This window comes from Pseudomonas sp. TYF_14, assembly GCF_043105275.1.
GTDB lineage: Bacteria > Pseudomonadota > Gammaproteobacteria > Pseudomonadales > Pseudomonadaceae > Aquipseudomonas > Aquipseudomonas alloputida.
Window position 1 is genome coordinate 1 of sequence record NZ_JBICLK010000034.1, and the last position, 57,671, is coordinate 57,671.

A 57,671-nucleotide genomic window follows, 5' to 3' on the forward strand; every position below is an offset into this window, starting at 1 on the left:
CGAAGCTGATCAGTTTCAGCTCCAGTTCAAAGGGTGCGCTGATGCCCTCTCGGAGTTCGAACGACACCACTTCGAATTCAGCTTTGCCAACGAGTGCCTCAAAGCTGTAGCGCAAATCAGATTGGCTAGGCATAAAAGATCCTTGTCCGCCGTCTGAATCAACACAAAGCCCGGGCGGGCATGGCCTGCCCGGGGCATTTGCACAGGTCAAGCGGCGGGTGCGCGCCAGTCGTCAGAGCCTTCGGTATTGGCTACATCGTGAGCCCACGTGATCTTTCGATACGCCAGCGATACTTCAACCAGCTGGGTGTAGTTTTCATTGTCTTTGTCGAGTGCGTGGGGAAGCACGGTATTGATGCTGACGATGGTGGCGTCTTCGAGCGTGGTGGTGAAAAAATGCTCTTGTTTGCCTTCCGACGAGGTGCGATACCAGCTGACCTCGACTGTTGGCAGCATTTCGCCGGTGGCAAGTGCCTGATACATCAGGGGGGTAGCTTTGTTCAGTGAACTGGTGAATATGAAAGGCTTATGCACGCGCTGGCCACTCGGTTGACCGCTCTGGGGGTCAGTGGGCGTAGTCACCTCATGCTTGATTTCCTGAACCAGAATCTGATCTTCATGGCCTTGTTGGAACACGTTGCCGACGGAGTCAGCGGTGAAGGCGCCCGCCGTGATGTTGCCTTGGGTCTGGCCTACGATCTTGATGTAAGCGGGTGTTGGCATGGCAGTTACTCCTGCGTCCATGTGGGTAAAGCACGCACACCACAGGTGGCGTGGCCATCGGAAACGATGGGCTTGTCAGCGAGGCAAAAACCTCGCGAATTCGTTGAACTCAGTGGTGCTGTGTCACGGTTGGCTATTGCTGCAAGATGCCGTTCAGCGACTCCAGCACCTCGGTTGTGATCAGGTGCAGGCGGTAGCTGTAGATCCCGTAGGCCACCGCCATGGCGATGGCGGAAATCACCAAGGGGCTCCACCAGGGCCATTGCCGGCTCATGCGGAAGTTGCGTGGGGCCACATTGGTGTAGGGGTCGCAGACTTCTTCGGGGGTAGGGCCGCGCAGTTCGCGGATGATCCCGTGCAGTTGGTGAATCAATGCGTTGAGTGTTTCTTCGCCTTTCGGCGCGAGCGCGTACTTGCCCTTCAGCCCAAGGCACAGGGCGTAGTACATGAACTCAAGTACGTCCTGGTAACGCTTGGGCTCCTGCATCAGGCGGGTAATCACCGTGAAGATTTTTTCCCCACCCCAGGTCTCGTCGTGGAAGATGCTGAGCAGCGGCTCCTGGCTCCAGCAGCTGCTCTTGCCCCAGGGGCGCTCCATAACGGCTTCGTCTATGAACAGGCACAGACCGTAGGAGTACGCCAGCAACTGAGCCGGCTCGTAACCGTGCTGGCGCATTTCTTGCTGGATGTTGTCGATCTGGCTGCGCACTTGCTGGTGCACGTCCTGGATGTTTGGCAGCTCGTCCAGCGTACGCAGGCGTATAACCAAGCCGAACAACGGCGATGCGGCATCCAGCATCAGGTTGGCGAAGCCGCCCCGCAGCTGAAATTCCGGGTCAGCGGGGTAGCCTTCGGAAAAGGGCTCAGGCTCAGGTTTGTCCGTGGATACTTGCGCATTGGTTGCCGCAGCCCGGGGGGCGGGTACTGGCTTTTCAAGGGTTGAATCAAGCGCGTTGACTACAGCGTTGTTTTCATCGGTGGGCGTATTGTTGTCTTTTCCCATGTCACTCACTCCTGATCGCCCAGAACTGCAGTTCAAGCCCTGGGAAGTCGCCCGCAATGTGGATGCCGAAGCCATTCGCCTTGCTCATGCACGCCCAGGCCGGGTCACGTCGGTCCAGCTCGAAGTAGCTGAAGCCCGCATGGAAGGGCAGGTCGCGGGGCGCCACGGGTAATGGCAACAAAGGGATGCCCGGCAATTGCAGCGGCACCAGGTCATTCAGTGACTCAAGTGAGGTGATCTTGGCTTTCTGGATGAACATCTGGCGCAACGCCTGTGGTGGCATGCTGGCGCGCACGGCGAGGATGAAGTCGGCTTCGTCGATCAGCCGGCGGTCTTCCAGCGTGGTCGTCATCACGCCGAATTGTTCGCTCTCCAGCGGTAGTGAAACAGCGCGTGGCCGCAAGACGGTGCTCAGAGACCGGCGCAAGGTATCTTCCAGCGGTTTGAAAGACGTGCGCAGTGCGGTGTGGTGATAGGCGGGGTACTCCTGCGGCAGCCGGTTCTGGTCGGTGAAGGTGACGAATTCGCCGCAGGCCTGGCTCATGCACAGGTACAGCTGCTCGGGGTGCGTTTGCGCTTGCCTGGCCAGATGCTGGAAGCATGGCCACCAACGGTTCATGGCCTGCAGCAGGTTGAAGTCGCGAATGTCGGCGATCCCGGACTGGCCCGAGGCACCAATCCGCGTGGCAAGGCCGCGCGCCCGCTCGCGCAAGGTATGGGTGATTTCCTCTAGAAACCGCTGCAGCGCTGGCACCGCCCGCACCGAAACGCTGGTGGGGTAGAACGCTTCGTCCAGTTGCAGGCTGCCGTCGGGGCGCCGTTCCAGAATACGTGCCAGGGCCAGGCGGGTGTAGGCGCTGCTGTCTTCGGTCTTGCGTTTGAGCTGCAGGTTGGGCACCGCAAGGTCTACCTGCACCAGGTCACCGTCAGCGGAGTGGGTATCCTTGATTTCCTGTACCTGGGCGGTATAGCGGAAATTGGCTGCATTGTCGGGCCAGCTCACTTCGCGGCCGCCATCGGTACGCAGCGGCAGGCACAGATACACCTCACTGTCTTGGCACGCGTCGTCGCCGATTTCCAGCGGCGGCGGTGGCGGCAGGTCGGCGGGAATGTCGAACACCGTGCCGTCCGGCATCACACCTCGCGCCCGGGTGATGGCGACTTTGCCCAGGCTCAGGTATTCGTCGTTCAACTGAAGTTCGCTGAAGCCGTAAAAGGCTGCATTGAGGCTGGCGAGGCGCTGGTGCAGGGCTGCTTCGCTGGCCCTGGCCGCCTGTTGGAAATGCTGTGGTTTGACGAACAGGCCTTCGGGCCAGAGAACGGGATTGCGTGAACTCATGGGCGCTCCGTGTCAGCGTGAGTAAGCAGGAAGGGCAAAGGGTGTTGAGGCGCCATCAGTCTTCTTCCTTGAGCACGATGTGCGTGTCGTTGACCAACACCGACAGCATGATCTGGCGGCCACGCGGCGGAATGCGCAGTACTTGCCGCCAACTGGCGTTTTCATGGCCTCGGTAGTCGGCGATCACCGCGACGAAGCGGGTTTCGGCGTGGATGGGTTCGAACGGGATGTACTTGAATTGGCCAGGGCGCAGCAGGTAGTCGTCACTACGGATATAGGTACTGCGCAGCGCCTTGGCCGGGTCCTGCTCCAGTAGCTGGTACACGGTGTTGCGCAGCAGTGAGTCGTCGCGCAGTTGCAGGATCGTGATGGCAATGGGCGTGGCGACCAGCGCTGAGGCAACGCTTGTGGTGTGCGGCAAGGTCAACGCCACCTGAGGGTCGTCGTAGCTGCCGGGGCCGCTTTCTTCCAGGGGCGAGCGCGCCGGGTCGCTTTCGTCTCCTTCGTCCAGCTCGACGGGAGACATGGCCGGGAATTGCGCTTGCAGGTATTCGAACAGAACCCCGATTTTTTCGGTCAACGCATAGGGGTCGCCAGCACTCAGGGTTACAGCGTAGGGGCTGGGCTCCAGGGCGCTATCCTGTTCGGCTGCGACGTCAAGGCTGTTCGGATTGCCGTTGAGGGTAGGGCTGGCATTGATGCTGAATGCGACCTCGGTCGGGTGATCCTGGGGCGGCCCGATGGGCAACGAGTGGTCCATGGCCACCTGGCTCATTCTGCTCAAAGAGGTACAGCCGGTGGGCACGACCAGCGCAAGCAGCAGGCTGGCGAGCAGAAGTGGATGAGGCTTCATGGGTATGCTCCGGCAATCAGGCGCTGCAGCGGGCCTTCTCGGAGTGCCCCTTCACCGTCTGCTGCGTCCAGCGCTGCCAGAGGGTCATTCCCCATGGCTGCTTTGAAGACCGAGGAAATCTCGACGGCTGGTTGGGGGGCAGAAGGCTGTGCCGGCCAAGCGGTTGCAGGCGCTTCCGCTATCAGGCGGTCGAGCACCCTCGGGTCCGGGTTGAACAGGTCCTCCAGCGAGCGCGTGCAGGCCTGATCCTGGGTGTACTGAACCTGTAGCCGATAGGTACCAATGAGAAGCTGGTCACCCTCAACCAGGCGTCTGGGTGGAAGCGGCCCCAGGCTGTTGGCACTGCCATTGAGGTAGGTGCGGTGGCAGTGGTCGATCACGCAGAAGCTGCCTTCGATCCAGCGGATTTCGCAGTGGATGGGCGCAACGGTCTGATCGCGGTCATTGATCTGCCAGTTTGCTCGCCCGCTGCCGATGGTGCCGCCCTTGCAATCGAACAGGTGCCGAGCAGTAACGCCGTGCTGCAGTTGGTCGAGGTTGGTGATGTTCAAGGTGACTGTGTTCATGAGCGCCCCCGAATGCGTACAACCGGGTTGATCTGGCCATGCCGGTCGTCGACGAAGCTGGTCCAGCCCAGGTATGCGCCCTGGCTGCGGTGCAAGCAGAAGGGGGACAACGCGCTCTGCTTGAGGCGCAGTTCCAGGTCGTAGGCCAGCCCGTCACGCAGCAGAAAGTCGATCAGTGCACGCAAACGGCCGAAGTTGATGCCGCTGGGCAGCAAGTCCCGCAGCTGCGTCTGGTCGAGTTCGCTGATCACGATGGTGAACTTGCTGCTGCGAGTGCGCGTGCGGCTGCCGATCATGAACGTGCTGCCCAGCTGGCCGTTGGTCCGCCCCAGCCTTGCAAGCTGCCTGGACGGCGTGACGACTGATCGCGTCTCGAACTCGCGGATGTGCACCTGCTTGAGGTCGAAGCAGTGCGCAATGATGCCGGCCACAGTGCCCGGCGCACGGCTGCGGCTGGCGATCACGCCGGCAAAACTGAGCAGGCGGCTCCAGGGCAGCGCCGTGTCCCCTCGCAACTGCTTGTCGTTAAGCCCCAGCAGGGCAAACACGTACTGCGAGAACCCGTCCCTGGCACCTGGCTGGAAGCGGATGTAATAGCGGTACTTGCGCCAGATACGGTGCAACAGGCTGAGCAGGTAATGGTTGAAAAAGTCGAAGAAGGCCGGCCGTACACCGATGCCATGCGCATGTTCATAAGCCACCTGTTCAAGGTAATAGGTGGGCAATGGCGAATCGGTGCCGTGCAACCCCAGGAATGTGGCAACGATGCGGTAGCGCTCGTCCTCAGCGGGCATTCGCTGGGCTTTGTACACGTCCGATACAGGGAAGGTCAGCCGTGTGTCGCAGGCCAGGCGCACGCGCAGCCGGGTGGCCTTGTCCGGCCAACGCGGTTCCAGGTCATCGCCATGCAGCCCGTGCAACCGCTCCAGCAACTGGAAGAAGTTGTACTGGTGCGCTCTGCAGAGCAGCTTGTCGGCTAGATCAGCGGTTGCTTGCCGGTCTGTATTGGCCATGTGTAGTGCTCGTTATTGGTGGTGTTGATCACTTCCAGCTGGTGGAAGGAATTGATGCTGGCGTACAGGGCGAAGAAATGAGCGAGCACACAGCTGAACAGGTACAAGTCGCCTTCGCAGAGGAAGGCGGTCTGGTCCAGTTTCAGCAGGGTGTGCAGGCCGCGAATGGGTTGCCCTTTGATCAGCCAATCCATGGGCTGGGTATGAATGTCGCGCATACCCTCCAGGCGTTTACGGGTGGTGCGAGCCTGCTGGATGTCGTGCAGGGCCATGAAGTCATAGGCCTGGATCACCGCTTTCAGCGGCTCTACCGAGAGCATGGACAGGTAGTTGAGCGACATGTTGGAGATCAACGCCCACTGCAACTGGCCGTCCAGCACCGGGCGACAGGGGCGGGTGGGGGTACAGAGATTGGTGTAGGTGGCCAGCGGCGGCGTAAGTTCGCTCAGGACGTTGATGTCATCCACGCCTAGCGCCAGCGGTAGGTCCCGATTGGTGCAGGTGAGGTCGATGGACGCGGTTTCCAGCTCGCCTATGTAGCTGTTGGCGTCGGCGCGGACGAAGGCGATTCGATGCATGACGCCATTGCCGTGCAGGCACTCTTCCAGCTGGCAGCGGTAATACAGCGCCGTGCGCCCCTGGACGTGCTCGATTTCATGGGCGAAGGACTCGAAGGGACGGAAGGTCCGAAGGTGCTCACCGGTGTTACCGTCAGTCGTCGTTCGGGTGCTGATCACCTGGTCGACACTGAAGATTTCGTAGCCGTGCGGCGCTGTGCCCTTGGGCTTCAGTGGAACCATGGCGTCCTTGCCGGACAGGTCGATGGGCTCGGCGCTGTGCTGGAACAGGTTGACCGCAGGTGCGCAGAACAGGTTGAAATCTGCTTTGCCGACACGCAGCGAGTCGGGTAGCTGGCGCGTGAAGTGAAATTCGAGGTTTACCTGCTGGCTGCCATGAGCTGGCCAGATTTTTTCCAGCCCGGTAACGCTGAAAAAGTGAAAACGTTGAGGGAACGCGAAGTACTCCTGCAGGATGCGATAGCCATCAAAGACGTTCTGTGGGTAAGGCAGCAAGGCGTCGTTGGGGCTGAACCCTGGGAAAGCGATGCTGTTTGCCGGCAGCCGACGAACCTCGCCGTTGATGGTCACGCTGACATCCTTGAGGTATTGAGAAACCCACAGGTAAAGCGTGCGAGCGGTTCGGGTATCGCCGCTGAGGTAAAAGTCGAGGGTGGTACAGCCCAGGCTGTTCAACGGCCGATCGACCAGTGATTGCAGGCCGATGCAGATCACAGAACTGTCGGATATCTGGGTGGCTGCGACCGTGTCGATCTCGAACGGATGAATGTTGACCGCTGTACAGGTGCGGAACTCGCAGGCCACGCCGTCTACCGGTTTCGAGAACAGCCGCGACCCTTTTGGGATGCGCTGTGACTGGCTGAGGGATTGCCTCACCGGGCTGAACTTGATGATCGTCGCGCTGGGCAGCGGCCGCAGGTAGTTCGGCCAGAGCAACTGCAGCATGGGGTGGGTCAGCTCTGGCAAGTCGTCTTCCAGCTTCAGCCGTAGCTTGGCGGTCAGGAACGCAAAGGCTTCCATCAGGCGTTCGACATCGGGGTCGCTGGCACCTTTGCCAAGTAACCGCGCGAGTTGTGGGTTGTCCTTGGCAAAGTCGTTCCCCAGTTCGTGCAGGTAACGCAGTTCTTCACTGAAACGGTCTCTCAGAGACATCGGTCACCTCACGCGCGTGTAGCGGTTGTGGCCATCGACCAGCAGCTCGAGTTGCAGCTGCTCTGCGTGGTTGTTGACCTGTACCAGGCAATCCAGCCTGAAATGCAGCTCCAGCGGGGCATGGGTATCGGGCACTGCGTTGAGCGTGCGTACCTGTATGCGCGGCTCGAAGCGCTGGAGGGTGCGGCGGATATCCGCGCTCACCTGCACAAGCAAGTCGCCGTTGCTCACGTCATGCCCATTGAAGTCGCGCAGGCCCAGCTCAGGGCTGCTCTGGGAGCACCCCTGGCGGGCATTCAGCAGCGTTTCGAGGTGGCGCTTGATGGCGGCGAACTTGTGGGAAGCGCTCTCCCGTCGGGAGGCCTCCCGGCGGGTGCACTGGTCCACCATCAGGCGATCAAAAAGACCACTCATTGCGTATCGAGCCGCCCGACCAGGGAAATCTCGAAGTTCGCGCCCATGTACTTGAAGTGCGGGCGTACGGCGAGCGAAACCTGGTACCAGCCCGGGTCACCCGCAACATCCGAGACCTCAATACGGGCGGCACGCAGCGGCCGGCGGCTGCGAACGTCGGCAGACGGGTTCTCCTGGTCGGCGACGTACTGCTTGATCCATTTGTTCAGCTCGGACTCAAGGTCACGGCGCTCTTTCCAACTGCCGATCTGCTCGCGCTGCAGCACCTTGATGTAGTGGGCGAGCCGGTTGACGATGAACAGGTAGGGCAACTGGGTACCCAGCTTGTAGTTGGTCTGTGCCTGAAGCCCCTCAGGGGTTTTCGGGAAGTGCTTGGGCTTTTGTACCGAGTTGGCGGAGAAGAACGCGGCGTTGTCGCTGTCTTTGCGCATGGTCAGGGCGATGAAGCCCTCTTCGGCCAGTTCGAATTCCTTGCGGTCGGATATCAGCACCTCGGTAGGAATCTTGGCCTGCAACTGGCCCAGGGATTCGTACAGGTGGACCGGCAAGTCTTCGACAGCACCGCCCGATTGGGGGCCGATGATGTTCGGACACCAGCGGTAGCGGGCGAAGCTGTCGTTGATGCAACTGGCTAACAGAAAAGCAGAATTGCCCCACAGGTAGTTGTCGTGCTGCCCGGCGATGTCTTCGTTGTAGTTGAAGCTCTCGATCGGTTGTTCCTGCGGGTGGTAAGCGGAGCGAAGCATGAAGCGCGGCCCGGTCAGGGCGACGTGGCGGGCGTCTTCGCTTTCACGAAAAGCGCGCCACTTGGCATGCCGAGGGCCGGCGAAGAGGTCTTTTATTTCCTTGAGGTTAGGCAGCTCCTCGAAGCTGTTCAAATTGAAGAATTCGGGGGCAGGTGCAGCAAGGAAAGGGGCATGGGACATGGCGCCAACGGAGGCCATGTAACTTAGCAACTTGATGTCAGGGGAAGAGGGGCCGAAGTTGTAGTTACCTACCATGGCCGCAACCGGCTCTCCCCCGAATTGGCCATAACCCGCGGTGTATACATGCTTGTAGATGCCGCTGCAGGTAATGTCGGCAGCATTTTCGAAGTCGTCGAGCAGGTCCTCTTTAGTGACATGCAAGACTTCAAGCTTGATGTTCTCCCTGAAGTCCGTGCGGTCGACCAGAAGTTTCAGGCTGCGCCATGATGATTCAAGCTGCTGGAACTCAGGCTGATGCAGTATGGCATCCATCTGTTTGCCGAGCATTCGGTCGATCTCGGCAATCATCTGGTCGGCTCGGTGCTTGTTGATCAGCTGATCCGGGTCATTGCTCTTGAGGATTTCGGTGATGAAGGCAGATACGCCCTGCCTGGCAATCTGGTAGCCCTCCTGGGCAGGTACCAGTTTGGTTTCTGCCATGATCTGGTCGAGCAGGGTGGCATTGCTCAATGTATCGGCCGTTGCGTCTGTGGTGATGGCGGTGCTGCTTGGCTTGGGCATGGGGACGCTCCGTTGTCTCAATCTTTTTCTGGCGCCTCGAGCACCAGGTCCAGTTCTTGGGCGAGCTGCTTACGCGCCTGCTCGTTGTTAAGCAGGTGCTGCAATTGCTTGCGGAAGGCCGGGACGTTGCCCAGCGGGCCTTTCAGGGCGACCAGTGCTTCGCGCAGCGCCAGCAGCTTGTTCAGCTCGGGCACCTGGCGCGCGATCCGGTCCGGCCCGAAATCGTTGATGGACCTGAACTGCAGGTGGACGGCCAGCTCGGTATCCGGGGCGGTGCCGAGCCTGGACGGTACCGTTACGTCCAGGCTCACGTTGGCGTCGTTCAGCACGCTGTTGAATGTATGTTTATCGATGCGCATGACCTGGCGGTCCTCAAGCGCAGGGTTGTCATCCAGGCCGAAGTCGCCCAGCACCAGCATCTTGTGCGGCAGCTCCACCTCAGCCTGCTCATCGCTGGTAGCGGGGACATACTTGATATTGACGCGTTCTTTCGGCGCAACGGATCCCGTATTTTTAGACATCGGTACGCAACTCCCTGTTGGGCTGTAGGATGTTCAGGTGCTAGTGGTGTTTATTAATGTCTCGGTCTTGTAGGAAGATTCCTACATATGTTCAGTGGGTTGGATTATTTGTCCAATTTCTATAAAAACCATGCACGCAAGAGTGATCTTTGGTCGAGCATTAAGATGTAAAGAAATATTTGTTTGTGTGCATTCGGTACTGTGTAATAGGCTTCTGCTGGATTTGTTTTAATTGGTCGCGCGGGTGCATGGGCATTGCTATCTATTTGTAGGAAAGTTCTTTGCGCCATATAGGCCATTTGTACTATTCAGAGAGTAAATTCAGGATGATTAACCGCTGTGCATATGGCGCCGGTCTCTCGTTGCTGTTTTGTCTGCAGCCGGTGCTGGCAGGCTCCACGCGGGACTGTCCCCGGATTGTTTCCAACGTCGAGCGACTGGCCTGTTTCGATCAGGCTGCTGGCACCCCGGCGTACACGCCAAAACGGCAGTGGTCTGCACCGGAGCAGCAGGCCCCCACGGTGTTGCGTGTGATGGCAAATGAAGCTGAACGGGCACCGGATGACCTGACGTTTCGCATCGGGAGCCAGCCTCAGGACGGGGCAGGCGCACCAGCGCTTGTGATTTCGGCGCCCGCCATCGCATCGGGTGATGAACGTGCCTACATGGCAATCAGTTGCATACAGGCCATCTCCCGGCTGCAGCTGATTGCCAGGCGTCCGATCGAAGCGAGCTGGGTCAAGGTACGCCTGAGTGGGGAGGGCTGGTCTACCCGTGAGACGCCCTGGCAAGTGATGGAGAACGGCCAGGTGCTCGATGCCGGGCGTGGTCTGCCCGCCATCGAGCAGATCAGGAAGCTGATCGGGGCCCAGCGTATCGAGGTTGTGAGTGATCACGGCGAGGTCGACGGGCTGACCTTCGATGCGCAAGGCCTGGACCCCTTGATCAGCCGGGCGCGAAGCACATGTCGGTGGTAGCGCAGGTATCCAGGGAAGAGGTCACTCGGTTGCTCGCGCCGATTGATCCGGCAGTTCCGGCTGGCCTGTTCGATGTCGAGGACGAAACCTATCAGGCCATTGATCAGGAGATGGTCAAGCTGGGTGGGCTGCAGGAAGCCTCGATCGACTGGGTCTACATCGAAGACGCATCCCGTCAGTACCTGAGCCAGCAATGCAAGCACTTGCGAATCGTTGCGCACCTGAGTGCCGCATGGTTGCGTAGCGGCTGCTGGGAGCAGTGGGGATGCACCTTGGCGTTGCTGGCCGGCATGCTCGAGTGCTATTGGGAAGCCGCTCATCCCAAGCCGGGACCGAAAGGCTTCCTGGGCAAGCGCAAGCTGGTTGCCCTGGTGATCGATCGCTTGGCCGAGGCGCTCCCGCGTCTTGATCGTTTTACCTACACCCCGACCCACGCAGCGGCAGCGCAGGCTGCCTTGAAACGCCTGCAACAACAGGAAACAGTGCAGCTGGACACGGCAGCACTGGGCGAACTTGAGCGCCTGCTAGGCAAGTACTCGGAACTTGCCAACGGTGTTGGCGAGGCTGCTGTGCCCAAAGCGCCGGCTGCAACCGAGAAGCCTGCACCGTTGGCCGATGTCATCGCCACACCCGTGTCACGCATGTCGATGGGCAATGAGCGTGAGACACGCCGGGCCGTGCTGTCCATGGCCGAGCTCATCAACCAGCAGGACCCTTACGACGCTACCGGCTACCAGTTACGGCGTTTCGGTTTGTGGGCGCACATTCAGGTTGCTCCCCAAGTCAGGCAGGGCAACCGTACGGAATTGATGGCGGTGCCGCTGGATATCACGCGGGTCTATGAAGAGGCCATTGCCAGTAAGGCGGTTGACCCCGCCTTGCTGCAGCGTATTGAAAAGAGCCTGACGGCTTGCCCCTTCTGGATTCGTGGCAGCTTTCTGGCTGCGACCGTCGCCACACAGCTGGCGATGTGCGAGGTGGCCGAAGCCATCCGTTGTGCCACCGCCCGGTTTGTACAGCGCATGCCCTCGCTGCAGCAGCTGTGCTTCAGCGACGGCATGGTATTTGTCGACGACCAGTGCCTGGCCTGGCTCAAGGGCACCCAAGGACCGTCTGGCCAAGGTGCAACCCCCCAGGAGTTCAGCGGCCTGCGCGAGGAGCTTGTCAGCCAGCTGGAAACCGGTGGCATAGAGCCGCTGCTCCTTCGGCTGCAAGGGCTGCAAGCCGGCGTTCGTGCTCCCCGTGAGCGCTGCCACACCACCGTGATTGCAGCTGATCTGCTGGCCGCGCGGGGTGTGTCCTGGCTGGCCCAGGACCTGTGCGCCAACGTTGCCCGAACCATGCAGCAAACCACCGCCAGTGCGTGGGAGCCCGAGGTGTTTGAGCGGCTTCAGCAGTACGCGGCATCCCCAGTGTTGGCAGTTCAAGACAAGGATCAGGAGCCTCGATGAATCAAATATGGACGCAACTCAAACGTTGGGGCTGGCCGTGGGTAACGCGCATTGGCCTGGCGCTGCCGCTGCTGCTCGGGCTTGGCGCCTTGCTGATGCTGGTCGCCATCTGGTGGCTTGGCCCGCAATGGACGTGGCGTGAGCAGCAGCCGCTGGCAAGTGTGGCTCATCGCAGCGTGGCAAGCCTGGTGCTAGTGCTGGTGCCGCTTCTGTGCTGGCTTGGGGTGCTGCGCACGCGCTTTCGCCGCCTGCAAGCGGAGCGCCGCCAGGCACTGGCCGCCGAACAGGATGTCGCGCTACCGTTCGTGCAGGCGCAAGAGCGGGCCTTGAGCCAGGGGCTTGAGCGGTACCTCGACAATGCCGGTGGGCGACGCGCGTTGTACCGGCTGCCCTGGTACCTGGTGTTGGGCGACGAACAGTCCGGTAAAAGCAGCTTCATCGACCGCACCGATCAGCGCTTTACCTTGACGCGTATCGACCAGGCCCAGGCACGGGGCCGACAGACTCAAGCAATGGCCTACCCGGTAGGCTGGTGGGTCAGCGACGATGCCGTGATCATCGACCCGCCCGGTGTTTTCATCAGTCAAAAACCGCCGGCGGGCTCGGCGGCCAACGCCCCCTCCGAAGCCTCCGCTCCGCCCGGCATCCAGGCCCGGTTGTGGGAGCACCTGTTGGGCTGGCTGCAGCGTAAGCGAAGCCAGCGGGCGCTCAATGGTGTGTTGCTGGTGGTCGACCTGCCGGCGCTGCTGCATGGCAAGCCCGAGCAGCGCGTCACGCTGGCCCATGGGTTGCGCACACGCCTTTACGAAGTGAGCAGTCAGTTGGGGGCGCGCCTGCCGCTGTACGTGGTACTGACCAAGTTCGATCTGCTGGACGGCTTCGACCAGTTCTACAGCCAGCTTCCGGCCGCCAAGCGTGAAAGCCTGTTGGGGTTCACCTTCAAGCTGGATGCGGTTGACGCGTTCGACGCCTGGCTGGATGAGTATGACGAGCACTACGGGCGGCTTCTCACCCAATTGCAGGAGCAGGTCATCGACCGGCTGGATGTACTGGGCAAGACAGCGCCGTGCGGGCGCCTGTTCTCACTGCATGCACAGTTGATCGGGTTGCGCCCCATACTGCAGGCATTCCTGCGCGAAACCTTGGCGAGTGACCGGTTCACCACGCCACCCTTGGTACGTGGTGTGTACTGGTCGTCAGTGGTACAGCAAGGCGACATGCGCAATGCCTTTGTCCGAGAAGCGGCTCAGCCCTACACGACGAAGCTGCCCCTGCGTGAAGGTAAGGCACAGGGGAAGGCGTTGGTCTATTTCATCCAGCAAGCATTCAGGCGGGTTATCTATCAGGAAGCCGGGCTGGCGGGTGACAATGTTCGGGTTGCGCGCAGCAAGCGCCACTTGCTGTGGGTGGGCTCTGGTGTAGGCATCCTGGCGTTCAGTATCGCCGTTGCCAGCTGGCAGCGTTACGCCGACATCAATGGCGCCAAGGCTGCCAGTGTGCTCGCCAAAAGCCAGGAGTACAGCGGTCACGAAGTCGATATGCGTCTTGATCCGACCGGGCGCAACCTGCTGGCGCCACTGGACCAGATTCGCGATGCGGTCGCGGTGTTTGGCGACTATCGTGCGGCCTGGCCGGTGGTTGCCGATTTTGGCTTGTATCAAGGGCGCAACATTGGTCCCTTGGTTGATGAGGCGTACCTCAGCTTGTTGTCTAAACGTTTCTTGCCGGCCTTGGCCAGTGGTGTGATCGATGCCATGAACGCAGCACCACCTGGCAGCGAGCAACAAATGGCCGCGCTCAGGGTTTACCGGATGATCGAGGACCGCAACAGCCGCCGGCCCGAATGGGTCGAGGACTGGATGGCCCGTCAGTGGCAACGGGCCTTTCCTGGCCAGGGGCAGTTGCAGCGTGACCTCATGCAGCACCTGAAATACGCCTTGGCCTATGCCGATACCGATTTGCCGCAGTACCGCCAGCGGGTCAGCGAAGTGCAGCAGGCGTTGCGCAAATTGCCGTTGCCACAGCGGGTCTACGCAGGGCTGAAACAACAATCGTACCAGCAGTTGCACGCCGGGCTGGACCTGCGCCACCAGGTAGGGCCTGCGTTCGATGTGGTGTACCAGCCGTCTTCCGGGGCCAGGCAAGGGGATGAGGATGTACGGCTGGCCGCCATGCTCACCGCCAAAGGCTTCAGGGAATACTTCGAGCCGCACAGCCAACGTTTCGCTGAAATGGCGATGGTTGATCAATGGGCATTGGGGGAGCGCAGTCAACTCGACTATTCGGACGTCGACCGCGATGCGCTGACCGAGCGGCTGTATAACCTCTACAGCGCCGATTACATTGACAGCTGGCGGCGCGCCCTGACCGCTTTTACGGTGGCTGACTTCCGTGATCTGGACCATGGTGTCGCGATCCTGGAGCAGTTGACCGGCCCCGCAGCACCGTTGCAACGGCTGCTGGATACGGTCAGGGATAACACCTCGCTTGCGCCTCCAGCAGCTGTTGAAGCATCGGGTGAGCTGAGTACGCTGCGCGTAGCAACCGGAAAACCCGAGCAACAGCAAGCGTTGGCCATCCAGCGGGCGTTTGCAGGCCTGGGCGCCATGCTGCAGGCGACAGGAGAAAAGCCGAGCTACTACGATGAAACCCTTGGCGCTGTTGCGGCCGTGCTGGACTACGCCAAGGCCGTACAAGGCAGCCCGGACCGCGGCAAGGCCGCGTTGCAAGCCGTGCATCAGCGCTTTGCGATGACAGGTCAGGACCCGATCGGCACCCTGCAACGTATTGCCACAGGTTTACCGGAGCCTATCAGCCACCAGGTCAGAAAGCTCGCCGACCAGACTGCCCAGGTGCTGAACGTTGAAGCACTGCGCGAACTGGAGCGACGTTGGGATGCTGACGTGTACAGTTTTTTCCAGCAACGCCTGGCAGGCCGCTACCCCTTTGTGGTGAAGGCACCCGATGCTTCTTTGGATGACTTCGAGGCGTTCTTCGGGCCGAAAGGGCGCCTGCAGCAGTTTAATGATCGGTATCTCAAGGTTTTCCTGAAGGACAACCTTGAGGCCTTGCAGTCCGCTCAGCACGGGCAATCCCTGATTCGTGCCGACGTGATCGAGCAGCTCGAGCTGGCGGAGCGCATCCGCGAAACCTTCTTCGATCAGCGTGGCAAGCTAAGTGTGCAGTTCAGCATCGAGCCCTTGGGGCTCAGTGCGAACCAGCGTACCAGCCTGCTGGACCTGGATGGCCAGTTGATTGCCTACACCCATGGGCCAAGCCATATCACGGGTATTGTCTGGCCCAATACCTTGGGGCAGCAGGTCCGTAGCAATCTCACCTTGCTAAGGCAAAATGGCAACAGCAGCAGCCTGGAGTACCGTGGCCCGTGGTCGATGTTCCGCTTGCTCAGCCGCGGTGCGCTCAATGGCCGGACGGCGACCAGCGTGGACCTGAGCTTCAGGACCGGAGATGGCGTGATGCGCTATCGGCTTAACGCTGAAAAAGCCTTCAATCCCATTACCCAGCAACCTTTCAAAGGCTTCCGCTTGCCCCGAGGCTTGTTGCAACAGCCAGCCAGTGTGGTGCAGGCGGTGCTACCGGATGGGCAGCGACTATGAACCTCGTCAGGGGCGCAGTGCATTGACTGTGCAGGCTTTCGAAGCCTGGGTATGCCCTGGCTGCCCCCGGCCTCTGCTTACTCCACAGCCTCGGCCACGCCCTGATCCTCACCCAGGAACCCGCCACTCTGATGCTGCCACAACCGTGCATAGGTACCCTTTTTCGCCAACAGTTCGGCATGGGTGCCTTGCTCGATGATGCGCCCTTCATCCATCACGATCAGCCGGTCCATGGCGGCGATCGTCGACAACCGGTGGGCGATGGCAATAACGGTCTTGCCTTGCATCATTTCATCCAGGCTCTCCTGAATGGCCACCTCCACCTCCGAGTCCAGCGCGCTGGTGGCTTCGTCAAGCAGCAGGATCGGTGCGTTCTTCAGCATCACCCGGGCAATTGCAATGCGCTGGCGTTGGCCGCCAGACAGCTTGATGCCGCGTTCACCCACCAGGGTGTCGTAACCGCTGTTGCCCTGGCGGTCGCTGAGCTGGCTGATGAAACCATCGGCCTGGGCACTGGCCGCAGCGGCACGGATCTGTGCTTCGGTAGCATCGGGGCGGCCATAGGCAATATTGTCGCGAATCGAACGGTGCAACAGCGAGGTGTCCTGAGTGACCATGCCGATGGCGCTGCGCAGGCTGTCTTGCGTGACCTTGGCGACGTTCTGCCCGTCGATGCGTATTTCCCCCTTGTCCACGTCGTAGAAGCGCAGCAGCAGGTTGATCAAGGTGGACTTGCCGGCGCCGGAGCGGCCGACCAGGCCGACTTTTTCGCCCGGACGAATGTGCAGCGTCAGCTCATTGAGCACCTGGCGCTCGCCGTTGTAGTTGAAGCTGACCTTGTCGAAACTCACCGCGCCACCCGTGGTTACCAGCTCTGCAGCACCCGGCACATCCTGCACCTTGGGGCCGCGGGTGAGGGTGGCCATACCGTCCTGCACGGTGCCGATGTTTTCGAACAGCGAGGTAATTTCCCACATGATCCAGTGCGACATACCGTTGACGCGCAAGGCCATGGCGGTAATCGCCGCCACGGCCCCGGTGCCGACCTGGCCCTGGTGCCACAGCCACAGTGCGTAGCCACCGGCACCAAAGATCAAGCCTACCACCAACGCCTGGTTGACGATTTCGAACTGGCTCACCAGGCGCATCTGGCGAAAACCGGTATGCTTGAAATCTTCCATGGCTGCGCGCGCAAAGTGCGCTTCGCGGTTGGAGTGCGAAAACAGTTTTACCGTGGTGATGTTGGTGTAAGCGTCAGAAACCCGCCCGGTCATCGACGACCGGGCATTGGCCTGCTCCTGCCCGACCTTGCCCAGCCGGGGGACGAAATACAGCATGGCCAAGCCGAACAGCACGACCCAGGCAATGAAGGGCAGCATCAGTTTCAGGGCAAAGCCGCCGGCCAGGGCAATGATCGCGATGAAATACACGCCAATCCCAGGCAGGATTTCGATGAGTGTAAACAGCACATCGCGTACTGCCAGCGCCGTCTGCATCACCTTGGTAGTGACCCGGCCAGAAAACTCGTCAGAAAAGAACGACAAGCTCTGGCGCAACATCAGGCGGTGAAAATCCCAACGCAGCCGCAGCGGCAGGTTGATCGCCAGCACCTGGTGCTGAACCATGGTGCGCAGCGCCACCAGCCCGATGCTGACCACCAGGACGATGCCGATCCCCCACAGCACACGGCTTTCCTCGGGGCCAACAGTACCGCCTGCCTGCCAGGACGCGAGCAGGTCGACCACCTGGCCCAGGAACGCGAATAGCCAGGCTTCGTATATCGACACCCCGGCACTGAGCAGCGCCAGCGCCAGGATGTAGCCACGGGCGCCGCGGGTACAAGCCCACATGAAGCGCAACAGGCCAACGGGCGGCGGTGGTACCTCGTCGGGTGGGAAGGGGTCGAGCCGACGTTCAAAGATACGCAGCATGCTTGTCTCCGGAAAACGGTTCTTGCTTGGCCAATGCCCTGCCGGCTTGCCTTTGCCGACTGTTGTTTTTAACCCGGAAAAGGTCGGCCTTGGGGTGTTTGTTAACAAACCTTTGCAACTCATTACATTTCAGATTGATTTCATTCTGCCTTGATGCTGTATAATTGACGCAACTTTGTGTTGCGCATCATTTTTGTCGTTTTTTTGACATGAGTTATAAAGCGTCAGCAGAGGATGTGACACATTCCGCCTTCAAACCGTTTCAATTTACCTTTTGCAGAGCCAGTGTTTTGACTAATGGAATGCAGTTGTTGGCGATTTCCGGCCTGAGCGTCGAGAGCAGCCAGCTTCATCAACAAGGACTGTACTGGTTAGCCTGTGACGCCGCCGAAGACGCCTCCTTGCTATGCCGCCAGGTAGTCGAAGGCATGCCCGATAATGCCAGGGCAGCCCTGATCGCCGATGCGCAAGCCATGGATGACGTGCTGGGTGCGCTCGACGCGACGCGCGGTCCGGCCGAGCTGGCACTGTATGAGGCCAACTCGCAAGCCACCCGTTATCTGGTTGAAGACCTGCCTCGTCTTGATGCCCGTGGGCGTGTGCTGGTGCTGCTGGCACCGGCACACGCCTGGGCGGATACCGAAGTCGAGCACTGGTGCAATGCGCTGCGCCAGGCATTGTTGGCTGAAGCGGCGTTGCTGCTGGTCGTCAGTGGGGGGCAGAGCACTGCCTTGGTCGAGCGCCTGCGCGTTTTCAACCAGTGCCTCGATGGCCTGGGGCAGGTGTACCGCGGCAAAGGTGGGGTGCGCTACCTGCAGCATTTCTGGAGCAACCCGCTTGGCAAAACCGCCACCCGGGACATGGAGCTGACTCGGCTGAGCGCGGGCTTTGCCGTTGCTGCCGCGCCTCAGGCACCCAGCGACACCGGTGGTGACGAGTTGCTGTGCCTGGCCCAGCGCCCGGTACTGGAAGGCGCGCCAGCCTTCTCCGAACACTGGCAGGTCTGCGAAAGCTTTGAGGAACTGGGGGGCAAAGCCAGCCGTGCGGTGTCTGCCACGGTGATCTTTGCCATGGACGGTGGGCAGCGTCTGGATAGCCTGGCGCGCCAGCTGCACCACCTGCGGCAGTCGCGTGGCAACGCCTTGAAGCTGGTCGTGCGCGAAATGGCGTCGACCCTGCGTTATCAAGACGAACAGTTGCTGCTGGCTTGTGGTGCCAGCCAGATCGTGCCGTTCGGTGCCAGCTTGTCACGCTTCCTGACCATGGTAGAGAGCATCCAGGGTTACGTCTGGCGTCGACACCTGCCAACCGACTTCGACGCCTTGCTGGCACGCCTGCGGCCGCTGGCCATCTGCGGGTTGGTAGCGCCACGGGCGTTCGCCGATGCCGTGCAAAGCATGTGGCACGGGGTGCGCAACGGCGAAATCGTCCACCAGTTGCTGGTGTTGCGTCCGGCGCCTGGCCTGACCCCGCTGCAGGCTTGCTCGCGTACGGTATTCCGCCGTGATGGCGACATTGCCTGCGTGGTTGGCGAAGTGCTGTTCCTGTTCCTGTTCGCCTGCCGCTCCGAAGGGGTCGAGCAAGCGCTTGACCACATCTTCCAGCTGTCATGGAAAGAGCTGTTCATCAGCCAGGAGGTACTTGCCGGCGTCGACAGCCTGGCCACTCCGGCCTTCCTCGACAGCAACCTACCGCAGCCACCCCGCAGCGACACGGCGGCGCAACTGCCTGCACAGGCATGGTCGGCGCTGGCACCGCGCAAGGTTGGCCTGGCCAAGCGGGGTGGCGCATGAACTTCGTGCAACTGCTGCAGGTGGTCGGCATTACCGCACTCGTCACGCTGGGCCTGGCCTTGTTGCTAGTGCGCCTGTGTTCGGCATTACGTGGCGTGTTGCGCCGTCGCCTTCCCCCCCGTTACCTGAAACCGCTGGGCGTACGCCGCCGCGCTGCACGCCAGGAACCCCAGAATGACTAATACCACCATCACCCTCCCGGTACTGGCCCGCTGGCCTGGACTGGGAGGGTGGAACCTCTATTTTTTTGCAAAGTTTCTGCTGGTCGCGCTGGGCATGCTCGACTTCCAGGCGCTGCCGAACCTGTTGTTCGCTGCGTTTCTGCTTGTCCCTTTGCCGGGCAAGTGGCTGCGTATTGCCCGGCAACTGCTGGCGGTGCCAATCGGTATCGCGCTTTTCTACCAGGACACCTGGCTGCCACCCTTCAGCCGCCTGCTGGCGCAGCCGGGGGTGCTGGACTTCTCGTGGGACTATCTGCTCGAGCTGCTGGGCCGCTTCATCAACTGGAACCTGCTGGGGGCGCTGGCAATGTTGCTGGTGGGTTACCTGTACCTACGCCATTGGCTGCGCCTGAGCACCCTGAGCCTGCTGGGGTTGGCATGGCTGTCGGTCGGCGGCTTGCCGTCGCTGGTTGCAGGCCAGGCGCCCGGCGTGGCGGCGCGTACCGCAGCCGAACCCGCGCCTGCCACTGCAGCAGCCGACAATGCCACGCTCGACAGCTGGCTTGAGCGCTTCTTCGCCAGTGAGCGCGAGCGGGTGACGGCGTTCCCTGCCGTGAGTGCCGATGAGCAACCGTTCGACCTGCTGGTAATCAACATCTGCTCGCTGGCCTGGGATGACCTGTCCGCCGTGGGGCTGCGGGACAACCCACTGTTGTCGCGCATGGACGTGATCTTCGACCAGTTCAACTCGGCGACCTCCTACAGCGGCCCGGCCGCAATCCGTGTGCTGCGTGCCAGCTGTGGGCAGTCGTCGCACGCTGGCCTGTACCAACCGGCCCCGGAGCAGTGCCTGTTGTTCCAGAACCTGGCCCGGCTGGGTTTCCAGAGCAACACCTTGCTCAACCACAGCGGCCGGTTCGACAACTTCATCGGCGACATTACCCAGCAGCGCATGCCGCAACCGGGCATGCGCAATACCGACTTCCCACGGGCACTGGTGGGCTTCGACGGCTCGCCGATTGCCAGTGACCTGGATGTCTTGCGCCGTTGGTGGGGGCAACGCAAAGGCACCCCGGACGAACATGTGTCACTGTTCTACAACAGCATCAGCCTGCATGACGGCAACCGTATCGTCACCGCCGACGGCGGTACCCGCGTGGCCGACTATGCCACCCGCGCCAATCGCCTGTTTGGCGAACTTGGCACCTTCCTTGACGAACTGGAGGGCAGTGGCCGCCGCGTAGTGGTGGCCATTGTCCCTGAGCATGGGGCCGCGTTGCATGGTGATCGCATGCAGTTGTCGGGCATGCGCGAAATTCCCACGCCGTCGATTACCCATGTGCCGGTCGGCCTGAAGTTCATCGGCATGGGCCAGCCTGCCCGCAACGAGCCGCTGCGGGTCACTGCTGCCACCAGCTACCTGGCGCTGTCCGAGCTGATCTCGCGTGTGTATGCGGGCCTCGGCCAGCAGCAGGTGCTGGATGTGCCCGGCCTGCTGACCGACCTGCCAACCACCGAGCAGGTTGCCGAAACCTCTGGCGCACAGGTGCTGAATTACCAGGGGCGCGCCTACATGCGCCTGCAAGGCCAGCCTGACTGGCAGCCGATCCCCAAGGAGCGCCCATGATCACTGGCAAGGCAGACCCGTCCGACCGTAGCGACGATATTGCCCAGTTGCGCCAGCACCTGGACATGCCTGAGCTGAACTACCAGGACATCTCGATGCTGGTGGGCGTTCAGCAGGCCCTGCAGCGCTGGCCATTGCTGGGTGAAAGCTGCAGGGCCAGCAGCGACGATGCGCTGTACGCGGCTGTCACCCGGCGCGAGAGGGTCGCGCCATGACCAGCCTGGCTTTGCATGGGGTACGCGGAGGCCTGGGGCGCAGCGCCTTGCTGGCTGCATTGGGCTACGCGCTGCAGGGCGTGGGCGAACGGGTGCTGCTGATTGACCTGTGCCCCAGCAACTTGCTCGGGCTGCACTTCAACCTGCCGCTGGATACGTCCGAGGGCTGGGCGCTGGCCGAGCGGGAAGGGCGGCCGTTCAGCGATGCCGTGTACGAGGTGCTCGATGGCCTGTGCCTGCTGCCGTACGGCAACCTGCCTGGCGGTGCGCAGCACCGTGTGCCCGATGCGCAGTCATGGCCCGCTCGCCAGGTCGAGCTGGCCGAGCATTTCGACTGGCTGTTGTACGACCTGCCGCAATTGCCGGGCGATACCACCGGCAATGGCATCGAGACTGATGTACGGGTACTGGTGGCAGAAGCCGAAATGGCCAGCCACCTGCTGCTCGGGCGACGTCCGCTCGAGCACTTCGACATGCTGCTGGTCAACCGCTATGACCCGGCCAGCCGCTTGCAGAGCGACCTGTTGATGGTGTGGCGTGACTTGTTTCGTGATCGCTTGCCGATCCAGGTGGTCCATCGCGACGAAGCCTTCCTCGAAGCGCTGGCGTACAAGGCTCCCCTGGGTCTTTACGCACCGCAGAGCCTGGCCTGCCGGGATGTGCAAAGCCTGGCGGTGCGCTGTCTGACGAGGCGCCAGCCGTGACCCTGAACCCTCTGTCGGCCTATACCTGGTTCACTGTCCGTGGTGCGCGTCTGCCGGTCGCGTGGCTGTTCACCCTCGGCGTGTGGCTGGCCTTCCTGTTCCTGCGCCTGGAATCACCCGCCTGGCAGGCGCTGCTGGCCGAGCGCCAACGCCTGTACCCGCAGCTGGCGGGCAAGCGCCCGACCCTGGGTGACCCGCTGCGTCTGTTGATCCAGAGCCTGTGGTTGTTGCTGCGGCGCCAACCGCAGGTGCGTACAGCAAGGCCTGGCCGCCGCGCATTGGGCGCGGTGCGCATGCACCTGCGGGCGGCAGGCGGGGTGGCGCGCCACTACCGCGGCCTGCTGATCGATGCATTGCAACAGGTACCCGCGCGCTACCGCGCCAGTGCTTTCAAACACCAGGCCTCGGCACGCCTGCGCGGCCTGAGCGTGTTTGCCCGGCGGGCGTTCTATAGCGTGCTGACGGTATTCGCCCTCAGCCTCGCCCTGCTGTGCGTGACCGAACCGTTCGGCTACCTGGCGCAGCTGATGTTCATCTGCCTGCTGCTGGTCATCGCCTTGCTGGTGCGACACATGCCGGGGCGTTTCCCGACTTTGATGCTGATCGTGCTGTCGACCATTATCTCGTGCCGCTATCTGTGGTGGCGCTACACCTCGACCCTGAACTGGAACGACACCACCGACTTGGTATTCGGGGTGATCCTGTTGGCGGCAGAAACCTATTCGTGGTTCGTGCTGATCCTGGGTTACATCCAGACCAGCTGGCCATTGCAGCGCAAGCCGGCAAACCTCCCGGCCAACACCAGGCACTGGCCAACCGTCGATTTGCTGATCCCCACCTACAACGAAGACCTGTCAGTGGTGCGCACCACGGTAATGGCCGCGCTGGGCCTGGACTGGCCACGCGAGTGCCTGCGCATCTACATTCTCGATGATGGCCGCCGCGACGCGTTTCGTGCCTTTGCCGACGAAGTCGGGGTAGGGTATATCGTGCGGCCCGACAGCAAGCATGCCAAGGCCGGTAACCTCAATCATGCGCTGGGCGTCACCGACAGCGAGTTGATCGCCATCTTCGACTGCGACCATGTGCCGGTGCGCTCCTTCCTGCAACTGACCGTGGGCTGGTTCCTCAAGGACGCTAAACTGGCGCTGGTGCAGACACCGCACCATTTCTTCTCGCCTGACCCGTTCGAGCGCAACCTCGGTTCGTTCCGCCGCCGCCCCAACGAAGGGGAGCTGTTCTACGGCCTGATCCAGGACGGCAACGATATGTGGAACGCGGCGTTTTTCTGCGGCTCGTGTGCCGTGCTGCGCCGCACCGCGCTGGAGAGCATCGGTGGTTTTGCCGTCGAGACCGTGACCGAGGATGCCCACACCGCCCTGCGCCTGCATCGTCAAGGGTGGACATCAGCCTACCTGAGCATTCCGCAGGCTGCGGGCCTGGCCACTGAAAGCCTGTCGGCGCACATCGGCCAGCGCATTCGCTGGGCCCGTGGGATGGTGCAGATCTTCCGCACCGACAACCCGCTGTTCGGGCGTGGCCTTAGCCTGTTCCAGCGGGTGTGCTACGCCAACGCGATGCTGCACTTTCTGGCCGGCCTGCCGCGGCTGGTGTTCCTGACGGCGCCACTGGCGTTCCTGTTGCTGCATGCCTACATCATCTACGCACCGGCATTGATGATTCTGCTGTACGTGCTGCCACACATGATCCACGCCAGCCTGACCAACTCGCGCATGCAGGGCAGGTACCGACAAACCTTCTGGGGCGAGGTCTACGAGACCGTACTGGCCTGGTACATCGCCCGCCCAACCACGGTGGCGCTGTTCGCGCCGAAAAAAGGCACGTTCAACGTCACCGCCAAGGGCGGCTTGATGGAGCAGGAACAGTTCGACTGGCGAATCGCCCAACCTTACCTGTGGCTGGCGGCGCTCAACGTGGTGGGTCTGGGCTTTGCGGTGTGGCGCCTGGTCACCGGCCCGACGGCAGAAATCGGCACGGTGATCGTCAGCTCGCTGTGGGTGATCTACAACCTGCTGATTATCGGTGCCGCAGTTGCGGTGGCCGCCGAAGTGCGCCAGGTGCGCCGCGCCCATCGGGTGCAGATGCGCTTGCCGGCGGGGCTGATGCTTGCCAGCGGTCATGCCTACCCCTGCACCCTGGTCGACTACTCCGACGGCGGTATCGGCCTGCAGGTACAGCCCGGTCTGGAGCTGAAACCGGGGGAGCAGGTACGCCTGCTGCTCAACCGCGGCCAGCGCGAGTTCGCCTTCCAGGCGTGCGTCACCCGTACCGTCGGGCAACACGTGGGCCTGGTGTTCCGCGACCTCGCCCTGCAGCAGCGTATCGACCTGGTCCACTGCACCTTTGCCCGCGCCGATGCCTGGCTTGGCTGGAACGAGCAGCACGAGGTCGAGCGCCCGCTGCGCAGCCTGATCGATGTGTTGAAGCTGGGTGGCGTCGGTTACGTGCGCCTGGTCGAGCACATGCCGCCATGGCTGCGGGCGTGGTTGCGCCCGTTGCGTTCGCTGGCGTCGTGGCTGGCCAGCTACTGGCCCCGCACACCGCAGGCAATCCCTTCCATGAACCCTGTTGATCGAGACGCATGATGACTGGTTATCCCGCGCGTACCTGGGGCCTGGCGATGGCGCTGTTTACCGCCTTGTCGCAGAGCGCCGCTGCTGCTTCCGTAGCTCCGCTTGCCGAGCCTGCGGTACCCACACCCACGGTACCAAACTGGCAGGTTGCGAAAACCTTCGAGCAGCTTGGGCATGCGTCCGACAGCCTGCTGCTGGGGGTACGCAACAGTGAGCATATCGAGTTTGGCCTGCGTCGCGATCGCCTGGCCACCGATGCCAGCTTGCAACTGGACTACACGCCTTCGCCAGCCTTGCTGCCGAACCTGTCGCACTTGCGCGTCTACCTCAACGACGAGCTGATGGGCGTAGTTCCGGTGGAAAAGGAGCAGTTGGGCCAGCGTGTACGTCGCCAGCTGCCGTTGGACCCGAAACTGCTTGGCGACTTCAACCGGGTACGTCTGGAGTTTGTCGGGCACTATACCGATGTCTGCGAAGACCCGGCCCACAGCGGCCTGTGGCTTAACCTCAACCGCAAGAGCCAGGTACAGTTGCACGAGCAGGCGCTGGTGCTGGAAAACGACCTGGCGCATTTCCCGTTGCCGTTCTTCGATACCCGCGACACCGGCAAGGTAGTGCTGCCGGTGGTGTTCAGCGGCGTGCCGAGCCTGGGCGAGCAGCGTGCGGCGGCAATCCTGGCATCCTACTTCGGCAGCCAGGCCGGTTGGCGCAAGGCCAGCTTCCCTGTGTTGTACAACAACCTGCCGGCCCGTGGCGAAAAACCTGCACCGAGCATCGTGTTTGCCAGCAACGACCGTCGCCCGGCGTTCCTCGCCGATCTGCAGCAGTTCCCGCCAGTCGACGGCCCCGTGCTGCAGGTGATCGATCATCCGCACGACCGCTTCAGCAAAGTGCTGCTGGTGCTGGGCCGTAACGACGACGACCTGATCAAGGCCGCCTCGGCGCTGGCGGTCGGCAACAATCTGTTCCGTGGCGCGCGCGTCAAAGTGGAGCAGATGACCGCGTTGCAACCGCGTCAGCCCTACGATGCGCCGAACTGGACGCGCACCGACCGGCCGGTACGATTTGCCGAACTGCTGGATTACCCCGAGCAACTGCAAGTCAGCGGCCTGCAACCGCGGCCGGTGACACTGGAACTGAACCTGCCGCCCGACTTGTTCGTCTGGCGCAACCAGGGTATTCCGCTGCGCACCCTGTACCGCTATACGGCGCCAGCGGTGACCGACGAATCGCGCCTGAGCATCAGCGTCAACGATCAGTACATCACCAGCATGCCGCTGGTGGGCAATGACCGGCGCGGCGGTACCCTTGAGGAAATGCGCCTGGCAGTGCTGTCCGGTGACAACACTGCATTGAGCGAGAACTCGCTGGTGCCGGCGCTGAAGATTGGCGACCGCAACCGCCTGCGCTTCGACTTCAGCTTTGCCAGCACCTTGGGCAGCGCCCAGCGCGATCGCTGCCAGACCTCGCTGCCGGTGGACGTGCGTGCAGCGATCGACGACAACTCCACCATCGACCTTTCTGGTTACCACCATTACATCGCCATGCCCGACCTGCGTGCATTCGCCCGCAGTGGCTTCCCGTTCAGCCGCATGGCCGACCTGTCCGAGACGCTGGTCATCATGCCGGCCAAACCTACGGCGATGCAGGTCGGCACTTTGCTCGACACAGTTGGCGGGTTGGCCGGACAGATCGGTTACCCGGCGCTTGGCCTGCAATTGATCGACGACTGGCAACAGGTCGCAGCGGCAGACGCCGACTTGCTGCTGATCGGCAGCCTGCCCGAGGCCCTGCGCGACGCGCCCGACCTTGGCCTGTTGCTCAGCGCCCAGCGTGACTGGTTGCTGCAGGGCCGCAGCGCATCGTTGCCCGGTGGCCAGCGTTTCGATACTGAGCCGGTGGCTGCAAGCAGCCGCGTGGCGGTCAGCGCCCAGGCGCCGATTGCGGCCATCACCGGGCTGAAGTCGCCGTTCCACGAGCAGCGCAGTGTTGTGGCCTTGCTGGCCAACAGCGACAGCGATTACGCATTGCTGCGCGACATGCTTGGCGATGTAGGCAAGCTCGATGCGGTGGCGGGTTCGGTAACGCTGTTACGCAGCAGTGGCGTGAGCAGCCAGTTCGTCGGCGAGCACTACTTCGTGGGCGCGCTGCCATGGTGGCTGCTGCTGTGGTTCCACTTGTCCGAGCACCCTGTGTTGCTGGCGGTGATCGCGGCTGTTTGCGTGGTGCTGTTCGCCTTCTTGTTGTGGCGGGCACTGCGCTGGGCAGGCAAGCGCCGCTTGGGTGAGGCGGGGTGATGATGCGCCAGATGCTGGTAGGGCTGGTCGCCTTAGGCCTGCCCGTTTTCGCCAATGCCGGGTCGGTTTGCCCATGGCCTGCCTGGGAGCGGTTCAAGGCCGAGCTGGTGAGTGTGGATGGGCGGGTCATCGACCCGAGTGACGAGCGCCTGATCACCACCTCGGAAGGGCAGAGTTACGCGCTGTTCTTCGCCCTGGTAGGTAACGACCGGCAAACCTTCGCGCAGTTGCTGCGTTGGACCAGCAACAACCTCGCCGAGGGTGACCTGGCCCGGCATCTGCCTGCCTGGCTGTGGGGCCGTGACGGGCAGCAGCAGTGGCAGGTGCTGGACGCCAACAACGCCAGCGATGCCGATCTGTGGATCGCCTACAGCCTGCTGGAAGCAGGGCGGTTGTGGGACCAGCCGGCCTACACGCAACTGGGCCAGCACCTGCTGTGGCGTATCGCCGCGCAGACCGTGCGCAAGCTTCCAGGCCTTGGTGTGATGTTGCTGCCAGGTGACTACGGCTTCGAAGACGCCCAGGGTACCCGCCTGAACCCCAGCTACCTGCCGCTGCAGCTGCTCGACCGCTTCAGCGATGTGGACCCCTTGTGGGGTGAGCTGGCGGCCAACACGCGGCGTTTGTGGTTGGCATCGTCGCCAAAGGGTTTTGCCCCGGACTGGTTGCTGTGGACGCCGGCCGGAAAGCCAGCGGCAGACACGAAACATGGCAATGCCGGTGATTATGACGCCATTCGTGTGTACCTGTGGGTCGGCATGTTGGCCGAGGGGGCGGCGCAACGCCGCGAACTGGTGGCCCATTATGCGCCGATGGCGGCATTGACCCAGCGCCAGGGGCTACCTCCTGAGCACCTGGATGCACGCAGCGGTGAAGCCCGCGGCCATGGCCCGGCGGGTTTCTCTGCGGCCTTGCTGCCATTGCTTGCTGCCTCGCCAGAGCACGTGGCCGGCTTGGCGGCCCAGCGCCAGCGCTTGCGCGAACAGCCGGTCGAGGCCAAGGCGTATTACAGCCAGGTGCTGGCGCTGTTCGGCCAGGGCTTCGACGAGGCCCGTTACCGTTTTGACCCGCACGGCCGGCTGTTGCCGGCCTGGAGCGCGCCATGCAGCGAATGATCGGCGTGTTGATGCTGGCGGCAATAACCTGCCAGGCAGATGCGCAACCCAAGGATATCGATGAACAGCGCCAATGGCTGCTGGACCAGGTACGCCGCGGCGAAGCGCTGCACCGTGACGACCTGGTGCGCGATGCGCTGGGCCGTTTGCAGTTGCTTGAGCCGCGCAACCCGGACGTGTTGCTGGCGGCCTTGAGCCTGGCATTGCGCGAGAAGAACAGCAGTGAAGCCGAGCAGTTGAGTGCGCGGATCAGTGCCGTGGCGCCTGGCAGCCTGCAAGCACGTCAGGCCGCACGCCTGCTTGAGCTTCAACAACCGGCGCCTGCACGGCGCTTGCAGCAGGCGCGTCTGCTGGCAGTTACCGGCCGTAATGAAGAGGCGCTGGCGGTATACGAACAGTTGGTTGCCGGCGAACCACCCAGCCTTGAATTGGCCCTGGACTACTGGCGCGTGCGCGGCAATCTGCCAGGCCAACGCCCTGAGGCGATCCGCCAGTTGCAGCGGTTGGATCAGCAGTACCCGGGCAGCGCCGGGCTGCGCCAGACCCTGGCTGGTTGGTTGTTCGCCGAAAAGCGTGACCGCGAGGCCTTGGCCCTGCTCGATCAGCTGGCGCGAGACCCTGGTGCACGGGATGCCGCTGCCCAGCGCGAGTTCGACTACCTGTCCGGGCAAGCCGTGAGTGCCACCAGCGCGGCAGCCTGGCAAGCCTTTCTTCAGCGTTACCCCTGGCACAGGCCAGCGAGACCTTGCAACAGCAGCGCAAGCTGCTGGCCGACCCGGCATGGCAGGCCGGTCAACGGGGTAAGGCATTGCTCGACAAGGGCCTTAATGCCGAAGCGGAAACGCAGCTGCGCCGCGCACTGCGCCAGTACCCGGGCGATGCCAGCCTGCATGGGGCCCTGGGTTATGCGTTGATGCGCCAGGGCCGCCATGAAGACGCCCATGCGGCGTTCCGCGCGGCGAGCGCCAAGGAGCAGGACACCTACTGGATCAGCCAATGGAAGGACCTGGAGTCGTCCAGCCAGTATTGGGCCCTGCTGAAGAAAGCCGAGCGGGCCCTGGAGGTGAAAGACGTGCGCGGTGCGCGCGCACTTTACCAGCAGGCTCGCCAGCAACGGCCAAAGGATGAATACGCGTTGCTGGGCCTGGCAGATGTCTCGCTGGCCGAGGGCGATGTGGCGGCTGCCGAGCGGCAGTACCTGCAGGTACGGCGTATGGCGCCGGATAACGAAAGTGCCGTGCGTGGCTTGATGCGCGTTTACCAGGCGCAGTCGCCAGGCAAGGCGCAGGCATACCTGGACAGCCTGCCACCACGGCAGCAGGCGCAGTTCGCCAGCCTGCGACGCAGCCTGGAACTTGCGCGGCTGCGCCAGCAAGGGGACGAAGCCCTGCAGCGCGAGGACTGGTCGACGGCCAGCCACGTGCTGGGCCAGGCTTCGGCCCTGGCCCCCGATGAGCCTTGGCTGGTGTATCAGCTGGCCAACAGTCTGCGTCACCAAGGGCGCACTGGCGAGGCCGACGCGGCATTTGCCAGGCTGGTGCAGCACCAGCCACGTGATCCGGCAACGCGCTATGCCAACGGCCTGTTCCTGGAGTCCAGCGACCGTGATGCCTTGGCTCTGGAAAGTCTGAGGGCGGTACCTCAGGCGACCTGGAGCGCGGACATGCACGCGCTGGAACAGCGTGTTCAGCGGCGTATGACCCTGGCCTCTGCGCAGCAGTTGCAGGCACAAGGCCGCAGTGCCGAGGCGACAGCCTTGCTTGAAGCCGGCCTGGCGCGTGGTGAAGGTAGCCCGGACGACTTGATGCTGTTGGCTGACTGGGCAGCAGCGCGTGGTGAACATGGCAAGGCGCGCAGCTATTACCAGCGTGTACTGGTCGTGCAGCCTGGGCGCCCTGATGCACGCCTTGGGGTGATGGAAAGCGCCGTGGCCGAAGGCAACCTGCAGCAGGCCCGGCACATGCTGGGCGTGAAGGTGCCACAATTTGCCGCTGATGACGGCAACGCCCAGCGGCGCCTGGCGGCGGTGTGGACCGCGCTGGGTGAACACGATCAGGCGGCCAGGCTGCTTGACCGGATTGCCGCGCAGCAGACGCGACCCGATCCGTTGTTGCGGCGCGACGCAGCCCGCCTGGTAGCGCAGGATGATCCTCAACGAGCACTGGACCTTTACGCGGCAGCGATGGCCGATGCGCAGTTGCTGGACCGTGCTGCCGTAGCGCCACGGGATGACCGTGCATTGACCCTGGCCAGCCGCGAGCAGGATGGCGACGACTGGCTGGCCCGCAGCCTGCGCAGTGATGTGGATGCCCTGTATCGCCAGCGCAATACCCATGTGACGCTGATGCATGACTACGGCTGGCGCGAGGATGACGGTACGCCCGGTACTTCGGAACTGAGTACCCAGTCGACCTTGTTGCATGTCGACACCCCTTGGCAGGAGGGCACCGCGTTTGCGCGAGTAGAGCGCATTGGCATGGATGCGGGGTCGTTCGAGCCGAACGATCAGGGAAGCTACACCCCCGACTTCGGCAGCTGCCAGTTTGTTGGCCAGACCGCTGACGGCAAAACACTGCCCGCGTGCACGGGGGGATCGCAGACTGCAAACGGCAGCCTGTTGGCGTTGGGTTGGCAGGGCAGCCGCTGGGCGTTCGACCTGGGCACCACCCAGGGCTATGCAATCAACAACTGGCTGGGCGGCGCAACGGTCAACGGTGACCTCGGGCAGGTTGGCTGGTCGCTGACCGCCTCGCGCCGGCCGATGAGCAATTCATTGCTGTCGTTCGCCGGCGCACGCGACCGCCCGACGGGCGTGCGCTGGGGCGGGGTCACTGCCAATGGCGCCACGCTCGGCCTGAGCTGGGACCAAGGTGGCGACAACGGGGTGTGGGCCAGCCTGGGGCACCATTGGCTGTACGGCGAAAACGTGGCCGACAACCAGCGGACCCGGGCCATGGCCGGCTTTTACCACCGCGTGGTGGAAAAGGCCGACGAGCGTGTACGTGTTGGCGTGACGCTGATGCACTGGCGCCATGACAAGGACCTGGGCGGCTACAGCCTGGGGCAGGGCGGTTACTACAGCCCGCAGCGCTACAGTTCGGTGGGCGTGCCGGTCAGTTATGCCTGGCGCAACTACGACTGGTCGCTGCTGCTGGAAGGTTCCGTCAGCTGGTCTCAGGCTCATAGTGGCAGTAGCCGCTTGTACCCGGACGCGCACATCAACCGCAAGGTACTGGCGAATTATGGCGTCGACTCCAACATCGATGCGATGACCGAAGCCAGCGACAGCAGCGGGTTGGGCTACCGCCTGCGCGGTCTGTTCGAACGGCGCCTAAGTGACCAGTGGGTACTGGGCGGCGGCTTCGACTGGCAGCATAGCGATGACTATGCGCCTAGCCATGGCATGCTCTACCTGCGCTACCTGTTCGAACCGTGGCGAGGCAACCTAGCCCTGCCGGTGACACCGCTGGAGCCTTCCAGCGAGTGGCGGTGACGGCAATCGCTGCGTTGCAAGGGGCGCGCCTGCACGGGGCGATGCGGGCCAAGGGTTGACACCAGGCACGCCGCCCCACCATTATCCAGCCATACCTACGCAACGGGCTTGCCAACATGTCCACATCCAACCACGCCATTTCCGCTTCGGGCTTCATCGCCCAGGCAGGCGCGTGCGTTGCCGTTGCCAAGAAATCCAAGAAACAGCCGCTCATCTGACCGAGGCGCGCTGTCTCGTCAGGTGGGCTGACGAGACAGAAGGCGCCAGGTATCACTGCCACCACTTCCACTCTTCGCCCTGCTGACGCTGACTTTCGGTCAACATCAGGAGTTTTTGCATGTCGAATTTCCGTGGTATCTGGATCGCCCTCGTCACGCCAATGCGCGCCAATGAAATCGACTTCCCAGGCCTGGAAAAGCTGGTGAAGAAGCTGCTCGAAGACGGTGTGGCCGGTTTTGTAGTGTGCGGTACCACGGGTGAGGCAGCGGCGTTGTCCAAGGCCGAGCAACTGGCAGTGCTGGATGCCGTGCTGGCCTGGGTTGAGCCTGGCAGGATGGTGATGGGCCTGTCAGGTTACAACCTGCGTGAGTTGCTGGCCTTCCAGGCTGAAATCCAGCAGCGTGACATTGGCGGGCTGCTGGTGCCCGCACCTTGCTATATCCGCCCTTCGCAGGCCGGCATCGAAGCCTTCTTCGCCACCGTGGCCGATGCGGCCAGCGTGCCAGTGATCGTCTACGACATTCCCTACCGCACAGGCGTACGCATCGAACGTGAAACCCTGCGCCGTATCGTGCGCCATCCACGCATTGCAGCGGTGAAAGACTGCGGCGGTGACAGCGAGACGACCATGGCCCTGATCGAGGACGGCCACGCCCAGGTGCTGGCCGGTGAAGACCTGCAGATCTTCAACAACCTGTGCCTGGGTGGGGCAGGGGCCATTTCAGCCTCCGCACATGTGCGCGCCGACCTGTACGTACGCATGGTGCGGCAGGTTGACAGCGGTGATTGGGCTGCCGCGCGTGGTACGTTCTACCAGTTGCTGCCCTGGATCAAAGTGGCCTTTGCCGAGCCCAACCCGGCCGTGGTCAAGGCGGCATTGCAGCTGCAAAGCCTGATTGCAGACGAGCTGCGCGAGCCCATGCAGACGTGCACGAATACCACCCGAGACAAACTGCAAAGCGTGCTGTGTTCACTCGGCGCCTGAAGCGGCAACGGTTGATGGCGGGTTGACAAGCCGCCACACCCTTGGTTGGTTCGGGGTCGGCGGATGCCTCGCGAGCGGATTTCTGCCAGCAACGCGCTGAGACAGAGTATTGCCAGGGCCGCTTTGCGGCCCTGTCGCGACCCCAGGTTGCTCCTACGCTGGCTGGGTCGGCAGGCGCTTTTCCATCGGCTGATACACCAGCCCGGCAAACTCACCCACGTCGCCTGCCAGGGTGAAGCCGTAGCGTTGGTAGGCGGGTACAGAAGACAATGATGCCTTTACCGTCACCACCTCGGCGCTGGCATGCTCCAGTGCGGCGTTCATCAAACGCTTGCCTATGCCCTGGCGTTGCAGGCCTGGTGCAATGAACAGCATCGCAATGTGACGGCCTTCCTTGAGCTCGATCAGCCCCGCGATAGCGCCTTCGACAAAACAGGCCAGCATGAGGTTGTCACCCTGCATGCGCTCGGCAAACGCCTGGGGTGCTGACACCTGGGTAAAGGTCTCGATACCTTGCGCCGACAGTGTGGGCGCGACTGCCTGCATGAAGGCATCCATGCACAAGGCGCAGGCTTGGGGGAGGTCGTCAGGGGTGAGCGTGCGTACTTGCATGGTAATCGTCCTTGTCGGGTGTCCTTCTGTTGCCCACTTTAACCTGTTACGGGTTCAAGGGCCGATGCGGTATCAAGCTGCCCTGGCAGCCCCCGGCTTGCGTTCGCAATCAGGATGTCTTCGAAGAATGCCCCGACAGGTTCGGTAGGGTGGCACAGCTGTATCTCCAGCACCCACACCACCTCGCTCGGGACAATCTCCACCTCGGCCAGCTTGTCCTGGCCATACAACACATGCGGGAAGTCGGCGATGCGATGCCCGGCCAGGTTGCGCTCCAGCTGCCAACCTTTGGCCTGGGCACTGCGCTCGGCAAAGTTATACAGTTCACGCCCGGTCAACCCGCGGCCCCAGGCCTGGCGGGTCTCGTCGAACACTTCATGCAGTGCCTTCACGCAGGCGTGGTGCAGGGCGTGCTGGCCAAACACGAAGGTATCGCCATAGTCACCTTCATAGCCATCCCAAACCGGGCCAACGTCGACAACGACGATGTCCGTGGCGCGTAGCACACGTTGAAGGTCAATGCCTTGCCGTGGCGTACGCACGGTATCGTCACCAAAACGGATGTAGGTGGGGTGCCAGGTGTGTGAGGCGCCCATCGCCTGCAGGGTATGCGCGGCCATCTCCAGTGCCTGGGCGGTGGTCATGCCGACCTGCAGTTGGCTGGCAATGGCAGCCACGGCCCGCACCGACTGTTCGCGGGCCGCGAGCATGCCGTCCAGCGAATAACGTGGGCCGACCTTTTCCAGCTCAGGGTGCAGCGGGTTGGTTGAGGAAGCCTGCGTTGTCAGTGCACCGCTGGCGACAAAGGCCTCGGCTACAAAGCGATGGGGCGGTACCCCTGCTGCAAGGCATTGCTCGCGGGCCTGGCTGATCATCGTGGCATTGCCACAGGCATAGACCTGGGTTTCGCCCCAGCGATGCGTCTGGCTGAGCGCCACCTGCTGTATACGTGCCTGGGCCGAGAGCACCGGTTGCCAGCGAAAGTGCGGGTGCACACGGCTGGACACGTCGAGAAATTCGCGGTCATAGAAATCCGCCGGCGAAGAGCCGCCCCAATACAGCGTGACGTCGGCATCGCCGGCCAAGGCCGTCAGCAACAGCGGCTTTATGCCGGCGTAACCTGTGCCAGTGGCGAAAAGGATCAGCGGGCGTTGGTCATCGTGCTGCCAGGTACAGGCGCCCAGCGGGCCCTCGAGCTTTACCGTTGCACCTGCTTGCAGGGTGGGCAGCAAACCTTCAGTGAACAGGCCGCCGCTGACCTTGCGGATGTGAAACACCAGTTGCCCTTGTTCCCGGGCAGGCAGGTTGGCAATGGAGAAACAGCGGCTGTCGCCGTTGTCCAGCTGGAACCGCATGTACTGGCCCGCCCGCACCTCCAGCGGCTGAGCAGGCTGCAACACCAGCTCGACGATATCTGCGCTCAGCGCGCGCTTGCCAACCACCTGTGCCTGGGTTTCCAGTGCCGGGGCGTCCAGTGACCAGCCGGGTATTTCCAGGCGCATGTCGCTGCAGGCGTGGCTCTGGCACAGCAACATCTCGTCGGCGGCCAAGGGATAGGACGGCGGCGGTGTGTCCGCATCCCGCTGCTTGTCCTGATGCTGCCCTGAGACCACCTTGACCTTGCACGAGCCGCAGGCGCCGCGGCGGCAGGAAAAGGGTACCGGCAGGCCGCTGGCGAGCATGGCATCGAGCAGCAGCTCCTGGCTGGCTTCGAAGGTTTTGCCCGAGGGCGACAATTCAATGACGTGGCGGCTTTGCATGAGCACCTCGGGGCAAATGGAGGTTCGATTGTTGCTATAGTCCAGGACCAGCAGAACCTCCAGTTTTGGATATTTCATATGGTCCAGCTTCGTAAATGGCAGCCACTGCTCAGGCTCGATGGGGCACAGGCTTCGTACCGGCAGATCGTCGAAGGGCTGGTGGCCGCAATCAGCGAGGGTCGCCTGCGCCCTGGCACGCCGTTGCCGGGCACGCGGGAGATGGCGCAATTGCTGAACGTCAATCGCAAGACCGTGATCCTTGCTTATGAGGAAGCCGAAACCAAAGGCTGGCTGCAAAGCGTGCAACGCCGGGGCACCTTCGTCAGCCAGCAGCTGGCGCCTGGCACAGCGGCCGTTTCCGGTGCCGTGCGGCCTTTTGCCCTGGCGCTGCCAGAGGAACCTGCCGTTGCCTACTTCAAGGCGAACGAACAGGCTGTAGCGCAGCAAGGGCGGCCGGGGGCCTTGTTCTTCGACAACGGCGCCTGTGACCATCGCCTGCTGCCACAGGCTGTACTGCATCGCTATTACCGCAATGCCTTGCGCAGCAGCTTCACCAGCAACAGCGTTCGCCACGGCAGCGAGTGCAGCAGCCGCAATCTGCGCAGCGCCCTGGCCGACATGCTGCGGCACAACCGCAGCCTGAACGTTGGCGCCGAGCATATCTGCCTGACCCAGGGGGTGCAGATGTCACTGTCCCTGGTGGCCAGTGTGTTGCTCAAGCCGGGTGACGTTGTGCTGGTCGAGCGCCTGAGTTACCCCCCTGCGTGGGAAATCTTCCGTCAGTTGGGTGCCCGCCTGGTGACCGTGGAGCTGGACCATGAGGGTTGCCGGGTCGACCAGCTCGATGCCCTGTGCCGGCAGCACAAGGTGCGGATGATGTACATAACGCCCCATCACCAGTTCCCGACCACGGTCAGCCTGCCAGCCGGGCGCAGGCAACAGCTGCTGGAGCTGGCGCGCCAGCATGCCTTTTGCGTGGTCGAAGAAGATTACGACTACGAATACCACTTTGCCGGGCGGCCCTATCTGCCGTTGGCCAGTGACCGCCAGCAGCGGCACGTGATTTACATCGGCTCACTGTCCAAGCCTTTGGGCAGCACGTTCCGTTGCAGCTATATCGTGGCACCGGTGGAAGTGACAACCGTGCTGGAACGCAGGGCGATGTTGACCCTGGGGCAGGGCGATGCAGTCATGCAGCAGATGTTGGCGGACCTGATCAATGATGGCGAACTGAAGAAGCACCTGCGCCGGGTCAACCGCGAGTACCGGCGCCGGCGCGAGACTTTGTTGGGGTGTTTGCGCGATGCGTTCGGCGAACAGATCAGCGTGCAGGCGCCAGAAGGTGGCCTGGCGCTGTGGGTGAGGTTTGCCGATGAGATCAACGTGGATCAGTTGGTCGACAAAGCGCTGGAACGGGACCTGGTGGTGCGCAGTGGGCGACAGTTTTCACCGTTTGGCCATGCCGAGAACGCCTTGCGCCTAGGGTTTGCTTCGCTGGATGCCGATGAGATCCGGCAGGCGACCCAACGCCTGGCAGACGCAGCGAAAGCGATTGGCAAGGCGCGGTAGCGGATGGCACGGGCTTCGCCCGTGTTCGCGGGCAAGCCCGCTCCCACAGTGATCGCGCTGGCCTCAGGATTTATGCAAAAGGGTTATGCCCTAAAGGGTTTCGAGGCCTCTGGGTCTCAACGCATTCCGTTCGGTTACCGCACATAACCGCATCGCGGCGCCTCAAGCCTGCGCCAGTACCTCCGATAGCAGCACACCCACCCTCGAATCATCGATCAGAAGTGGTGCCAACAAGGAGTACTGCCCGCATGCTTGCAAACCTGAAAATTCGCACCGGAATGTTCTGGGTGTTGTCGCTGTTCAGCCTGACCCTGCTGTTTTCGACCGCCAGTGCCTGGTGGGCTGCCTTGGGTAGCGACCAGCAGATCACTGAACTGGATCAGACTGCGCACCAGTCGGACCGGTTGAACAATGCGTTGCTGATGGCGATTCGCTCCAGCGCCAACGTGTCTTCGGGCTTTATCGAGCAGTTGGGTGGCCATGACGAGAGTGCAGGCAAACGCATGGCGCTGTCGGTGGAGCTGAACAACAAGAGCCAGGCGCTGGTCGACGAATTTGTCGAAAACGCCCGCGAACCCGCCCTTCGCGGGTTGGCAACCGAGCTGCAGGCTACCTTTGCCGAATACGCCAAGGCGGTGGCTGGGCAGCGTGAAGCGACCCGCCAGCGTTCGCTGGAGCAGTATTTCAAGGTCAACAGCGATGCCGGTAATGCCATGGGGCGGTTGCAAACCCTGCGCCAGCAACTGGTGACCACACTGAGCGAACGTGGCCAGCAAATCATGCTCGAGTCCGACCGGCGTCTGGCCCGGGCACAATTGCTGAGCCTGTGCTTGCTGGGCGTGACCGTGGTGCTGGCGGTGCTGTGCTGGGCCTTCATTGCCCAGCGTGTGTTGCACCCCCTGCGTGAAGCCGGTGGGCATTTCCAGCGCATTGCCAGTGGCGACCTGAGTGTGCCGGTGCAAGGGCAGGGCAACAACGAGATCGGCCAACTGTTCCATGAGCTGCAGCGCATGCAGCAGAGCCAGCGCGACACCCTTGGGCAGATCAACAACTGTGCCCGGCAGCTGGACGCCGCCGCCACGGCGTTGAACGCGGTCACCGAGGAAAGCGCCAACAACCTGCGTCAGCAGGGGCAGGAGCTGGAGCAGGCCGCGACTGCCGTGACCGAAATGACCACGGCAGTGGAGGAGGTGGCGCGCAACGCGATCACCACCTCGCAAACCACCAGTGAATCCAACCAGCTGGCCGCGCAAAGCCGCCGGCAAGTCAGCGAAAACATCGACGGCACCGAAGCCATGACCCGCGAAATCCAGACCAGCAGTGCGCACCTGCAGCAGTTGGTGGGGCAGGTGCGGGACATCGGCAAGGTGCTGGAAGTGATCCGCTCGGTGTCCGAGCAAACCAACCTGCTGGCGCTCAATGCTGCCATCGAGGCGGCCCGTGCCGGTGAGGCCGGGCGCGGCTTTGCGGTGGTGGCGGATGAGGTGCGCACACTGGCCTACCGCACGCAACAGTCGACCCAGGAAATCGAGCAGATGATCGGCAGCGTGCAGGCGGGGACCGAAGCTGCGGTGGCTTCCATGCAGGCCAGCACCAACCGCGCCCAGTCGACACTGGACGTGACCCTGGCCTCGGGGCAAGTGCTGGAGGGCATCTACAGTGCGATCGGCGAAATCAACGAGCGCAATCTGGTCATTGCCAGTGCGGCCGAAGAGCAGGCTCAGGTGGCGCGGGAAGTAGACCGCAACTTGCTGAACATCCGCGAACTGTCCAACCATTCCGCTGCGGGTGCGCAGCAGACCAGCGAGGCGAGCAAGGCGTTGTCGGGGCTGGTGGGGGAGATGACGGCGTTGGTGGGGCGGTTCAAGGTTTGAGGCGCTGCGCCTGCGTGGAACATTAAGATAAGGTTAAACTTATTTAAAGTTCCCCTTGCGGGTTGACTTCGATACTACGCTTGAATAAAGTTCGACCGCCCCGAGCGCGGGGCCTTTTTTCCCTTCACTGAAGAATTCAATGGACACAGTATCTCGTCGCTGCCTGACCTCTGCCGAATGGCCTGGTCAGGCACTTGAACCGGAACACCGGTCCCGACACCCTGGTCGGGCAAGCCGCGCCAGAGCCTGATGCTCCGCCGTGACTTGCCGCCGCCGGTGTTGGCCGGTTGGAGGCAAGCTCATGAACCTCACTTCATTCGTTTCACATCGCCAGCCTGCGTGCCTTGCGCCGCGGCAGGCCCGCGCCTGGCCGCGGCGTCTGCACGGCTACCTTGACCACCACCAGCACCCCCCAAGTAGTTGCGGGGTGCTGGCGCGTCTTCATGCACGCTTGAGCCCCCGCACTTCTCACTGAATAAAAGATATTGAACGGTATCTTTGTACTCGAACTTTTCATGTTAAAAGTTCGCGGGATAACTATTTCCCTGTGTTTATGAAAAGGAATCAAACCATGGATTGCGCGAGTAGAAAGTTCGCTGCCGACACAACTTCCGACTCTCGGCAGCGGACAGACAACTGTCGGAAAGAACCAGCATTATTCAGCGACCCGACATGCCTTCGTTCACCGCCTGAGTGAAACGTCTGTGTGTCGTGCCGCCGCAGCGGCAGGAGCACAGCAACATGACTGTCAAATACCGTAACACCTCATCGGCCAAGGCCGAACGCGAGACCCGCCTGTCCACCCGCGCCGCCCGTGAAGCGCGCAATGGCCTGGCGGTCACCCTCGCCAACCTCGATGCCAGCGAACAGGGCTTGACCGAGCACGAAGCCGCCAAGCGCCTGGTGCGCGATGGGGCCAACCAGGTTGCCCACGACCCGCAACCCCACGCCCTGGTGCAACTGCTCAAGGCCCTGAACAACCCGTTCATCTATGTACTGCTGACCCTGGCCGGGATCAGCTTCGTCACCGACTACTGGCTGCCGGTCAGCGCAGGCGAAGCAGACGACGCCGACCTGACCAAGGTCATCATCATCATGACCATGGTCAGCCTCAGCAGCCTGCTGCGCTTCTGGCAGGAGTACCGCTCGAACAAGGCTGCCGACGCGCTCAAGGCAATGGTGCGCACTACGGCCACCGTGTTGCGCCGTGAGCAGATCGGGCAAGCCCCGCGCCTGCGCGAAGTGCCCATGGACGAACTGGTGGCCGGCGACATCGTGCAGCTTTCTGCAGGTGACATGATTCCCGCCGATATCCGTCTGCTCGAAGCGCGCGACCTGTTTATCAGCCAGGCCGTGCTCACCGGCGAAGCGTTGCCGGTCGAAAAGTACGACACCTTGGGTAATGTCGCGCAGAAGTCCGCCGCCGAGCATGGCGCACATCAGGACAACCTGCTCGAGTTGCCGAACATCTGCTTCATGGGGACCAATGTGGTCAGTGGCCGCGCCCGCGCCGTGGTGGTCGCCACCGGCCGACGCACCTATTTTGGCTCGCTGGCCAAGGCCATTGCCGGTTCGCGCAGCCAGACCGCTTTTGACCGCGGCGTGAACAGCGTCAGCAGCCTGCTGATCCGCTTCATGCTGGTGATGGTGCCGGTGGTGTTCATGATCAACGGTGTGGTGAAAGGCGACTGGGCTGATGCCTTCCTCTTCGCGCTTGCCGTGGCAGTGGGCCTGACCCCGGAAATGCTGCCGATGATCGTCAGCGCCAACCTGGCCAAGGGCGCCGTGGCCATGGCTCGGCGCAAGGTGGTGGTCAAACGCCTGAATGCCATCCAGAACCTGGGCTCCATGGACGTGCTGTGCACCGACAAGACCGGTACGCTCACCCAGGATCGGATCATCCTCGAGCACCATGTGGGCTTCGACGGTCAAACCGACAAGCACATCCTCGAGCTGGCCTGGCTCAACAGCCATCACCAAAGCGGCATCCGCAACCTGATGGACCAGGCCGTGCTGCATTTCGCCGGCCAGGACCACCAGTTCCAGGCGCCTTACGCCTACGCAAAGGTCGACGAACTGCCGTTCGACTTCATCCGCCGCCGCCTGTCAGTGGTGGTGGAGAATGCCTTGGGCGATCACCTGCTGGTAAGCAAAGGGGCGGTCGAGGAGATGCTCGCCATCGCCACCCATGTGCAGGAAGGCGACAAGGTCGTTGCCCTTGATCCGTGCCGTCGCCAGCAGCTGATGGCCAGGGTCGATGCCTTCAACCAGGACGGCTTCCGCGTGCTGGTGGTTGCCACCCGGCAGATCCCGGCGGACGAAGGCAAGGCGCAGTATCACACCGAAGATGAGCGCGATCTGGTCATCCAGGGCTTGCTGACCTTCCTCGACCCGCCCAAGGAAACGGCCGGCCCGGCCATTGCCGCCTTGCGCGACATGGGCGTGCAGGTCAAGGTACTGACCGGCGACAACCCGGTGGTCACGTCCAAGGTCTGCCGTGAAGTGGGCTTGGTGCCGGGCCAGCCCTTGCTCGGCCAGGACATCGAGGGCATGGACGACACCACCCTGAAGCTTCAGGTGGAGGAGCGCACCGTCTTCGCCAAGCTCACCCCGTTGCAGAAATCACGGGTGCTCAAGGCCCTGCAGGCCAATGGTCACACTGTGGGCTTCCTTGGCGACGGCATCAACGACGCCGCAGCCCTGCGCGATGCTGACGTCGGTATCTCGGTGGACAGCGGCACCGACATCGCCAAGGAATCGGCCGATATCATTTTGCTGGAAAAAAGCCTGATGGTGCTTGAGGAGGGCGTGCTCAAAGGCCGCGAAACTTTCGGCAACATCATGAAGTACCTGTGCATGACTGCCAGTTCCAACTTCGGCAACGTGTTCTCGGTCCTGGTGGCCAGTGCGTTCATTCCGTTCCTGCCGATGCTGGCGATCCACTTGTTGCTGCAGAACCTGATGTATGACTTTTCCCAGCTGTCGCTGCCGTGGGACCGCATGGACAAGGAGTTCCTCAGCAAGCCACGCAAATGGGATGCCCGCAACATCGGCCGCTTCATGTTGTGGATAGGTCCTACGTCGTCGATCTTCGACATCACCACGTTCGCCCTGATGTGGTACGTGTTCGCCGCCAACAGCGTCGAAATGCAAGCGCTGTTCCAGTCTGGCTGGTTCATCGAGGGCTTGCTGTCACAGACGCTGGTAGTGCACATGCTGCGCACTCGCAAGGTACCGTTCTTCCAGAGCACCGCTGCATTGCCGGTGGTATTGGCAACGGGGCTGGTCATGGCATTGGGTATCTACATCCCGTTCTCCCCGGTGGGCGCGATGGTTGGCCTGGTGCCGCTGCCGTGGGAGTACTTCCCTTGGCTGGTCGCCACCCTGCTGGGCTACTGCGTGGTCGCCCAGGCCATGAAGACCCTCTATATCCGCCGTTTCGGCCAGTGGTTCTGAGCGATGCAAGGAGAGCAGACCATGCGAGTACTGATATGTGCAGGGCGCAACTACGCCGACACCCGGCGCTGCCGCCAGGCCCTGGACGACGTCCAGCGCCAGCGGCCGATCCGGGTGTTGATCCACGGTGGCAGCCAGTTTCTTGGTGGGGAAATCGAAAGCTGGGCGCGCGAGCATGGCGCCGATCTGGTGCGTTACCCGCCAAACTGGCAGCTGCACGGCAAGCAGGCCGAACGCTTGCGCAACCTGTTCATGCTCAATGACAGCCGCCCTGACCTGTTGCTTGCCTTGCCCGGTGGCGATGACACCGAGGAGCTGCTGGCCAGGGCCCGTGGCGCCGAACTTCAGGTGGTGTACGCCAGGCAACCACGCCAGCCCGAGCGGGACGATTGCAGCTAATGCAAGCGCCTGGAGCCGTACGGTACCTGTAGGAGCGGGCTTGCCCGCGAAGCAGGCGCCTCGGCTTCACGGCCTCAAGCTTTGTGCAGCCGCCCTGTGCGGCTGCTCAGCCTGGCTGCTCAGCCTGGCTGCGCCGCCAGATCGTTGCTGACGTTGCGCCCCAGCACCAGCACGGTGACAAAGCCACAGCCCACCAGCGCCGTGGCCAGGCTCAGCAGTACCGCCGTGCCCATATGGTCCACGACTTGCCCGCCGAAGAACGAGCCCACGGCAATGATCACCTGGAACATGGCCACGAACAGCGGCATGCCACGTTCGACATCTTTGGGCGCCACGACAAACATCCAGATATTGGCGCAAGCCGGGAACGCACCGAAGGCAAAGCCCCATAGTGCGATCAGCATGGCGGCACCCGTCATGCCGGTGGCGAAGTGCGGGAACAGGGCGGTGCTGACTGCGATCATGAGCGCGACCAGCATCAGGGTATGCCGCACGCTGCGGTTGGCCGCAAAGCCGGCGAAGATGTTGCCCATGAAGCCGGCCACGCCATACAGCAGCAACAATGAACCGATCGTAGGCCCGTCAAAGCCGGCATTCTGTTTGAAGAACGGTGCGACGTAGGTGTACGCCGCAAAGTGCGCCAGGCCGATCAGCAACACGGCGATCAAACCGACCCGTGCTTGCGGGTTGATGAACAACGCCGGCAGGTCGCGGATGCGAATGGCCTTTTCCGGCATCAGCCGCGGCAGCAGGAAGACCTGAGCCAGCAGCACCGGTACGCCTACCAGTGCAGTGACCAGGAACGTCATGCGCCAGCCCATCAGGCCACTCAGCCAGGTGCCGACAGGCACGCCCACTACCGTCGCCAGGGTTACGCCCGCCATGATGATGGAGTTGGCTTTGGCTACGCCCATCCCGTCAGGTGCCAGGCGGCCGCTGAGGGCGATGGCTGTCGCCCAGAAACCGCCGATACTGATACCCAGTAGCACACGGCCGACCAACAGCAGGTTGAAGTCGCCGGCGTAGGCGACGATGGCGTTGGCGATGATCATGATCAGCGTCAGGCCGATCAGCAGGTAGCGCCGGTCCAGCGCGCCGACGCCTACGGAAATCAACGGGGCGGCTAACGCAGCCATGATCCCTGGCAGGGTCACCATCAGGCCGGCAAGGCCTGCACTGATGCCCAGGTCGCTGGCCACATCGTTCAGCACCCCCACCGGGAGGAACTCACTGGTGACCAGGGCGAAAGCACCCACGGCTACCGAGAGGATTGCCAGCCATTGCTGGGTCACGCTTTGTTGGCTGTGTTCGGGAAGGCCACGAGGGGCCTGGCTGTTGCTTGGCATGGGTTAGGTTCCATGAGGGATCTCGCCTGTAGCAGGCGCAGGAGCGGGGGGATTTGCAGGGGATTGTAGAGGCGGCCTTGCCTGGGCGACAGGCAGGCCGCTCGATAGTCATCATCAGTGCAATCGATGAAACGACTTGCGGAGAGCCGCTGCTCTCAGCAATGACACCCCACTCGCGAATGCTGTGGGCGGGAGGAGCTCTTCCCAAGCCCGCACGTCAGCAGGCAAGGCCAGCCACGATGGTTTGACCCGGATAGGCGCAACAGGCGGCAGTGCAGAACATTCATGCAGCCTAGGGTGTTACCAGCACATCACACTGCGATTCGTTCAGTACATGCTTGGTGACGCTGCCCACCAGCAGTTCCTCCAGCGCGCTTGCCCCCTGCTTGCCGACCACGATCAGGTCGCACTCCAGCTCCTGTTCCTGCTCGGCAATGCGCCAGCCAGGGTCACCGTGCACCAGGATCTGCCGTGCATCGGCCAGGCCGGCAGCCTCACTCAGCGCCGCGAGCTGTACTTGTGCATCCTTGCGGATGACATTGCGGTAGTGGGTGAGGGTGTCGTGGTCGAGATGGGCGAAGCGCACGCTGGCTTCGAACGGGGCTTCGTACACATGCAGCAGAATGATCTCTGCTTGCGGGGCAATGGCCTTGGCCAATTCGAGGGTGCGCAGTGAAACGGACGAAAAGTCGACTGGCACCAGCACGGTGCGGTAGGCATCACGAGGGGCCGGCTTGACCACCAGCAAAGGGCAGGGCATGCGGTTGAGCAGTTTCTGCACAGTTGAACCCAGCAGCAGGCGCCGCGCTACGTTCTGGCCCCTGGCCCCACACACCAGCAGGTCGCTGTGCTTGTCCTGCACCACCCGGTTGATCTCCGTGATCACCGAGCCGCTGGCGACTTGCACGCCAGCGGAGATACCGTAACGCTGGAACAGCAGCGCTGCCAGTGCGTGGGTTTTCTCGCCTGCGCTATCCAGTACGCGTTTCAACAGATCGTCATCAGGCGTCACCAACTGTTTGAGGCGCTCGAAGGGTGCCGGGTTGGCAACGTAGACCAGGTCCAGCGAGGCCTGTTGCGCATCGCTCAGGTAGGCCGCCCGCTCAGCGGCGTTGCGGGCATGTGGGGAAAGGTCGGTGGCAACCAGTATGTGTTTCAGCGGGTTCATGTGGGGCTCCTTGGTCAAGGCGCGCACAGCGATCAAGCGGTAAACCTTGCGCACTGTGCACCTGGCGGTACTTGAGTCATTCCTTGCGTGCAGCCATCGTCGCGCGAACCCGGCGCGAGGGCTTGATTTGGGTCAATGGCGTGCAGGTGTAGCGGCAGGTCATGCCTGCCAACAGCGCTGTCGGCCCTGCAACAGCAGCAGTTCGGTGAGCGTGTCCATGGCCGGTGTTGCCTGGCTGCCTTTACGGGTCACCAACTCATAGGGGTCGCTGACCGAGCCCATGCTCAAGGGCAGTATGCTGACCTGTTGATTCATCGCACATTGCCGGGCCACGTCGATCGACACCAGCGCAACGAAGTCAGGACGGTTTTGCAACAGCGACAAGGTCGCCAGGATCGAAGTGGTTTCAACCAGGTGCAGCGGGAAGCGCAGCCCGGCATCGTGAAATTCGCGCTCCAGTTGCACGCGCATGGGCATGTTGGCCCGGTAGACGATCCAGCGGCTCTCGGCCAGGTCGGCAAGGCTCAGGCTTGGCGCATGCTTGAGCGGGTGGTCGATGTTGGCGATGACCGCCAGTGTCTCATCCTGGACAAAGGTGCTGGCGAACAGCTGCGGCGTATTGCTGACACTGGTGCGGCACAGGGCGATGTCCAGGCGGCCGCTCTCGATCTGGGTCAGCAGCGACTGGCTGGTGTCTTCGATGATTTCGAACGACATCTGTGGCTGGATGCTGGCCAGCTGTGACACTGCCTTCATCAGCAACGGCACCGCCCCCATGATCGCCCCCACTGCCAGCCGGCCGCCGACCCCACGCAGGATTGCATCCAGATCGTGCCGCAGGTTGGCGATATCGGTCTGCAACAGGCGTGCGTAGCGGATGGCGCAGTGCCCGGCGGCCGTGGGCTCCAGGCCTCGGTTGGTGCGGTTGAACAGCACGGTGCCGAAGGTGGTTTCGATTTCCTGCAAGGCCTTGCTGGCACCAGGCTGGGTAAGCCCGACGCTGCTTGTTGCACCGAGCAGCGAGCGGTGCTCGTCCAACTCGATCAACAAGCGCAGGTGGCGGGCGTGCAGGCGGGACATGATCGAATTGAGCGATGGGGTCATCTGGTATTCGTCCTGGTTATACCGATATGGATTGTTCTCAATACCATGGCCAGCCGCGCATTCCTATACTGGCGCTGCACAGTGTCGCATCCAGTGCGGCTGAAACGCCCAGAACAATAAAGCCAGGAGCCTGCCAAGCCTTATGTCCCTGATCAACTACATCACCCAGATCCAATTCGATATCGGTGCCATTGCATGCCTGCCTGCCGAATGTGAGCGCATTGGTATAACCAGGCCTTTGATCGTGACCGACCGTGGCGTGCGTGCCGCCGGTATCGTCGATACGGCGTTGAACACCTTAGGCAGCGACACCACACAACTGCCGATCTACGACGGTACGCCACCCAACCCCAACGAGCATGCCGTGCGTGAGGCCGTGGCCATGTTCAAGGCAAATGGCTGTGATGGCATCATCGCCATTGGTGGTGGCTCGGCGATCGACCTGGCCAAGGGGGTGGCCGTGTGTGCCCGGCACGACGGCCCGTTGAAGAGCTTTGCGGTGATCGAGGGCGGCCTGGCCCGGATCACCCCGGCAACCGCGCCGGTGATTGCGGTGCCGACCACGGCCGGCACGGGGAGCGAGGTCGGGCGCGGTGCCATCCTGATACTCGATGACGGGCGCAAGGTGGGGGTGATCTCGCCCCATGTGGTGCCCAAGGCCGCCATCTGTGACCCGGCATTGACCCTCGGGCTGCCGGCACAACTCACGGCTGCCACCGGCATGGACGCGATTGCCCACTGCCTGGAAACCTTCATGGCACCTGCGTTCAACCCGCCTGCCGACGGCATTGCCCTGGACGGCCTGTGGAGGGCCTGGCGCTTCATCGAACGAGCCACCCGCGCGCCGGGCAACCTGGACGGGCGCATCAACATGATGAGCGCATCGCTGCAAGGTGCGCTGGCCTTCCAGAAAGGCCTGGGCTGCGTGCACAGCCTTAGCCACGCGCTGGGCGGGATCAACCCGCGCCTGCACCACGGCACCCTCAATGCGATCTTCCTGCCTGCCGTCATCCGCTTCAACCGCACGGCCGAAACGGTGGTGAATGAACACAAGATGCAACGCATCGCCCAGGCGATGGGGCTGGCCGATGACAGCCAGATCGAAGATGCCATTCGCCACATGACCCGTACGCTGGGCCTGCCGACCGGCCTTGGCGAACTGGATGTCAACCCGGACCTGTTCCCGCGCATCGTCCAGGGTGCGTTGGCCGATCACAGCCACCGCACCAACCCGCGTGAGGCATCTGCCGAGGACTACCAGTGGCTGCTTGAAGCGTCGATGTAAGCCGTTACCTGCTGTTCAACCAATAACAACAAAAGTGAACGCCCATGAATACCAAATATGCGCAACCCGGGCTTGCCCGCGAACCTGAAGCGGTCGCCAGTTCGAACCCGTTCAGAAAGTACCAGGTCATCACCGTCAGCCTGTTGCTGGTGATCGGCATCATCAACTACGTCGACCGCAGTGCGCTGTCGATTGCCAATACCTCCATCCAGCGCGACATGGGCATCACGCCGTCACAGATGGGCATCCTGCTGTCGGCGTTTTCCCTGGCGTATGCCTTTTCGCAACTGCCCTTGGGCATGATCATCGACCGCCTGGGCAGCAAGATTTCGCTGGGGGCGGCCCTGCTGGGCTGGTCGGTGGCACAGACGGCTTCGGGCCTGATCAACAGTTTTTCTGCATTCATCGGGCTCAGGGTGGTGCTGGGAATTGGCGAGGCGCCGATGTTCCCGTCGGCGGCCAAGGCGCTGGCGGAGTGGTTCGAGGCCGAGAAGCGGGGGACGCCGACCGGCATCGTGCTGTCATCGACCTGCATCGGGCCGTGTCTGGCGCCGCCGTTGCTGACGCTGCTGATGGTCACCTGGGGCTGGCGCGGCATGTTCATCGTCACCGGAGTGTTCGGCATTCTGGTTGCCGCCTGCTGGTTCGCTTTCTACAAAAGCAAGGCGCGGTACCTGGCCGAACTGCCTGCCGAGGCGCGTGAGCAGCTGCTGGCGGCCCAAGCGCATAAACAGGCGGTACCAAGCGCCAGGCCCAGTGTGCAGGCACAACTGGCGGCGTGGGCCGAACTGTTCCGCCACAAGAGCACCTGGGGCGCAGTACTGGGCTTCATGGGGGTGATCTACATGCTGTGGCTGCACCTGACCTGGCTGCCGGGCTACTTCGAACGCGAGCATGGCTTGAGCCTGTACCAGACCGCCTGGGTGGTTTCGCTGGCCTATGTGTTCGGCGCGTTGGGCACCATTGTCGCGGGCCGCATCTGCGACCGCCTGGTGAAGCAAGGTGCCAGTGTGCTGGGTAGCCGCAAGCGGGTTGTCGTGACTGCGTTGCTCGCGGCGGCTGCATTCACCGTTCCCCTGTCGTTCGGTAGCGGCTTCCTGCTCAGTGTGGCGCTGCTGTGTTGCGCGCTGTTCAGCGTGAACATGGCCAGCTCTACCGCATGGATGATCGCCAACACCGTGGTCGATAGCCAGCGCGTGGCCTCGTTTGGCTCGATCCAGAACTTCGGCGGCTACCTGGCAGGCTCTGTGGCGCCCATCGTGACCGGGTTCAGCATTCAGCAGACCGGGTCCTTCGCTTCGGCATTCCTGATCAGTGCCGCCGTGGCCGCGGTTGCTGCGATGGCTTATGTGTTGCTGTTGAAGCAGCCGGTTTCCACTGATCGCTGAGCATGCACCTGCAGGCGGATTTCATCAGGCAGTTAAATAACAATTTGTGATGATTTGCATCATGACAATATATTTATCCTTATCAATGTCAGGCCCTAGCATCTGTTGTCCGCCATCGCCTATTTCAATGAGGTCTTGATGAACCGTTCGCTCTTCGTACACCAACGCACTGCAGCCTTGCTACTGCAACACTGGCGCAGCGGTGACCTGCTGACAGAACTGCCCGCCAGCCTCAAGCCCGAGACGTTGAAACAAGGCTATGACAGCCAGGACCAGTTGTTTGCCGCTGCCGCAGGCCAGCGCGCCGGGTGGAAGCTGGGCGTCGGCAGCCCGGCAGGCATGCGTGCCGGCAAGTTGTCGCGGCCCTTGATTGGCCAACTGGAAGCGGGGCGTTGCCATGCCGATGGCGCACATATCCAGCTGCCAGCGGTTACGCCGGTGACCATCGAATGCGAAATTGCCTTCGTGCTGGACCGGGATATTCCTCCGCAAGCCGGGCGCGTACCGGTGAGTGAGGATATTCGTGCCACGTGCGTCACCTTTGAAGTGGTGCGTTCGCGCTTTGTCGACCGCAAGGCTGTCGGCTGGCCAAGTTTTGTGGCTGACAACGTCGGGTTTGAAGCATTGGTGGTCGGCAATAGCCTGGGCGCTGGTATAAATGTGCCGTTGCTCGCCGACCTGGCCGAAACCACCGAGGTGCATGTGGATGGCCAACGGCGCGCCGGTGGCTTGTCTGGCGATGCGGCCACCGACCCGCTGGTGTCGCTGGCTCACCTGTACGCACACGCTGCCGAGCGTGGCCAGACCTTGAAGGCCGGGGATGTCGTGACCACCGGGGCCATGTGCCAGCCGTTCGACCTGCATGAAACAGGCCACCAGGTCAGCGCCAGGTTCCTTGGCCAGACCCTGACGTTTACGCTGTAACGGCCGACCATTGCTCGAACGCTGCCTGCATTCTTTGCCGGGTCTGAGGGTCGGCGGGGATCAGGTGTTCGATGCGCAGTGACTGCACGGTGACATCCTGCGGCATGCCAAAGGTGGTGAACGTGGACAGGAACCGCAGCTCACCATACGGGGTGTTCACGCGGGTCAGCAGCAGAGGGGTGGCTGTCGTCATCTGGCACGGGCTTGCCGGGGCCGGCAAGTCGCGCAAGCGCGCTGCCAGTGCCGGATTGCCTGCGGCCTCCCTGGAGGCACGTTGCCAGGCAGCAGCGCGGATTTCCGGCGCGTTGGCCAGGTGATCACCCAGACCACCGGGGCACAGCAGTGTCTGCAGCAGGTTGAGGCCGGTTGCCGGCTGTGCGCTGACACCGGCCATCGCCAGCAGCAGCCCGGTACTGGCGTTGGCGGCGATGACGTCCCAGTGGCTGTCGATGACGATCGCCGGAGCGGGGTTGTTCACCTGCAGAATATGCTCGATGGCAGTATTCACCAAGGCCAGTTCAGGCGCATCGAGCGGCGTGGCGGCGTAGCGGGGTGCGTATCCTGCAGCAACGAACACTTCGTTGCACCGCTCCAGCGGCGCATCCAGGGCCGAGAGGAGGGCATGCAACGTGCCTGGGCTGGCTTTGGCGCGTCCTGTTTCCACACAGCTCAGATGACGCTGCGACAGCCCCGTCAGCAGCGCCAGTTCCAGCTGGCTGAGGTTGGCCTGACGGCGCAGTTCGCGAAGATGCTGGCCCGCTGAGATGTGCGGGGCAGGGGTGCTGCGATGGAACAGATGCTGATTCATGCGTTGCCCTGATCGTCCTTGAGTGCAATGTCCATGACCTCACGGGTCATTGAGTGCAAGCAACCCTATCACTACTGTGCCGGCAAACCCTATCAAGGAGAGCTATATGGGCTTGCGTATCTGCGCGCTGGCAATACTGGTGCTGTTTTCGCTGTATACCGGCTGGACCATGCTGATTGCCGAGCAATCGCTGCTGGCATTCGGGCTGGCACTGCTGGCGCAGGCGGACACGGCCCAGGTGGTCATCGACCTGTACCTGATGGCCGGGCTGGCCGGTTGCTGGATGGTGCGAGACAACCGCATGCGCGGCAGCGCCGGGATCGCGGTGCTGCCTTACCTGCTGCTGACCGTCGTGTTCGTTTCGCTGGGGCCGTTGCTGTACCTGGTGACCAGAGGCGTTGCCGAGGGGCGCCAGCCATGAGCAGTGCCTTGCAGGTTTATGCGCTGTGTGTGGTGGTGCTGTTCCTCAAGATGTTCCTGGTTTCCTGCTATCAGGGCTATCACCGCTTGCGCTTCGTCGCGTTCACCAACCCGGAGGACGCTGCCGTGTTCGGGCGCGTCGCCCAGGCCGCAGAACGCCCGCAGGTGATACGGGCTGCCAAGGTATGGGCCAACGACCTGGAGAACATTCCCATGTTCTTTGCCCTCGGCGGGCTGGCTGTTGCGCTGGAAGCCGCCACGCTACCGGTGCTGTGGCTGAGTGTGGTGTTCACGGTTGCCAGGGTCCTGCACACGCTGGCCTACCTGCGGGGTTTGCAGCCTTGGAGAACGTTGTTCTATGGCATCGGGGTCATTTGCCTGCTGGGATTCTGCTTACTCATCACCGCGAGAATAGGCGGCTGAACCAAAATATTGCATGAGTCATCTTGATGCTTTCACATAGCAGTACTAATACTTAAGCACTGCCGAAGGGGATGATCATGCAGACACGCTTCGTTGTGGTTCCCGCAGTGCCACTCAAGAAAGAGGCTTATCCTCGGCGGCTTGGCTTTCCCGCCGCACTGGGGGAGGGTTACGACCTCTACGACACCCAGGACAAGATGCGTCTGAGCCTGAACTTTTCCACCCGTGCCCAGGCTGAGTTCGAATGTGCATGCCGCAACCGCTGTGCGGATGGCGGTGATACAGGTCTCGCCGGTATCGGTTGATCGCCTGCAGTGGCCAGGTTCCTGTTCCTGGTGCTGCGTTGCAGGGTCTATCGACACCTTCAAGCGTTTGCGTCGAGGCTGGAGCCGTTCCAGGGTTCCGGCTCGGCGCCTGATGGCACAGTCAATAAGCTCTACCGCGCGGCCTGCCATTCAATAGTCACAAAGTTGTAACACAGCTGATGCAAAGTGTGCCGGCCATCACATGGAGCACATTTTGATGAAACGCCTGATGAAGTCTGCTGCACTCGCCGTTGCCGTTTCCCTTTGCGCCACCTCGGCAGCCTTTGCTGCAGAAAACGTTCGGTTGACCGGTTCGGGCGCCAGCTTCCCTGCACCGATCTACCTGACCTGGTTCAAGGACTTCAGCAAGAACACGGCTGGCGTCACCGTCGATTACCAGTCCAAGGGCAGCGGCGCGGGCGTTCAGGACTTCCTGAACAAGACCGTCGACTTCGCCGCCAGCGACTCGGCCATGAGCGAAGCAGACATTGCCAAGGTTGGCGAAGGCGTGCAATTGCTGCCAATGACCGCCGGTGAAATCGTCCTGGCTTACAACCTGCCGGGCAACCCTAAAGGGCTGAAGCTGCCGCGCGACGTCTACTCCAATATCTTCCTCGGCAAGATCACCCAGTGGAACGACCCGCAAATCGCTGCGGCCAACCCTGACCTGAAGCTGCCTGCCACCCCGATCACCGTGGTCGTGCGTGCCGACTCCAGCGGCACCACTGCCGTCTTCACCAAGCACCTGTCGGCCATCAACGCTGACTTCAAGCAAGGGCTGGGCGAGGGCAACACCGTCAACTGGCCGGCCACCGACAAGTTCATCAAGTCGCCGAAGAACGACGGCGTAACCGCCACCGTCCGCCAGACCCCGGGTGCCATCGGCTACATCGAGTACGGCTTCGCCAAGCTGGCCAAGGTCGACTTCGCCATGTTGCAGAACAAGGCTGGCCAATACGTCGTGCCGAATGCCGAGAGCGGTGCCGAAGCACTGGCTGCGGTGAACATGCCGGAAAACCTGGTGGCCTGGCTGCCTGACCCGGACGGTGCCAAGTCCTACCCGATCACTTCCTATACCTGGATGATTTTCCGCAAGGACAACGGCAACCCGGAAAAAGCCAAGGCCATGCGTGAAATGGTCGAGTACAGCCTGACCAAAGGCCAGACCATCGCCGACTCGATGGGTTACATCCCGCTGCCGCCGTCGGTAGTCGACCAGGTGCGTAAAGCGTCCGCCAACATCCAGTAATACCCAGGCGCTCCCGGTATTGGCATGAAGCCATGCCGGGGGTGTTTGTCCCTTGTCCCGGAACTCGCCAATGAACACTCCTTTTGCCATACCGGATAACCCCGACTCCGCGTGCCAGCCACCGTCTGCGAAAGACTTTCTGGTCGATCGCACCTTCCGTGCGCTTGCGCGCATTGGCGTGGTGCTGGTGCTGGCGCTGGTCTTCGCGCTGGTCTACGAAGTCGGCCGCAAGGCACTGCCCGGCATTGAAAAGCACGGTTTTGACGTGTTGTTCGGCAGCGTCTGGGACGTTAACCAAGGCAAGTACGGTATTCTGCCAGCGATCTGGGGTACGCTTTACAGCGCCTTGATCGCCCTGTTGATCGCCGGTTTCTTCGGCGTCAGCATGGCCATTTTCCTGACCCAGGATTTCCTTCCGGCCAAGCTTGCCGCGGTGTTTCGCACCATCGTCGAGCTGCTGGCCGCCATCCCCAGCGTGGTGTACGGCCTGTGGGGCATCTATGTGGTCATCCCGGCGATTCGCCCGCTGACCGCCTGGCTGAACAGCGAGCTGGGCTGGATCCCGTTTTTCGGCACTTCCCTGAGTGGCCCAGGCCTGCTGCCTGCGGCGCTGGTGCTGGCGATCATGATCCTGCCGACCATCGCTGCGGTTTCCCAGGATGCGCTGACCAGCGTACCGATGAAAACCAAGCAGGCTGCCTACGGCATGGGTACCACCCGCTGGGAAGCCATCCTCAAGGTGATGGTGCCCTCGGCGGCTACCGGCATCTTCGGCTCGCTGGTGCTGGGCCTGGGCCGTGCACTCGGTGAAACCATGGCGCTGGCCATGCTGGTCGGCAACGCCAACACCATTTCCCTGTCCTTGTTCGCACCGGCCAACACCCTGGCGGCGCTGCTGGCGCTGAACTTCCCGGAAGCCGGCCCGAACGAGGTCGAAGTGCTGATGTACGCGGCACTGGTACTGATGTTCATCACCCTGCTGGTGAACGTCCTCGGCTCGATGATCATGCTCTACGCCCAGCGTGGTAACAAACAATGACTGACCTGACGACCCCTGTAGCCGCGCTGCCCAGCCTGCAGCGCAAGCTGGAAGGCCGCGCCCTGCGCAGCCTGGTATTGACCACCCTGGCCTGGTTCGCGGCACTGGTGGCCAGCGTGCCGCTGATTTCCGTGCTGTACATGCTGATCACTCGCGGCGGGGCACGCCTTAACCTGGAAGTGTTCACCGAGCTGCCGCCGACTGGCTTCGAGATGGGCGGTGGTTTCGGTAACGCTATGGCCGGTACCTTCGTCATGGTCGGCATTGCCGCCGCCATCGCTGTGCCGGTCGGTATCCTGGCAGCGGTGTTCCTGGCCGAACTCGGCCCCGACAGCAAGCTGGCCAACGCTGCGCGCTTTGCCGCCAAGATGCTCACTGGCCTGCCATCGATCCTGGCCGGGGTGTTTGCCTACGCCTTGGTGGTGATGACCACCGGTACCTACTCGGCACCGGCAGGCGGCGTGGCGCTGGCGGTGCTGATGCTGCCGATCGTGGTGCTGACCGCCGAAGAGTCGATGAAGATGGTGCCCAAGATCATGAAGGACGCCGCCTACGGCATGGGTTGCACCCGTGCCCAGGTGATCTGGAAGATCGTCCTGCCTACCGGCCTGCCGGCCATCCTCACCGGGGTGATGCTGGCTGTGGCCCGCGCGGCTGGCGAAACCGCGCCACTGCTGTTCACCGCATTGTTCAGCAACTACTGGATCTACCACGACGGCGACATGGCGGTGATGAACCCCACAGCCTCGCTTGCGGTACTGATCTACAACTTCTCCGGCATGCCGTTCGACAACCAGCTGGAGCTCGCCTGGGCGGCCTCGCTGGTGCTGGTAATGATCGTGCTGGTCATCAACATTTTGAGCCGAGTCTTCGGCAAGCCCAAGTATTGAGAAAGGGAGCATCCAACTTGAACGTATCCACTGCGCAAAGAGCCGCTCCCATGGTCAGCGAAGCCCCCATCGTCATGGACTGCAAGCTCGACAAGATTTTCTACGGTAACTTCATGGCCGTGCGTGACAGCCATGTGCCGATCAGGAAAAACGAGATCACCGGTTTCATCGGCCCTTCGGGCTGCGGCAAGAGTACCGTGCTGCGTAGCTTGAACCGTATGAATGACCTGGTGAAGGGCTTCCGCTTCGAAGGCCATGTGCACTTTCTTGGGCAGGATGTCTACGGCAAGGGTGTCGACCCTGTTGTAGTGCGCCGCTATATCGGCATGGTGTTCCAGCAGCCCAACCCGTTCTCGATGAGCATCTTCGACAATGTGGCCTTCGGCCTGCGCCTGAACCGCTACAAAGGCGACTTGGGCGATCGCGTGAAGCACGCCTTGCAAGGCGCCGCGTTGTGGGACGAAGTGAAGGACAAACTCAAGGTCAGTGGGCTGTCACTGTCCGGTGGCCAGCAGCAGCGCCTGTGCATCGCCCGTGCCATCGCCACCGAGCCGGAAGTGCTGTTGCTGGACGAGCCCTGTTCGGCACTCGACCCGATTGCCACCCGCCGCGTGGAGGAGCTGATGGTCGAGCTGAAAAAGGACTACACCATCGCCTTGGTGACCCATAACATGCAGCAGGCGATTCGTGTGGCCGACACCACCGCGTTCTTCTCGGTGGATATTTCCCAGGGCACCCGCACCGGCTACCTGGTCGAGATGGGCCCGACCGCGCAGATTTTCCAGAACCCGCGCGAGCAGCTGACCAGCGATTACATCAGCGGCAAGTTCAGCTAAACCATGCAAGCTCAGGGTGGCCGGGTGTTGCAGCCAGGAAGGTTGCAACACCCGGCCGCGTTACCTTTCGTTAAAGTGTTACCCGGGATTACCAATGCGAGCGACGCGTCGTCTTGATCTGTCAGCGGTAGAGCGCGCACTGCGCGAGGTGCAGGGCCGTTTTGCCGAACTCAGCCAGCATTTCACCGAACCGCGGGACCCGTTTACCGACGAGGTGCTGCTGAATGTGGTTGAAGGCTATGCGCTGATTGACGACTATGTCGCTCGCGGTATCGACCTGTTCGACCTGCAACAGCTGAACCTGATGCTGGAAATCAATGCCACCGTGCTATGCGGCAGCGACCCGGCCCGTCGCCTGGAATTCGCCCCGCACCTTGCGGCAACCGAAGCGCACTTTTTCAACAACGTGGAAGGTGGCATCAAGGATTTGTACAACTGGTACTGCGCGTACCGCAGCGATTCCATCTGGAAGCGGGCAGCGGGTGTGTATGTACGGATTCTCAGCAAGCCGCAGCTGTTCATCGAAGGCAACAATCGCACGGGTTCGCTTATTGTCAGCTATTTGCTGATGCGTGCCGGGTTGCCGCCATTCGTGCTGTCGCTGGACAACGCCGAGGGTTACTTCAACCCGTCCTCGGTCATACGCAACTCCGCCAAACACGGTGTCAAGGCTTTGTACGAACTCCCCAAGATCAAGAAAAAGTACGCCGCTTTCCTGGAAGCGAAAGCACCTGAGCCCGGCAAGTTCTTCCTGAACGGCGCGCCCGTGCCTGCCTGCGAGGGGAGCCGCTGATGCAAGGTTCATCCCTGTTCGCACGAGGGCGGCAAGCCATCGAACGCAAGCTCAAGCGTGGCCAGGTACGCATTTCGTTCGATATCGACGACACGCTGGCCTGCCTGCCCGAACACGCCGCCGCCGAGGACAGCAAGCTGCCGGGTTTCGTCCATCGCTGGCTGGGTGAGCCCCTGCGCAGCGGCACCCGCGAACTGGTCCGCGACCTGCGTCGCCAGGGCTGCAGCATCTGGATCTACACCTCCTCGGGGCGTACCCCGGCTTACATCCGCCGGTGGCTGATGCTTTACGGCATTCATGTCGATGGCGTGGTCAACAGCGGTCGGCACCAGCACATCCTGGCCCAGCGCGGGCTGGAAAACGCTCCCTCCAAGCTGCCTTCGGCTTTTGATATTGACCTGCACGTAGATGATTCCGAAGGTGTGCGCCTGGAAGGTGTCGACCACGGTTTCCGCGTGGTGGTGGTGTGCCCGAAGGATGAGCACTGGGCGCAGAAGGTGAAGGACGCGGTGGTGGATGTGCAGGCACGGCTGGCCTGGCAGCAACCGCACCGTTATGAAATGCCCGCTTGCCAGCGTTCGCAGGCACTGGCTTCCTGAAGCCAGGAGATTCCGCTCAGATAATGTAATTGGGGCTGCTTTGCAGCCCTTCGCGGGCGAGCCCGCGAAGGGCCGCAAGGCGGCCCCGGTTCATTCAATCGTATTGATACCCGCCTGCCACTCCTGCCTGAGCCATAAGTCTCGAACCAGGACCCAAGCAGGTACCGGGACCAAATCACCGGGCCGTACCCTCCCGCCCCAAAGCACTCGCCACCCCACGCCAAAGCAGCGTTTCTGGCAATTTGCCCACTTCTGATAATCGCCTCCGACATCCCGTCCCCGTTTGGAGCGCGCCATGCACAACAACAATAAGCACCTGCCGCCTCGTTTTCTCGCAGCCGCCATCGCCAGCTTTTCTGCGCTTGGCCTGAGCAGCGTCGCCGAAGCCGAGATCATGCTGTACGACAAGGACCAGACGACGTTTTCCACCGATGGCTATATCAACGCCTTCTACGTCAACAGCGAGGTCGACCGTGAGGGCGAGCAGTTTGACCGCCGCCAGTCGCGGGTGAAGATGGGCTTCTTGCCCAACTACCTAGGCTTCAACATGGGCAAGCAGGTGGATGACCTGAAACTCGGCGCGCGTGCCTCGTTCT

46 protein-coding genes and 2 pseudogenes (1 of these 48 running past the window's edge) are annotated in these 57,671 nt (G+C 62.3%); 31 read left to right on the forward strand and 17 right to left on the reverse strand.

What is annotated here, in order from left to right:
- Positions 1–207: 207 nt before the first annotated feature.
- The 10 genes from ACF8O8_RS10530 to tssB form a co-directional block, all read right to left on the reverse strand.
- Positions 208–723 carry an Hcp family type VI secretion system effector gene (locus tag ACF8O8_RS10530; protein ID WP_010954872.1) on the reverse strand — a complete coding sequence of 172 codons (516 nt, stop codon included), beginning with the start codon at positions 721–723 and terminating at the stop codon, positions 208–210.
- Between the two features lie 133 nt (positions 724–856).
- A complete protein-coding gene (icmH, locus tag ACF8O8_RS10535; RefSeq protein ID WP_392509645.1) occupies positions 857–1,726 on the reverse strand; it encodes a type IVB secretion system protein IcmH/DotU in 870 nt (289 codons plus the stop codon).
- Position 1,727: 1 nt separating this feature from the next.
- Entirely contained in the window at positions 1,728–3,065 is a 1,338-nt protein-coding gene (tssK, locus tag ACF8O8_RS10540; RefSeq protein WP_010953537.1) for a type VI secretion system baseplate subunit TssK, read from the reverse strand.
- 55 nt (positions 3,066–3,120) lie between these two features.
- The gene (tssJ, locus tag ACF8O8_RS10545) at positions 3,121–3,918 is read right to left on the reverse strand and encodes a type VI secretion system lipoprotein TssJ (RefSeq protein WP_392509646.1); all 798 of its coding nucleotides are present in this window, start codon (positions 3,916–3,918) and stop codon (positions 3,121–3,123) included.
- Entirely contained in the window at positions 3,915–4,484 is a 570-nt protein-coding gene (locus ACF8O8_RS10550) for an FHA domain-containing protein (RefSeq protein ID WP_392509647.1), read from the reverse strand. The genes tssJ and ACF8O8_RS10550 overlap by 4 nt, the downstream gene beginning before the upstream one ends.
- The gene (gene tssG, locus ACF8O8_RS10555; RefSeq protein ID WP_392509648.1) at positions 4,481–5,497 is read right to left on the reverse strand and encodes a type VI secretion system baseplate subunit TssG; all 1,017 of its coding nucleotides are present in this window, start codon (positions 5,495–5,497) and stop codon (positions 4,481–4,483) included. The genes ACF8O8_RS10550 and tssG overlap by 4 nt, the downstream gene beginning before the upstream one ends.
- Entirely contained in the window at positions 5,461–7,227 is a 1,767-nt protein-coding gene (tssF, locus tag ACF8O8_RS10560) for a type VI secretion system baseplate subunit TssF (protein ID WP_392509649.1), read from the reverse strand. The genes tssG and tssF overlap by 37 nt, the downstream gene beginning before the upstream one ends.
- 3 nt (positions 7,228–7,230) lie before the next feature.
- Complete coding sequence (gene tssE / locus ACF8O8_RS10565) at positions 7,231–7,641, reverse strand: type VI secretion system baseplate subunit TssE (RefSeq protein ID WP_010953542.1); 411 nt, start codon at positions 7,639–7,641, stop codon at positions 7,231–7,233.
- A complete protein-coding gene (gene tssC / locus ACF8O8_RS10570; protein ID WP_019436866.1) occupies positions 7,638–9,128 on the reverse strand; it encodes a type VI secretion system contractile sheath large subunit in 1,491 nt (496 codons plus the stop codon). The genes tssE and tssC overlap by 4 nt, the downstream gene beginning before the upstream one ends.
- 17 nt (positions 9,129–9,145) lie before the next feature.
- A complete protein-coding gene (tssB, locus tag ACF8O8_RS10575) occupies positions 9,146–9,649 on the reverse strand; it encodes a type VI secretion system contractile sheath small subunit (RefSeq protein ID WP_392509650.1) in 504 nt (167 codons plus the stop codon).
- A gap of 326 nt (positions 9,650–9,975) precedes the next feature.
- Here tssB and vasI point away from each other — a divergent pair, with 326 nt between their 5' ends.
- From vasI to tssM, 3 genes are read left to right on the forward strand one after another with little or no spacing between them, the layout of a single operon-like run.
- Entirely contained in the window at positions 9,976–10,626 is a 651-nt protein-coding gene (vasI, locus tag ACF8O8_RS10580; protein ID WP_177331243.1) for a type VI secretion system-associated protein VasI, read from the forward strand.
- Positions 10,614–12,077, forward strand: a complete 1,464-nt coding sequence (gene tssA, locus ACF8O8_RS10585) for a type VI secretion system protein TssA (RefSeq protein WP_392509651.1) — start codon at positions 10,614–10,616, stop codon at positions 12,075–12,077. Before vasI ends, tssA begins: the two co-directional genes overlap by 13 nt.
- Positions 12,074–15,694 (forward strand): type VI secretion system membrane subunit TssM, encoded by a 3,621-nt coding sequence (tssM, locus tag ACF8O8_RS10590; protein WP_392509652.1) that lies wholly within the window; start codon positions 12,074–12,076, stop codon positions 15,692–15,694. Before tssA ends, tssM begins: the two co-directional genes overlap by 4 nt.
- A 77-nt stretch (positions 15,695–15,771) precedes the next feature.
- On the opposite strand, the gene ACF8O8_RS10595 is transcribed toward tssM, so the two are convergent.
- Positions 15,772–17,625: an ABC transporter ATP-binding protein gene (locus ACF8O8_RS10595; RefSeq protein WP_392509653.1), complete on the reverse strand. Its 1,854-nt coding sequence runs from the start codon at positions 17,623–17,625 to the stop codon at positions 15,772–15,774.
- On the opposite strand from ACF8O8_RS10595, the gene ACF8O8_RS10600 reads away from it, so the two are divergent.
- The 11 genes and pseudogenes from ACF8O8_RS10600 to dapA all read left to right on the forward strand — a co-directional run bounded on the left by ACF8O8_RS10600 (position 17,624) and on the right by dapA (position 32,828).
- Positions 17,624–17,779, forward strand: coding sequence for a hypothetical protein (locus tag ACF8O8_RS10600; RefSeq protein WP_164721826.1), 156 nt, complete (start codon positions 17,624–17,626; stop codon positions 17,777–17,779). The two genes, ACF8O8_RS10595 and ACF8O8_RS10600, sit on opposite strands and share 2 nt — an antisense overlap.
- A 148-nt stretch (positions 17,780–17,927) precedes the next feature.
- Complete coding sequence (locus ACF8O8_RS10605) at positions 17,928–19,418, forward strand: BcsE family c-di-GMP-binding protein (RefSeq protein ID WP_060488877.1); 1,491 nt, start codon at positions 17,928–17,930, stop codon at positions 19,416–19,418.
- Complete coding sequence (gene bcsF, locus ACF8O8_RS10610) at positions 19,415–19,600, forward strand: cellulose biosynthesis protein BcsF (protein ID WP_010953551.1); 186 nt, start codon at positions 19,415–19,417, stop codon at positions 19,598–19,600. The genes ACF8O8_RS10605 and bcsF overlap by 4 nt, the downstream gene beginning before the upstream one ends.
- Positions 19,593–21,206 (forward strand): cellulose biosynthesis protein BcsG, encoded by a 1,614-nt coding sequence (gene bcsG, locus ACF8O8_RS10615; protein WP_010953552.1) that lies wholly within the window; start codon positions 19,593–19,595, stop codon positions 21,204–21,206. The genes bcsF and bcsG overlap by 8 nt, the downstream gene beginning before the upstream one ends.
- The gene (gene bcsR / locus ACF8O8_RS10620; RefSeq protein WP_010953553.1) at positions 21,203–21,421 is read left to right on the forward strand and encodes a cellulose biosynthesis protein BcsR; all 219 of its coding nucleotides are present in this window, start codon (positions 21,203–21,205) and stop codon (positions 21,419–21,421) included. Before bcsG ends, bcsR begins: the two co-directional genes overlap by 4 nt.
- Positions 21,418–22,125 (forward strand): cellulose biosynthesis protein BcsQ, encoded by a 708-nt coding sequence (bcsQ, locus tag ACF8O8_RS10625; protein ID WP_010953554.1) that lies wholly within the window; start codon positions 21,418–21,420, stop codon positions 22,123–22,125. The genes bcsR and bcsQ overlap by 4 nt, the downstream gene beginning before the upstream one ends.
- Entirely contained in the window at positions 22,122–24,731 is a 2,610-nt protein-coding gene (bcsA, locus tag ACF8O8_RS10630) for a UDP-forming cellulose synthase catalytic subunit (RefSeq protein WP_010953555.1), read from the forward strand. The genes bcsQ and bcsA overlap by 4 nt, the downstream gene beginning before the upstream one ends.
- Positions 24,728–27,016, forward strand: a complete 2,289-nt coding sequence (gene bcsB / locus ACF8O8_RS10635; RefSeq protein WP_060488879.1) for a cellulose biosynthesis cyclic di-GMP-binding regulatory protein BcsB — start codon at positions 24,728–24,730, stop codon at positions 27,014–27,016. The genes bcsA and bcsB overlap by 4 nt, the downstream gene beginning before the upstream one ends.
- The gene (bcsZ, locus tag ACF8O8_RS10640; RefSeq protein ID WP_049586287.1) at positions 27,016–28,131 is read left to right on the forward strand and encodes a cellulose synthase complex periplasmic endoglucanase BcsZ; all 1,116 of its coding nucleotides are present in this window, start codon (positions 27,016–27,018) and stop codon (positions 28,129–28,131) included. Before bcsB ends, bcsZ begins: the two co-directional genes overlap by 1 nt.
- Positions 28,119–31,624, forward strand: a pseudogene (gene bcsC / locus ACF8O8_RS10645) (cellulose synthase complex outer membrane protein BcsC). The gene bcsZ and the pseudogene bcsC overlap by 13 nt, the downstream one beginning before the upstream one ends.
- Before the next feature lie 337 nt (positions 31,625–31,961).
- Positions 31,962–32,828: a 4-hydroxy-tetrahydrodipicolinate synthase gene (gene dapA / locus ACF8O8_RS10650; protein ID WP_010953559.1), complete on the forward strand. Its 867-nt coding sequence runs from the start codon at positions 31,962–31,964 to the stop codon at positions 32,826–32,828.
- Between the two features lie 153 nt (positions 32,829–32,981).
- On the opposite strand, the gene ACF8O8_RS10655 is transcribed toward dapA, so the two are convergent.
- Both ACF8O8_RS10655 and ACF8O8_RS10660 read right to left on the reverse strand, forming a co-directional pair.
- A complete protein-coding gene (locus tag ACF8O8_RS10655) occupies positions 32,982–33,440 on the reverse strand; it encodes a GNAT family N-acetyltransferase (RefSeq protein ID WP_010953560.1) in 459 nt (152 codons plus the stop codon).
- Positions 33,441–33,512: 72 nt separating this feature from the next.
- A pseudogene (locus ACF8O8_RS10660) lies at positions 33,513–35,278 on the reverse strand (M24 family metallopeptidase).
- On the opposite strand from ACF8O8_RS10660, the gene ACF8O8_RS10665 reads away from it, so the two are divergent.
- The 4 genes from ACF8O8_RS10665 to ACF8O8_RS10680 all read left to right on the forward strand — a co-directional run bounded on the left by ACF8O8_RS10665 (position 35,279) and on the right by ACF8O8_RS10680 (position 42,498).
- A complete protein-coding gene (locus ACF8O8_RS10665) occupies positions 35,279–36,769 on the forward strand; it encodes a PLP-dependent aminotransferase family protein (protein WP_350297697.1) in 1,491 nt (496 codons plus the stop codon).
- Between the two features lie 248 nt (positions 36,770–37,017).
- Positions 37,018–38,643, forward strand: coding sequence for a methyl-accepting chemotaxis protein (locus ACF8O8_RS10670; protein ID WP_104961981.1), 1,626 nt, complete (start codon positions 37,018–37,020; stop codon positions 38,641–38,643).
- A gap of 741 nt (positions 38,644–39,384) precedes the next feature.
- Positions 39,385–42,099 (forward strand): magnesium-translocating P-type ATPase, encoded by a 2,715-nt coding sequence (mgtA, locus tag ACF8O8_RS10675; RefSeq protein ID WP_392509654.1) that lies wholly within the window; start codon positions 39,385–39,387, stop codon positions 42,097–42,099.
- Positions 42,100–42,120: 21 nt separating this feature from the next.
- Entirely contained in the window at positions 42,121–42,498 is a 378-nt protein-coding gene (locus ACF8O8_RS10680) for a DUF2493 domain-containing protein (protein WP_020192194.1), read from the forward strand.
- 119 nt (positions 42,499–42,617) lie between these two features.
- Here the strand turns inward: ACF8O8_RS10680 and ACF8O8_RS10685 are convergent, their stop codons facing one another.
- The 3 genes from ACF8O8_RS10685 to ACF8O8_RS10695 form a co-directional block, all read right to left on the reverse strand.
- Positions 42,618–43,844, reverse strand: a complete 1,227-nt coding sequence (locus ACF8O8_RS10685; RefSeq protein WP_010953567.1) for an MFS transporter — start codon at positions 43,842–43,844, stop codon at positions 42,618–42,620.
- Between the two features lie 292 nt (positions 43,845–44,136).
- Complete coding sequence (locus ACF8O8_RS10690) at positions 44,137–45,012, reverse strand: universal stress protein (protein ID WP_392509655.1); 876 nt, start codon at positions 45,010–45,012, stop codon at positions 44,137–44,139.
- 159 nt (positions 45,013–45,171) lie between these two features.
- Positions 45,172–46,116, reverse strand: a complete 945-nt coding sequence (locus tag ACF8O8_RS10695; protein WP_392509656.1) for a LysR family transcriptional regulator — start codon at positions 46,114–46,116, stop codon at positions 45,172–45,174.
- Positions 46,117–46,258: 142 nt separating this feature from the next.
- Here ACF8O8_RS10695 and ACF8O8_RS10700 point away from each other — a divergent pair, with 142 nt between their 5' ends.
- From ACF8O8_RS10700 to ACF8O8_RS10710, 3 genes are all read left to right on the forward strand, one after another.
- Positions 46,259–47,401: an iron-containing alcohol dehydrogenase gene (locus ACF8O8_RS10700; protein WP_392509657.1), complete on the forward strand. Its 1,143-nt coding sequence runs from the start codon at positions 46,259–46,261 to the stop codon at positions 47,399–47,401.
- Between the two features lie 44 nt (positions 47,402–47,445).
- Positions 47,446–48,789 (forward strand): MFS transporter, encoded by a 1,344-nt coding sequence (locus tag ACF8O8_RS10705; RefSeq protein WP_010953571.1) that lies wholly within the window; start codon positions 47,446–47,448, stop codon positions 48,787–48,789.
- 138 nt (positions 48,790–48,927) lie between these two features.
- Positions 48,928–49,713 (forward strand): 2-keto-4-pentenoate hydratase, encoded by a 786-nt coding sequence (locus ACF8O8_RS10710; protein ID WP_010953572.1) that lies wholly within the window; start codon positions 48,928–48,930, stop codon positions 49,711–49,713.
- Here the strand turns inward: ACF8O8_RS10710 and ACF8O8_RS10715 are convergent.
- A complete protein-coding gene (locus ACF8O8_RS10715) occupies positions 49,703–50,521 on the reverse strand; it encodes a helix-turn-helix domain-containing protein (protein ID WP_010953573.1) in 819 nt (272 codons plus the stop codon). The two genes, ACF8O8_RS10710 and ACF8O8_RS10715, sit on opposite strands and share 11 nt — an antisense overlap.
- A 106-nt stretch (positions 50,522–50,627) precedes the next feature.
- Here ACF8O8_RS10715 and ACF8O8_RS10720 point away from each other — a divergent pair, with 106 nt between their 5' ends.
- The 10 genes from ACF8O8_RS10720 to ACF8O8_RS10765 form a co-directional block, all read left to right on the forward strand.
- Complete coding sequence (locus tag ACF8O8_RS10720; protein WP_392509658.1) at positions 50,628–50,942, forward strand: DUF2834 domain-containing protein; 315 nt, start codon at positions 50,628–50,630, stop codon at positions 50,940–50,942.
- A complete protein-coding gene (locus ACF8O8_RS10725; protein ID WP_392509659.1) occupies positions 50,939–51,364 on the forward strand; it encodes an MAPEG family protein in 426 nt (141 codons plus the stop codon). Before ACF8O8_RS10720 ends, ACF8O8_RS10725 begins: the two co-directional genes overlap by 4 nt.
- Positions 51,365–51,435: 71 nt before the next feature.
- Positions 51,436–51,669: a hypothetical protein gene (locus ACF8O8_RS10730; RefSeq protein ID WP_392509660.1), complete on the forward strand. Its 234-nt coding sequence runs from the start codon at positions 51,436–51,438 to the stop codon at positions 51,667–51,669.
- A 217-nt stretch (positions 51,670–51,886) separates the two neighbouring features.
- Positions 51,887–52,918 carry a phosphate ABC transporter substrate-binding protein PstS gene (gene pstS / locus ACF8O8_RS10735; protein ID WP_003254123.1) on the forward strand — a complete coding sequence of 344 codons (1,032 nt, stop codon included), beginning with the start codon at positions 51,887–51,889 and terminating at the stop codon, positions 52,916–52,918.
- A 70-nt stretch (positions 52,919–52,988) separates the two neighbouring features.
- A complete protein-coding gene (gene pstC, locus ACF8O8_RS10740) occupies positions 52,989–53,957 on the forward strand; it encodes a phosphate ABC transporter permease subunit PstC (RefSeq protein WP_392509661.1) in 969 nt (322 codons plus the stop codon).
- Complete coding sequence (pstA, locus tag ACF8O8_RS10745; RefSeq protein WP_010953577.1) at positions 53,954–54,847, forward strand: phosphate ABC transporter permease PstA; 894 nt, start codon at positions 53,954–53,956, stop codon at positions 54,845–54,847. Before pstC ends, pstA begins: the two co-directional genes overlap by 4 nt.
- Before the next feature lie 50 nt (positions 54,848–54,897).
- Positions 54,898–55,683 carry a phosphate ABC transporter ATP-binding protein PstB gene (gene pstB / locus ACF8O8_RS10750; RefSeq protein WP_003254117.1) on the forward strand — a complete coding sequence of 262 codons (786 nt, stop codon included), beginning with the start codon at positions 54,898–54,900 and terminating at the stop codon, positions 55,681–55,683.
- A gap of 94 nt (positions 55,684–55,777) precedes the next feature.
- Entirely contained in the window at positions 55,778–56,476 is a 699-nt protein-coding gene (locus ACF8O8_RS10755) for a hypothetical protein (RefSeq protein ID WP_060546581.1), read from the forward strand.
- Positions 56,476–57,075: a hypothetical protein gene (locus ACF8O8_RS10760; protein WP_010953580.1), complete on the forward strand. Its 600-nt coding sequence runs from the start codon at positions 56,476–56,478 to the stop codon at positions 57,073–57,075. The genes ACF8O8_RS10755 and ACF8O8_RS10760 overlap by 1 nt, the downstream gene beginning before the upstream one ends.
- A gap of 295 nt (positions 57,076–57,370) precedes the next feature.
- On the forward strand, positions 57,371–57,671 hold the start of the coding sequence (locus tag ACF8O8_RS10765; protein WP_010953581.1) for a porin. 887 nt of this gene lie beyond the right edge of the window; 301 of the gene's 1,188 nt are visible here — the first part of the coding sequence; the start codon lies at positions 57,371–57,373; its stop codon lies off the right edge, out of view.

Bases quoted from the DNA above. Each gene is read 5' to 3' on its own strand.
- tssB (WP_392509650.1), bottom strand. From the start codon at position 9,649: ATGTCTAAAAATACGGGATCCGTTGCGCCGAAAGAACGCGTCAATATC.
- ACF8O8_RS10695 (WP_392509656.1), bottom strand. From the start codon at position 46,116: ATGACCCCATCGCTCAATTCGATCATGTCCCGCCTGCACGCCCGCCAC.
- tssC (WP_019436866.1), bottom strand. From the start codon at position 9,128: ATGCCCAAGCCAAGCAGCACCGCCATCACCACAGACGCAACGGCCGAT.
- bcsQ (WP_010953554.1), top strand. From the start codon at position 21,418: ATGACCAGCCTGGCTTTGCATGGGGTACGCGGAGGCCTGGGGCGCAGC.
- ACF8O8_RS10705 (WP_010953571.1), top strand. From the start codon at position 47,446: ATGAATACCAAATATGCGCAACCCGGGCTTGCCCGCGAACCTGAAGCG.
- tssE (WP_010953542.1), bottom strand. From the start codon at position 7,641: ATGAGTGGTCTTTTTGATCGCCTGATGGTGGACCAGTGCACCCGCCGG.
- ACF8O8_RS10665 (WP_350297697.1), top strand. From the start codon at position 35,279: ATGGTCCAGCTTCGTAAATGGCAGCCACTGCTCAGGCTCGATGGGGCA.
- tssF (WP_392509649.1), bottom strand. From the start codon at position 7,227: ATGTCTCTGAGAGACCGTTTCAGTGAAGAACTGCGTTACCTGCACGAA.
- ACF8O8_RS10760 (WP_010953580.1), top strand. From the start codon at position 56,476: ATGCAAGGTTCATCCCTGTTCGCACGAGGGCGGCAAGCCATCGAACGC.
- ACF8O8_RS10680 (WP_020192194.1), top strand. From the start codon at position 42,121: ATGCGAGTACTGATATGTGCAGGGCGCAACTACGCCGACACCCGGCGC.
- ACF8O8_RS10730 (WP_392509660.1), top strand. From the start codon at position 51,436: ATGATCATGCAGACACGCTTCGTTGTGGTTCCCGCAGTGCCACTCAAG.
- vasI (WP_177331243.1), top strand. From the start codon at position 9,976: ATGATTAACCGCTGTGCATATGGCGCCGGTCTCTCGTTGCTGTTTTGT.
- ACF8O8_RS10670 (WP_104961981.1), top strand. From the start codon at position 37,018: ATGCTTGCAAACCTGAAAATTCGCACCGGAATGTTCTGGGTGTTGTCG.
- mgtA (WP_392509654.1), top strand. From the start codon at position 39,385: ATGACTGTCAAATACCGTAACACCTCATCGGCCAAGGCCGAACGCGAG.
- pstS (WP_003254123.1), top strand. From the start codon at position 51,887: ATGAAACGCCTGATGAAGTCTGCTGCACTCGCCGTTGCCGTTTCCCTT.
- bcsF (WP_010953551.1), top strand. From the start codon at position 19,415: ATGAACTTCGTGCAACTGCTGCAGGTGGTCGGCATTACCGCACTCGTC.
- ACF8O8_RS10595 (WP_392509653.1), bottom strand. From the start codon at position 17,625: ATGCTGCGTATCTTTGAACGTCGGCTCGACCCCTTCCCACCCGACGAG.
- ACF8O8_RS10600 (WP_164721826.1), top strand. From the start codon at position 17,624: ATGCTTGTCTCCGGAAAACGGTTCTTGCTTGGCCAATGCCCTGCCGGC.
- bcsR (WP_010953553.1), top strand. From the start codon at position 21,203: ATGATCACTGGCAAGGCAGACCCGTCCGACCGTAGCGACGATATTGCC.
- ACF8O8_RS10725 (WP_392509659.1), top strand. From the start codon at position 50,939: ATGAGCAGTGCCTTGCAGGTTTATGCGCTGTGTGTGGTGGTGCTGTTC.
- tssJ (WP_392509646.1), bottom strand. From the start codon at position 3,918: ATGAAGCCTCATCCACTTCTGCTCGCCAGCCTGCTGCTTGCGCTGGTC.
- ACF8O8_RS10755 (WP_060546581.1), top strand. From the start codon at position 55,778: ATGCGAGCGACGCGTCGTCTTGATCTGTCAGCGGTAGAGCGCGCACTG.
- tssM (WP_392509652.1), top strand. From the start codon at position 12,074: ATGAATCAAATATGGACGCAACTCAAACGTTGGGGCTGGCCGTGGGTA.
- ACF8O8_RS10605 (WP_060488877.1), top strand. From the start codon at position 17,928: ATGCAGTTGTTGGCGATTTCCGGCCTGAGCGTCGAGAGCAGCCAGCTT.
- bcsG (WP_010953552.1), top strand. From the start codon at position 19,593: ATGACTAATACCACCATCACCCTCCCGGTACTGGCCCGCTGGCCTGGA.
- tssK (WP_010953537.1), bottom strand. From the start codon at position 3,065: ATGAGTTCACGCAATCCCGTTCTCTGGCCCGAAGGCCTGTTCGTCAAA.
- tssG (WP_392509648.1), bottom strand. From the start codon at position 5,497: ATGGCCAATACAGACCGGCAAGCAACCGCTGATCTAGCCGACAAGCTG.
- ACF8O8_RS10685 (WP_010953567.1), bottom strand. From the start codon at position 43,844: ATGCCAAGCAACAGCCAGGCCCCTCGTGGCCTTCCCGAACACAGCCAA.
- bcsZ (WP_049586287.1), top strand. From the start codon at position 27,016: ATGATGCGCCAGATGCTGGTAGGGCTGGTCGCCTTAGGCCTGCCCGTT.
- ACF8O8_RS10690 (WP_392509655.1), bottom strand. From the start codon at position 45,012: ATGAACCCGCTGAAACACATACTGGTTGCCACCGACCTTTCCCCACAT.
- icmH (WP_392509645.1), bottom strand. From the start codon at position 1,726: ATGGGAAAAGACAACAATACGCCCACCGATGAAAACAACGCTGTAGTC.
- ACF8O8_RS10530 (WP_010954872.1), bottom strand. From the start codon at position 723: ATGCCAACACCCGCTTACATCAAGATCGTAGGCCAGACCCAAGGCAAC.
- pstB (WP_003254117.1), top strand. From the start codon at position 54,898: ATGGTCAGCGAAGCCCCCATCGTCATGGACTGCAAGCTCGACAAGATT.
- pstA (WP_010953577.1), top strand. From the start codon at position 53,954: ATGACTGACCTGACGACCCCTGTAGCCGCGCTGCCCAGCCTGCAGCGC.
- ACF8O8_RS10655 (WP_010953560.1), bottom strand. From the start codon at position 33,440: ATGCAAGTACGCACGCTCACCCCTGACGACCTCCCCCAAGCCTGCGCC.
- ACF8O8_RS10720 (WP_392509658.1), top strand. From the start codon at position 50,628: ATGGGCTTGCGTATCTGCGCGCTGGCAATACTGGTGCTGTTTTCGCTG.
- ACF8O8_RS10550 (WP_392509647.1), bottom strand. From the start codon at position 4,484: ATGAACACAGTCACCTTGAACATCACCAACCTCGACCAACTGCAGCAC.
- ACF8O8_RS10700 (WP_392509657.1), top strand. From the start codon at position 46,259: ATGTCCCTGATCAACTACATCACCCAGATCCAATTCGATATCGGTGCC.
- tssA (WP_392509651.1), top strand. From the start codon at position 10,614: ATGTCGGTGGTAGCGCAGGTATCCAGGGAAGAGGTCACTCGGTTGCTC.
- dapA (WP_010953559.1), top strand. From the start codon at position 31,962: ATGTCGAATTTCCGTGGTATCTGGATCGCCCTCGTCACGCCAATGCGC.
- ACF8O8_RS10715 (WP_010953573.1), bottom strand. From the start codon at position 50,521: ATGAATCAGCATCTGTTCCATCGCAGCACCCCTGCCCCGCACATCTCA.
- bcsB (WP_060488879.1), top strand. From the start codon at position 24,728: ATGATGACTGGTTATCCCGCGCGTACCTGGGGCCTGGCGATGGCGCTG.
- ACF8O8_RS10710 (WP_010953572.1), top strand. From the start codon at position 48,928: ATGAACCGTTCGCTCTTCGTACACCAACGCACTGCAGCCTTGCTACTG.
- pstC (WP_392509661.1), top strand. From the start codon at position 52,989: ATGAACACTCCTTTTGCCATACCGGATAACCCCGACTCCGCGTGCCAG.